Source organism: Kitasatospora sp. NPDC059673, from assembly GCF_042734215.1.
Lineage (GTDB): Bacteria > Actinomycetota > Actinomycetes > Streptomycetales > Streptomycetaceae > Kitasatospora.
Window position 1 is genome coordinate 114,412 of the sequence record NZ_JBHWEN010000012.1, and the last position, 55,968, is coordinate 170,379.

Here is a 55,968-nt window from a genome sequence, read left to right on the forward strand (position 1 = left end):
GACAGAGGGAGAAAGACCATGGCCAGCAAGGCTGAGAAGATCGTCGCCGGTCTCGGCGGAATCGAGAACATCGACGAGATCGAGGGCTGCATCACCCGGCTGCGCACCGAGGTCCACGACGCCTCCAAGGTCGACGAGGCGGCGCTCAAGGCGGCCGGCGCCCACGGTGTGGTGAAGATGGGCACGGCCATCCAGGTCGTCATCGGTACCGACGCCGACCCGATCGCGGCCGAGATCGAAGACATGATGTGAGCCGAGGCCCCCGCCGGCCCGCTCCACCGCCACGGCCCGCCCCCGGACGTCCGGAGGCGGGCCGTCGTGCTGGAGCGGGGCCGGGGACGGGACGGGCGGGGACCCGGACGGGATACGCTCGTTCGCATGTCACGCATCGACGGCCGCACCCCCGACCAGCTCCGCCCCATCACCATCGAACGGGGCTGGAGCAAGCACGCCGAAGGCTCCGTCCTGGTCTCCTACGGCGACACCAAGGTGCTGTGCACCGCCAGCGTCACCGAGGGTGTCCCGCGCTGGCGCAAGGGCAGCGGCGAGGGCTGGGTCACCGCCGAGTACGCCATGCTGCCGCGCGCCACCAACACCCGCGGCGACCGCGAGTCGGTGCGCGGCAAGATCGGCGGCCGCACCCACGAGATCAGCCGGCTGATCGGCCGCTCGCTGCGCGCCGTGGTCGATCACCGCGCGCTCGCCGAGAACACCATCGTGCTGGACTGCGACGTGCTCCAGGCCGACGGCGGCACCCGCACCGCGGCGATCACCGGCGCCTACGTGGCGCTGGTCGACGCGGTCTCCTGGGCCCGCGAGAAGAAGCTGCTGCGCGCCAAGGGCCGGCCGATCACCGGCGGGGTCAGCGCGGTCAGCGTCGGCATCATCGACGGCGTCCCGATGCTCGACCTCCGCTACGAGGAGGACGTCCGGGCCGAGACCGACATGAACATCGTCTGCACCTCCGACGGGCGTTTCGTCGAGGTCCAGGGCACCGCCGAGGGCGCCCCGTTCGACCGCGACCTGCTCAACCAGCTGCTCGACCTGGGCAGCCTGGGCTGCGCCGAGCTGGACGAGATCCAGCGCAAGGCGCTGGAGCTGTAGCGTTCCCCGGGGAACCGCGGTGGGCCGAACGGCCGTCAGAAGCGGAGGGCGGGCCCGCGTGTGCTGTACAGACACGCGGGCAGACCCTTAACGTTCCGCTGTGGGCCCGCACACCCTCCTGGAGGACTCGCCGATGCAGCAGCCGCTCAGCATCAACCGCTCCACCGCGCTGGCCGTCGCCGCGCTGGTGCTGATCCTGCCGCTGAGCGCGGTCAGCTGCTCCGCCGCGGAGAAGGCGGTGAGCTGCGCCAACACCGCCGTGCAGCTCTCCACCGACGTGGCGCAGCTCGGCACCGCGTACAACAACGCGGACAAGGACCCGGCCGCCGCCGGGAAGGCCGTGCAGAAGATCAAGGGCGACCTGGACAAGATCGGCCGCAACTCCAGCGACGCCGACCTGGCCAAGGCCGTCGGCGACCTGCAGACCCAGGTCGACAAGGTGCAGAAGGCCATCGACAACAACGAGACGCCCGACCTCGGCCCGCTCGGGGACGCCGCCGGGCGGATCAGCAAGGTGTGCGCAGGCTGATTCCGGCGGGTGGATAGGCTTGCGGGCATGACCAAGCGCCTCGTTCTCGCCACCCGTAACCAGCACAAGGTCGCCGAGCTGCGCGACATCCTCGGCGCGGCCGGGCTGGACGTCGAACTGGTGGGCGCGGACGCCTACCCCGAGGTGCCGGACGTGCCGGAGACCGGCGTGACCTTCGCCGAGAACGCCCTGCTGAAGGCGCACGCGTTGGCGAAGGCCACCGGACTCCCCGCGGTCGCCGACGACTCCGGGCTGTGCGTGGACGTGCTCGGCGGGGCGCCCGGCATCTTCTCCGCCCGCTGGGCCGGCCGGCACGGCGACGACAAGGCCAACCTGGACCTGCTGCTCGCCCAGCTCGGCGACATCGCGGCCGAGCACCGTGCCGCGTCCTTCGCCTGCGCCGCCGCGCTGGCCCTGCCCGACGGCACCGAGCGGGTGGTCGAGGGCCGGCTGCACGGCACCCTGCGCACCGAGCCGGCCGGCAGCGGCGGCTTCGGCTACGACCCGATCCTGCAGCCGCTCGGCGAGAGCCGGACCTGCGCCGAGCTGAGCGCCGAGGAGAAGAACGCGATCAGTCACCGCGGCCAGGCGTTCCGCTCGCTCGCCCCGGTGGTCGCCGAACTGCTCGGCTGAGACGCCGCGTTGACAGACAAGGGGCCCGCCCGGAATGTTCCGGGCGGGCCCCTTGCCGTGGGGTGCGGCCTGAGGGACTCGAACCCTCACGAGATTGCTCTCACGGGCACCTAAAACCCGGGCGTCTGCCAATTCCGCCAAGACCGCAGGCAGCGACTTCCCCGTCATGCTACTTGTCCGTCACCTCGGCGTGCACCATCCTTTCGGGCGGCGTCCGGGCCGCCGGGGTGGCGTGCTGGGGGGAGCCGGTGGCGGCGGGGTGCGGACGGTTCGGCCTTTCTTGCCAAGTTGGTACAGACCTGTTGACGTGGGTGGTCCAGACCTTTTAAGTTCGGCGGAACTTCCCCCACATGTGCGTGCCCTCCCACAGGCATGCACGCGACACTCTCTCCCGGAGGACCGAGTGTTGATCCGACATGCGACGGCGCAGCGTCCCACCGCTGCCGGCCGTCAGAAGACCGGACGCAAGGTGGCATTCGCCGCCACCGCGGCGGCAGGGCTCGCGGGCCTGCTGATGGGCACGCTCGGCGTCGCGCCGTCCGCCGCCGCCGTCGACAACCAGGCCTGCCGCCCCGACGGCATGTACACCACGCCCGGCGTCGACGTCCCCTACTGCAACGTCTACGACACCAGCGGCCGCGAGCAGATGGGCGCCGACCACCAGCGCCGCGTCATCGGCTACTTCACCGGCTGGCGCACCGGCAAGGACGGCACGCCCGCCTACCTGGTGAACAACATCCCCTGGGACAAGGTCACCCACCTCAACTACGCGTTCGCGCACGTCGCCGGCGACAACACCCTCTCGGTGGGCACCGACAACGCGGACAACGCCGCCACCGGAATGACCTTCCCCGGCGTGGCCGGCGCGGAGCTGGACCCGTCGCTGCCCTACAAGGGCCACTTCAACCTGCTCAGCAAGTACAAGAAGCAGTACCCGGACGTCAAGACCATGGTCTCGGTGGGCGGTTGGGCCGAGACCGGCGGCTACTTCGACGACTCGGGCAAGCGGGTGGGCTCCGGCGGCTTCTACTCGATGACCGTCAACGCGGACGGGTCGGTCAACCAGGCCGGCATCAACACCTTCGCGGACTCCGCCGTCAACTTCATCAAGAAGTACGGCTTCAACGGCGTCGACCTCGACTACGAGTACCCGACCTCGATGAAGGACGCGGGCAACCCGCTCGACCACTCCCTCTCCAACGCCAAGCGCGCGTCCCTGATGAAGGGTTACGCGGCGCTGATGAAGACCATGCGCGAGAAGCTCGACCGGGCCTCCGCCGCCGACGGCAAGTACTACCTGCTGTCGGTCGCCGCCCCGTCCTCGGGCTACCTGCTGCGCGGCATGGAGACCTTCCAGGTCACCCAGTACCTGGACTACGTCAACATCATGTCGTACGACCTGCACGGCGCCTGGAACCAGTACGTCGGCCCGAACGCCGCGCTGTACGACGACGGCAACGACGGCGAGCTCAAGGCCGCCAACGTGTACGGCACTTCGCAGTACGGCGGGATCGGCTACCTGAACGGCGACTGGGCCGTCCACTACTTCCGCGGCGCGATGCCGGCCGGCCGGATCAACCTCGGCGTGCCGTACTACACCCGCGGCTTCCAGAACGTGCAGGGCGGCACCAACGGCCTGTGGGGCACCGCCTCCACCGCCAAGTGCCCGGCCGGCTCCGGCCTCACCACCTGCGGTGACGGCGCCGTCGGCATCGACAACATCTGGCACGACCTGGACGACAACGGAAAGGAGTCGCCGGCCGGCTCCAACCCGATGTGGCACGCCAAGAACCTGGAGAACGGCGTCGTCCCGGACTACCTGGGCAAGTACGGCGTCACCGACACCGCGCTGAACGGCAGCTACACCCGCAACTACAGCTCCGCACTGGCCTCCCCGTGGCTGTGGAACGCCAACAAGAAGGTGTTCCTGTCCACCGAGGACGACCAGTCCATCGCCGCCAAGGCCGACTACGTGGTCAACCAGGGCGTCGGCGGCGCGATGATCTGGGAACTCGCGGGCGACTACAAGTGGGACGCCACCGCCAACGGCGGCAAGGGCGAGTACGTCCAGGGCAACACCATGACCTCGCTGCTGTACGACAAGTTCAAGTCGGCCTCGGCGTACGGCGCGACCCGCTCCACCATCCCGCTGCCGCAGCAGACCCTGCCGATCGACGTGTCGTTCACCAACTTCGCGCTGGGTGACAACAACTACCCGATCAACCCGAAGATCCACATCGTCAACAACTCGACCGTCACCCTGCCGGGGGGCACCGAGTTCCAGTTCGACTACTCGAACTCCGCGCCCGGCAACGCCGCCGACCAGTCCGGCTTCGGCTCCAAGGTCATCCGGGCCGACCACGCCGGGAACAACATCGGCGGCCTGAAGGGCACCTACAACCGGGTCTCGCTGAAGCTGCCGACCTGGCAGTCGCTGGCGCCCGGCGCCTCGGTGGACGTCGCGTTCGTCTACTACCTGCCGGTCTCCACCCCCGCCAACTGGACCGTCAACGTCGGCGGCACGCTGTACGGCATCGCCGGGGACTACACCCGCGGGGCCACGGCGGGCACCGGCTCGCCGTCGCCCAGCACCTCCGCCTCCGCCTCGGCGTCGGCCTCTGCTTCGCCCTCGCAGTCGGCCTCGCCGTCCGCGTCGCCCTCGCAGTCGGCCTCGCCGTCGGCGTCCGCCGGCAGCTGCTCGGGTGCGCCGAGCTGGAACGCCGGAACCACCTACGCCACCGTCACCAAGGTGTCGTGGAAGGGCCACTACTACCAGAACAAGTGGTGGACCGCGGGCGAGGACCCCTCGCTGAGCGGCGCCTGGGGCGTCTGGACGGACCTCGGGGCCTGCTGATCCCGAACCCATGAACGGCGGTGGCGGTCGACCCGGTCGGGGGGTCGGCCGCCACCGCTGCCGTGCTGCCGGGTGCGGCTACTGGCCGACCTTCAGGTCCTTCAGCAGCTTCGCGACATGGCCGGTGGCCCGGACGTTGTACAGCGCCCGCTCGACCTTGCCCTGCTCGTCCACGATCACCGTGGAGCGGATCACGCCCTGGTAGGTGCGGCCGTAGTTCATCTTCTCGCCGTACGCGCCGTACGCCTCCAGCACCTTGTGCTCCGGGTCGGACAGCAGCGTCACCTTCAGGTGCTTTGTCTCACGGAACTTGCCGAGCTTCTCCGGCTTGTCCGGCGAGATGCCGATCACGTCGTAGCCCGCGCCCGCGAAGACCTCCAGGTTGTCCGTGAAGTCGCAGGCCTGCTTGGTGCAGCCCGGGGTCAGCGCCGCCGGGTAGAAGTAGACGATCACCTTGCGGCCCAGGTGGTCGGCCAGCGACACCTCGTTGCCGTCGGCGTCGGGCAGGGTGAAGGCGGGGGCGGTGTCGCCCGCCTGCAGGCGCTCGCTCACGATGGTGCTTCTCTCCTCCGGTCCAGGACAGGGTGGTGCTGCCAGCCAACCTACCTCCGTTGGTGGGTGGCGCTGCGCGAGCGCGACGGCGAGCTGACAGACTGTCGGTGCAGAGACGTACCTAGCGGTAACAGAGATGGGGTGGCCCCAGTGGCAGCGAGCAGCAAGGACACGTCGGCACCGCGCACGACGGCCCAGATCGAGGCGGACATCGCCGGGACCAGGGACAGGCTCGCCGCGACTCTCGACGAGCTCGCCATGCGCGTGCACCCGGCGACCGTCGCCGCCCAGACCAAGGCCAGGCTGCGCGCCACGGTCGAGCAGAAGGCCGGCAAGGCGTACGTCGCCGCGAGCGGTGCCGTCGAGCAGGTCAAGTCCAAGTTCGTCGACGAGGACGGGCGGCCGCGGCCCGAGCGGATCGTGCCCGCGGCGCTGGTCGGCGTCGGCGTGGTGCTGCTCATCGCGTCCGCGAAGCGGCGGCGCAAGGGCTGAAACGCTCTTCGCGGACGGCGGAGCCCCGGGGCGGGTGCCCGGGGCTCCGCCGTTTCCCGTGTCCGGTACCGTCGGGGCGTGAGTGAGAACGACACGCAGAGCAGACACGACCGGCTCGGGGAGAAGCTTCCGATTCGGATGCTGCACGACCGGGTCCTCGTCAAGACCGAGACCGGCGAGGGCGAACGCCGCTCCACCGGCGGCATCCTGATCCCGGCCACCGCCGAACTGTCCCGCCGCTGCACCTGGGCCGAAGCGGTGGCCGTCGGCCAGAGCGTCCGCTCCGTGGAACCCGGCGACCGGGTGCTCTACGACCCGGAGGACAAGCTGGAGGTGGAGGTCCGCGGCGCGACATATGTTCTGCTCCGGGAACGCGACCTGCACGCAGTGGCGGCGGGGCGTTTCGGCGACCTGGAGGGCTCGACGGGGCTGTACCTGTAGGGGTACGAAACCAGGGTGAGCACACTCAGGGGCGCGGGGAACTGCGCGCAGCGGAAGGCACCCCACCGCAAGATCGCGACGCGGGCAATGACTTGCCTTTGATCGCGACCTGGCCGGCGGTGCATGGCCCCTCCGCTCGCGCGAGCCTCCCCGCGCCCCTGAATTCCGTACCCCTGCGGCCCTCCCGGTTGTACGCTCGCTGGTTTCGCACCCATCTGCGTTCGCGTAACAAGGAGACAGTGCATGGCCGGGGTCCACTCAGCCGTCGCCCGAGGCGCGTTTCGGCGGTACTCGACGTACCGGGCCGCGACGGTGGCCGGGGTGGTGACCAATTCCGTCTTCGGGGGGATCCTCGCGTCGGCGATGCTCGCGTTGTGGCGTGCGCGGCCGGGGTTGGGTGGGTATGACGCGCGGCAGGCGGTGACGTACGTCTGGATCAGCCAGGCGCTGTTGGTGACGGTCGCGGTGTGGGGCGGCGGGTTCCAGGACGATGTGCAGGCGCGGTTCCGGAGCGGGGACATCGCGATCGACCTGTACCGGCCGGTGGACTTCCAGGGGTGGTGGCTGGCGACGGACCTGGGACGGGCGGGGTTCCAGCTGATCACCCGGGGCGCGGTGCCGCTCGTGCTGGGGGCGCTGGTGTTCGAACTTGCGCTGCCGTCGCGGCTGTTGGTGTGGGCGGAGTTCCTGCTGGCGGTGGTGCTGGCCGTGGTGGTGAGCTTCGGGGTGCGGTTCCTGGTGTCGTTGGCCGGGTTCTGGATGCACGACTCGGAGGGGGTGCGGGCGGCGGTGATGGTGGTGTCGATGTTCTTCTCCGGGACGCTGCTGCCGCTGGCCCTGTTCCCGGGCGTGCTGGGGGAGTTGGCCCGGGTGCTGCCGTTCTCGGCGATGGTGCAGCTGCCGGCCGACGTGCTGCTGCAACGACGTACCGGGCACAGTCTGCTGACCCTGTACGGGTTCCAACTGGCCTGGGCGGCAGCCCTGTTGGGGGCGGGCCGGGTGGTGCAGGCGCTGGCGGTGCGCAAGGTGGTGGTGCAGGGTGGTTGAGAGCGAGTCGCTCGCCGCCCGGGTGGGATGGGCGGTGCGTTCGTGGTGGCTGATCGCCGCGATGTGGGGCCGGTCGGGGCTGACGTACCGGACGTCGTTCGTGCTGAGCCTGGCCGCGAACATCCTGATTACGTTCCTGGACTTCGTGGTGCTGATCCTGATGTTCCGGCACACCGGCCGGCTGGCGGGCTGGACGCTCGCGGAGACCGGGTTCCTGTACGGGACGAGTGCGGTGGCGCTCGGCGCGGCCAACTTCCTGGTCGGCTCGGTGAGCGCTCTGGGCGAGCGGGTGCGTTCCGGGGCGCTGGACACCATGCTGATCCGGCCCGCCCCCGCGCTGGCCCAACTCGCGGCCGAGCGCTTCTCGTTGCGGAGACTGGGCCGTCTGGTGCAGGCCTTCGCGGTGCTCGGCTGGTCGCTCACCGCGCTGGACGTGCGGTGGACCTGGGACCGGGTGCTGATGGTGCCCGGTCTGCTGCTGTGCGGCACGGTGATCTTCTGCGCGGTCTTCGTCGGCTGCTCCTGCGTGCAGTTCTGGTGGGGCGACGCCGCCGAACTGCAGAACTCCGTCACCTACGGCGGCGGCACGCTGCTGCGGTACCCGCCGGCGGTGTTCGCCAAGGAGGTCGTCGCGGGCACCGTCTTCGGGGTGCCGCTGGCGTTCGTCAACTGGCTGCCCGCGCTGCACATCCTGGGCCGGCCCGACCCGCTCGGGCTGCCCGTCGGGTTCCGGTTCGCCTCGCCGCTCGCGGCCGCGCTGTGCGTGCTGGCGGCGGCGCTGACCTGGCGGGCCGGGCTGCGCGCCTACCGCTCCACCGGAAGCTGAGAGAGGGAGAAGAGCGTGGCGGTGATCGAGGTCGAGGACGTCCGGCGGACATTCACCGTCCGGGCCAGGAGCGGCCGCCTGCGGCGCGAGAAGCGCGAGGTGCGGGCCGTGGACGGGCTGACCTTCCAGGTCGAGGAAGGGGAGTGCGTCGGCTGCATCGGGCCGAACGGGGCCGGCAAGTCGACGACGGTGAAGATGCTCACCGGCATCCTGGTGCCCAGCGGCGGGCGGCTGCGGGTCGCCGGGGTCGATCCGGCCGCCAGGCGGGCCGCGATGGCCCGGCGGATCGGCGTGGTGTTCGGCCAGCGCACCACCCTGTGGTGGGACCTGCCGCTGCGCGACAGCTACGAGCTGGCCCGCAGGATCTACCGGATCCCCGACGCCCGCTACCGGGCCAACCTCGACCGGTGCGTCGAACTGCTCGACCTGGGTGGCCTGTTGGACACCCCCGTGCGGCAGCTCTCGCTCGGCCAGCGGATGCGCGGAGACCTCGCCGCCGCCCTGCTGCACGACCCGAGCGTGCTGTACCTGGACGAGCCGACCATCGGACTCGACGTGATCAGCAAGACCAAGGTCCGCGAGTTCCTCCGCGAGATCAACCGGGAGCAGCGCACCACCGTGCTGCTCACCACCCACGACCTCACCGACATCGAGCAGCTGTGCGGCCGGGTGATGGTGATCGACCACGGCCGGCTGGTGCTGGACGGCCCGCTGGAGGAGCTGCACGCGGCCGGCGAGAGCGAACGCACCCTGGTGGTCGACCTGGCCGCCCCGCACCCACCGATCGACCTGCCCGGGGTGCGCACCGTCAAGGTCGAGGGCCCCCGGCAGTGGCTGGCGTTCCCGGCCCGGCAGAGCGCCGCCCCGCTGGTCGCCGCCGTCGCCGAGCGCTACCCGCTGGTCGACCTGTCGGTGCGCGAACCCGCCATCGAGGACGTGATCGCCCGGATCTACGCCGGCGCCGCCACCGAACCCGCCGTCTGAGCCGCTCACCCGAACGGGTGGGGGAGGTGACCGAACGGCCGGTGCGGGAGTTGGCATTCTCGTGACCGAGCCCGAACCGGACGTCAGTGTGGTGATCGCCGTCCACGACACCATGCCGTACCTCACCGACTGCCTGAACTCGCTGGCCGAACAGACCATCGGGGCGGCCCGGATGGAAATCGTCGCCGTCGACGACGGGTCGAGCGACGGCAGCACCGAGGAACTCGCCCGGTTCGCCGCCACCCACCCCGGGCTGCTGCGCACCGTGCGGCAGCCCGCGTCCGGCGGCCCCGCCAAACCCACCAACCGCGGCACCGACCTGGCCCGCGGCCGCTACCTGATGTACCTCGGCGCCGACGACTGGCTCGGCCCCGAGGCACTGGAGCGGATGGTCGACACCGCCGACCGCTGGCAGTCCGACGTGCTGATCCCCAAGCTCGTCGGCGAGAACGGCCGGATCGTCCCGCAGGGCATCTTCGAGCGCACCGCCGAACACGTCGGCTTCACCGACTCCGCGCTCGCCTGGGCGCTCGCCGACACCAAGATGTTCCGCCGCTCCCTGGTGCTCAGCCACGGCCTGCGCCGCCGCGAGGACCTGCCGGTCTGCTCCGACCAGCCATTCACCCTCGGCGCACTGCTGAACGCCCGCAAGGTGTCCGTGCTCGCCGACTACGACTACTACCACCTGGTGCTGCGGCAGGACCGCTCCAACGTCACCCACCGCGCCGGGCCGATCGACCGGCTGCGCGCCATGGACGCCGTCCAGGAGGTGCTGGAACGGGGCACCCGCCCCGGGCCGGTCCGCGACGCCGTCCGGGAACGCTACTTCAGCTGGGACGTCCCACAGGTGCTGCAGGAACAGTTCCTCGCCGAACCGCCCGCCATGCAGCGGCGCATCCTCGGCGAGATCGGCCGGCTGCTCGACCGGCACTGCCCGCCCGCCGTGTTCGGCGCCGTGCCGGTGCCCGCCCGGCTGCGCCTCGCGCTCGCCCGGCGCGGCGAACTCGCCACCCTGTGCGAACTGATCGACTGGGAACGGCAGTACGGCCCCGCCCCCGTCGAGCGCCGCGGCGGCCGGCTGTACGCCCGCTACCCGATGTACCGCGACCGGCGGCTCGGCCTGCCCGACACGCTGTTCGACGCCGGCCGCGCCCCCGGCCCCAGCGGCTGGCGGCGACTCGTCCCCGCCCCCGCCCGCCGTGCGCTGCGCCGCGCCCGCCGGGCCTGGCGCGGCCGCCCCGGAACGCTGCGGGCCGCCCGATGACGCGGCCGCGGACCCCCTCGCCGAGCCCCGAAGGTGACCGAGTGACGGCACTGCACATCTGCGTGGTCGGACTGGGCAAGATCGGCCTGCCGCTGGCCGTCCAGTTCGCCACCAAGGGACACCGGGTCACCGGCGCCGACATCGCCCCCGCGGTGGTCGCCGCCGTCACCGCCGGGCGCCCGCCGTTCCCCCGCGAGGCCCGCCTCGGCGAACTGCTCGCCGAGACCGTCGCCGCCGGCCGGCTGCACGCCACCACCGACACCGCCGCCGCCACCGCCGCGGCCGACGCCGTGGTGATCGTCGTCCCGCTGCTCACCGACGCCGAGGGCCGACCCGACTTCGCGCTGCTGGACGCCGCCACCGACGCGGTCGCCGCCGGGCTGCGGCCCGGCACGCTGATCAGCTACGAGACCACGCTGCCGGTGGGCACCGTGCGCGGCCGGTTCGCCCGGCGGCTGGAGGCCGGCTCCGGGCTGACCGCCGGCCGGGACTTCGCCCTGGTGTTCAGCCCCGAACGGGTCCGCACCGGGCGGGTCTTCGCCGACCTGCGGCGCTACCCCAAGCTGGTCGGCGGCATCGACGAGGAGTCCACCCGGCGCGGCGTCGCGTTCTACCGGGCGGTGCTGGACTTCGACCCGCGCCCCGACCTGCCGCGCGGCAACGGCGTGTGGGCACTGAGCGGGGCGGAGGCCGCCGAGTTCTCGAAGCTCGCCGAGACCACCTACCGGGACGTCAACATCGCGCTGGTCAACCAGTTCGCCCGGCTCGCGGACCGGGTCGGCGTCGACCTCGTCGAGGTGATCGACGCCTGCAACTCGCAGCCCTACAGCCACTTGCACCGCCCCGGCATCGCGGTGGGCGGGCACTGCATCCCGGTCTACCCGCGGCTGTACCTGTGGAACGACCCGGAGGCGACCGTGGTGCGCGCCGCCCGGGAGGCCAACGAGCAGGTCCCGGCGTACGCGGTCGGCCTGCTGGCGGGGGCGCTCGGCCCGCTGGACGGCGTCGCCGTCACCGTGCTCGGCGCGTCCTACCGGGGCGGCGTCAAGGAGACCGCCGTCTCCGGGGTGTTCCCGCTGGTCGAGGCGCTGCGGGCGGCCGGCGCCGTGGTCGGCGTCAGCGACCCGCTGTACACGCCGGAGGAACTCGCCGCGCTCGGTCTGCCGCCCGACGAGGGCAAGCCCGCCGCCGCCCTGGTCGTGCAGGCCGACCATCCCGAGTACCGCGACCTCGGCGCCGTCGACTTCCCGGGCGTGCGGGTACTGCTCGACGGCCGGCGGGTCACCGACCCGGCCCGCTGGGCGGGCGTGCGGCGGATCGTCCTCGGCGGAGGCGGGGGCGGAGGCGCAGGCGGAGGCGGCGCGGCCTGACGGCCCGGGCGGATTCGCGGGGCGGCGATCGCTTCGCGCGACTCGTGTGCCAGGCTGACGGGGTGAGTGTGGACGAGACGGCACCCCCCGGAGTCAGCTTCACCGCCGCCGACGAGGCCAAGCGGCAGGGCGTACGGCGGATGAAGACCATCGCCACCGGCCTGCTCGGCCTGGCCACGGTGGTCTTCGCGCTCGCCACCTGGGCGGGCGCCGCCGGCGCGGGCAGCTGGGCCGGCTACGTGGCGGCCGCCGCCGAGGCCGGCATGGTCGGTGCGCTCGCCGACTGGTTCGCCGTCACCGCGCTGTTCCGCCGCCCGTTCGGGCTGCCGATCCCGCACACCGCGATCATCCCCACCAAGAAGGACGCGTTCGGGCGTTCGCTCGGCGACTTCGTCGGCGACAACTTCCTGTCCCCGACGGTGGTCCGGTCCCGGCTCGGCCGGATCGGGGTGGCCCGGCGGCTCGGCGAGTGGCTGTCCGCGCCCGGCAGCGCCGAACGCGTCACCCACGAGGCCGCCGCAGCGCTGCGCGGCGTCCTCGCGGTGCTGCGCGACGAGGACGTGCAGGCCGTGGTTGCCGAGGCGATCACCCGGCGGGCCGCCGCCACCTCGGTCGCCGAACCCGCCGGCCGGCTGCTCGGCAAGATCGTCGCCGACGGCGGCCACAAGGGCGTGGTCGACCTGGTCGCGGTGCGGGCCCGCGACTGGCTGGTCGAGCACCACCTCGACGTGGTCTCCCGGGTCACCGCCAAAACCCCCGGCTGGACGCCCAAGTTCATCGACCACCAGGTCGGCGAGCGGGTCTACAAGGAACTGCTGCGCTTCGTCACCGACGTCCGCGACGACCCGGAACACCCCGCGCGCGGCGCCCTCGACAACTTCCTCGCCGACTTCGCGCAGGAACTCCAGCACGACCCGGAGACCATCGCCCGGGTCGAACGCGCCAAGTCCGACCTGCTGGCCCGCCCCGAGGTGCAGGACCTGATCGCCTCCTCCTGGTCGGCGGTGCGCACCCTGGTGATGAGCGCCGCCGAGGACCAGGACAGCGAACTGCGCCGCCGGATCACCGTCGCCCTGCGCTCGCTCGGCCGCCGGCTCGCCACGGACGCCAAACTCCAGGCGAAGACCGACGGTTGGCTGCTGGACGCCGCCGAGTACGTGGTCTCCACCTACCGGCAGGAGATCACCTCGCTGATCTCCGACACCGTGGCCGGCTGGGACGCCGACGACGCCTCCCGCAAGATCGAGGCCAACGTCGGCCGTGACCTGCAGTTCATCCGGATCAACGGCACCGTGGTCGGCGCGCTGGCGGGCCTGCTCATCCACACCGTCAGTACTGCGCTGGGTGGTTGACGAACCGTCCGGTCCGCCCCCGGCGGGTGCGTGTCCGAGCCGTTCGGTAGGGTGATCGACCGATCGGGCACGGCCAGGGGGGTCGAGGCCTTGTATTCCATGGGGGAATTGACTGTGAAGACGGTTCACGCACGCACGCTCGGACTGCGCATCGCCGCACTGGCGGCGGCCGGCCTGGTGCTGACGGCCTGCAACGAGGACGACCTGGACACCGGGGCGACCGGCCAGACCTCGCCCTCCGCATCGGCGCCGGCCTCGGCGTCCGCCGGCAGCAAGGTCAAGGACCCGGCGAAGCCCAGCGCCCGTTCGAGCAACTCCGCCCCGGCCGGCAACGCCGCCGCCGCGCAGGCGAAGACCAACAAGCTCGCGCTGACCCCGGCCGACTGGGGCGCCGGCTTCGAGAGCAACGCGGAGGACGACACCGCCATCACCGACTTCACGATGGACAAGTCCTGCGTGTACAAGGACTCCGGGACGGTCAAGTCGCTCGTCGCCTACACCGGCCGCTTCGTGAAGGCGCCGCGGCCCGACGGCGATGAGGTCCAGGGCACCAGCATCGCCTCGGAGTTCACCAGCGCCGATGTCGCGCACCAGAACATGCTGGAGCAGGCGGCCAACATGCGGCGCTGCGCCAACTACAAGGACGCGGACGGCAACTCGTTCATCTCCGTGCACGACATCGAGTCGCCCAAGGTGGCGGGGGCCGACGAGGTGTACTCGGAGGAGGGCCTGGCCGTGTACCGCACGACCGACGGCGGCAAGACCGAAGAGCGGCCGTTCTCCCGCATCGTCGCGCGCAAGGGCTCGGTCACGGTGTCGGTGCTCGTCGACCTCACCCCGAAGCAGCAGGTCTTCGAGGGCCGCGCCCAGGTCCGGGCGCTGCTGCAGAAGGCGACCGCCAAGTGGTGACACCGCCGTTCGCGGCAGCGGGTTAGCATGCGAGGTCTGTCCGGATCCGGGTGAGAAGACGGGAGCGTGCCGTGGCCGAGGGAGTTCAGCGGAACCAGGGGATCGAGGCGTTCATCGCCGGAATGCCGAAGGCGGAACTGCACGTGCACCACGTCGGCTCGGCCTCACCGCGGGTGGTCGCCGAGCTCGCCGCCCGGCACGCCGGGCACACCGAGGTTCCGGCGGACCCGGCGGCGCTCGCGGAGTACTTCACCTTCACCGACTTCGCGCACTTCATCGAGGTGTACCTGAGCGTCGTCGACCTGATCCGGGACGCCGAGGACGTCCGCTCCCTCACCTACGGCGTCGCCGAGGACATGGCCCGGCAGAACATCCGCTACGCCGAACTGACCGTCACGCCCTACTCGTCGGTCCGCCGCGGCATCCCCGACGTCGCCTTCATGGAGGCGATCGAGGACGCCCGGCTGGCCGCCGAGAAGGAACTCGGCGTCGTCCTGCGCTGGTGCTTCGACATCCCCGGCGAGGCCGGGCTGACCTCCGCCGAGGAGACCGCCCGCCTCGCCCTCGACCTGGCGCCCGCCGGACTGGTCTCCTTCGGCCTCGGCGGCCCCGAGATCGGCGTGCCGCGCCCGCAGTTCAAGCCGTACTTCGACCGGGCCCGGGCGGCCGGCCTGCACAGCGTGCCGCACGCCGGCGAGTCCACCGGGCCGGAGACGGTCTGGGACGCGATCCGGGAGCTCGGCGCGGAGCGCATCGGCCACGGCACCCAGTCGGTCAAGGACCCGGCCCTGCTCGACCACCTCGGCGAGCACCGGATCCCGTTGGAGGTCTGCCCGACCTCCAACCTGGCCACCCGGGTGGTCGAGCGGATCGAGGACCACCCGATCCGACAGATGGTCGACGCCGGGCTGCTCGTCACCGTCAACAGCGACGACCCGCCGATGTTCGGCACCGACCTGAACACCGAGTACGCGGTCGCCGCGAAGCTGCTCGACCTCGACCGGGCCGGGATCGCGGCGCTCGCCCGCAACGCGGTGGAAGCCTCCTTCCTGGACGCCGCGGGCAAGCGGCGGCTGACCGGCGAGATCGACGCCTACTTGGCGGGCTGGGGCACCACGGCCTGAGAGCCGCGTGCCGGACGGGCGGTCGGGCGGGTGAGGTACCAGCGCTCGGCCGCCGTCCACGCCGTGCTGGTCAGCAGGTGGATGCCACCGGCCAGCGGCAGCAGCAGCGCGAACAGCGGGGTGCCGAACGCCAGCCGGCGCAGGAACCCGAGCCCGGCGGGGGCCGGGGCCTGCTTGGCGCGGCGGACGTTCCACCAGGCCATGACGGGAGTTGACGGCAGTGGTGGCTTGCTCGCGCAGGTCTCCCGAGCCCCTGGCGGAGCACGGGACTTCCGAGCCCCTGGCGGGGCGCGGTGGTTCCGTGCCCCGAGGGCATGGCAGAGCGCCGGGAACGCGAGAGCGGTAAAGCGAGAACTGCCCCTCAGGCGGCGGCCGCCAGGCGCCTGCCCGGGGCTCGGGGGCGGGGGCGGCCGGGGGCGGCGGGGTCGCGCGGGGGGAGGTAGGCCGTGCGGTAGGCGCGGCGGCGGAGGGCCGCGGCGTGGACGGCGGCCGGGGTTCCGGCGACGGGGAGGCGGGCCGAGGTGAGGGCCAGGGTGACGGCACAGGCCAGCACGAGGAGAGCGGCCGTGGTGACGGCGCCGGGGCCGGTCGGCAGGTCTCCGGTGAGGACCCGGAACAGCGCGAGCAGGAGGGGAGCGACGAGCACGGTGTGCACCTCCTTCGATCGGGTCCGACGCCGATGCTACGTCACCGGCGGGACAGAGCACGGAAGTTGGCCCGTCCCGCCGGTGACGGCAGTGGGTCAGGGAAGGCGGACGACGCTCGCCGTGGCGGCGGAGGCGCGGGCGGCCTCCAGGACGGCGAGGGTGGCGACGGCGTCCCAGGGATCGACCGGCGGCGGGGTGCGGTCGGTGAGCGAGGCCGCGATGCCCGCGTAGAAGGCGGGGTAGTCGCCGGGGTCGGTGGCGACGGTCTCGGCGTTGCCGTCACTGCCGAGCAGGCCGTACGCGGCCGGGTCGTCGTCGCCCCAGTGGCTGTCCGGGCCGGGGCGGCGGCCGGCCCGCAGCGCGGCCTCCTGCGGGTCCATGCCGAACTTCACGTAGCCGGCGCTGTCGCCGAGGACCCGCAGCCGGGGCCCGGCGAGCGGGGCGAGGGCGCTGGTCCACAGGTGGGAGCGGACGCCGCCAGTGTGGGTGAGGGCGAGGAAGGCGTCGTCGTCGACCACCGCGCCGTCCCGGCGGACGTCGATCTCGGCGTACACCGTCTCGACCGGCCCGAACAGGGCGAGGGCCTGGTCGACCAGGTGACTGCCCAGGTCGTACAGGGTGCCGCCGACCTCGGCGGGGTCGGCGAGCTCGCGCCAGCCGGGCTTGGGCTTGGGGCGGAAACGTTCGAAGCGGGACTCGAAGCGGTGCACCCGGCCGAGCCGGCCCTCCTCGATCAGGCGGGCGGCGGTGCGGAAGTCGCCGTCCCAGCGGCGGTTCTGGAACACCGACAGCAGCAGGCCGGACTTCTCGGCGAACTCGCACAGGTCGCGGGCCTCGGCGCTGGTCGCGGCGAGCGGCTTGTCGACGACGGTGGCCAGGCCGGCCAGCAGGGCGGTGCGAGCGAGCGGCACGTGGGTGCGGTTGGGGGAGGCGATCACCACCAGGTCGAAGCTGTCGGCGTTCTCGAACAGCTGCTCAGGGGTGTCGAGGGCGCGGGCGCCGGGGTGTTCGCGGTTCAGCTGGGCGCGGCGGTCGGGGTTGGCGGTGACCACCGCCTCCAGCCGGAGCCCGGGGGTGGTGGCGATCAGCGGGGCGTGGAACGCCGAGCCGGCCAGGCCGTAGCCGATCAGGCCGACGCGGAAAGGGGCGGGGGGCGTGCTCATGACCCCCACTCAATCATCCCCGTCCCCCGGAGCGACGGAGGCCGTCCGCTCCGCCCGGCCCGGCCGGGACGGCCCGGTGCCGCAGCGGCGCACGGTGGCGGCGGCCGCGCCGGTGAGCAGCAGCACCGAGCCGAGCGACAGCAGCACGCCGTCGGCGGCGCCCCCGTCCGCGAGGGCGGCGGCGGTCCCGGTCGCCGCAGCGGGCGCGGCGGCGCCGCCACCGAGCAGGGCGGCGGCCAGCAGGACGGCGGTGCGGCGGAGCGGGGCCACGGGCGGGCTCCTTGCGTCGTGCGGAGGATGTGTCCGGGACGCTAGCCGTACAGCGATAGGCAGTTGACGTTACGTCAGTTCCGTTAGGTGCCACTTAAGGCTGTCTTGAGGCGGCCCCGGTGCCCAGCTGTGCGGCCGGGGTCAGGCGTTCTTCTGGCGCGCGTAGTGGCGCCGGGTCTTCGCCCGGTTTCCGCAGCCGGCCGTCGAGCACCAGGGCCGGGTGCCGTTCTCGGAGACGTCGCAGAAGCGCAGGACGCACTCCGGGTTGCCGCACACCCGGATCCGGTCGGGGCGCTGACCATCGGGCGGGCGGCACGGCCGGCGTCGTACCGCTCCGCCCTCGGGGAACGCCTGACCGCTCGCGCGGTGTGAGCTTCGTCAGATCAGCTCGACCAGGTCCGCGATGGACTCCACCACCCGGGTCGGGCGGTACGGGAAGCGGTCCACGTCGGCGGCCTGGGTGAGGCCGGTCAGCACCAGGAAGGTCGACATGCCGGCCTCCATGCCGGAGACGATGTCGGTGTCCATCCGGTCGCCGATCATCGCGCTGTTCTCCGAGTGCGCGCCGATCGCGTTCAGACCGGCCCGCATCATCAGCGGGTTCGGCTTGCCGACGAAGTACGGCTCCACGCCGGTGGCCTTGGTGATCAGCGCCGCGACCGCGCCGGTCGCGGGCAGCGCGCCCTCGGCGGACGGGCCGGTCTCGTCCGGGTTGGTGGCGATGAACCTGGCGCCCGCGTCGATCAGCCGGACCGCCTTGGTCATCGCCTCGAACGAGTAGGTGCGGGTCTCGCCGAGCACCACGAAGTCCGGGTCGCTGTCGGTCAGCACATAGCCGACGTCGTGCAGCGCGGTGGTCAGACCGGCCTCGCCGATCACGTACGCGGTGCCCTCCGGGCGCTGGTCGGCGAGGAACTTCGCGGTGGCCAACGCGGACGTCCAGATGTGCTCGGCCGGCACGTCCAGGCCCATCCGGGACAGCCGGGCGTGCAGGTCGCGCTGGGTGTAGATGGAGTTGTTGGTGAGCACCAGGAAGGGCTTTCCGGACTCACGCAGCCGCTTGATGAAGGCGTCGGCCCCCGGGATCGGCACGCCCTCGTGGATGAGGACTCCGTCCATGTCGGTCAGCCAGGTATCGATGGGCTTGCGGTCTGCCACGGTGGGTCACTCCTAGGTCTTGCGACGGTCGAACGATCAATGTGCATCGCTCCGACCGGACACCCGCTGGCCGGCCGGGCGCCACAGGCTGCCCCAACGCCGCTCAGCCTAGTGCGCCCCACCGGCCGACCACAGGGGCGGCCTTCCCCCTCAGCCCGCGTACGGGTTCCCACCCCCGGGCGGGGGCTGCTGGCCGTAGGGCGGCTGCTGACCGTAAGGCGGCTGACCGTACGGCGGCTGACCGTACGTCTGCTGCGGCTGACCGTAGGGCGGCTGCTGGGGGGCGGCTTGGCCGTAGGGCGGCTGCGGCTGGCCCGGGAGCGGCATGGGGGGCATGGGCGGCACCGGGCCCGCGGCCGAGGTGCGGCGGCTGCGGAGCAGGATCGCCGCCACCACGAGCAGCAGCACCACGCCGGCCACCCCGCCGCCGATCAGCAGGGGCGTGTTGTTCGTCTTCGAGGAGGTGTCGGCGGTGGCGGACGGCTGCGACCCTGTCGAGTCCTGCCCCTGCGGGGAGTCGGCGGGCGCACTAGCGGTGCCGCTCGGCTGCGCCGCGCCGCTCGACTTCCCGGGGGCGGGCGAGGACCCAGCTGCGGCGGGCAGCGGGCTGACGTTCGCCGGGCCCGGGTCGCCGGGGTCGGTCAGTGCGATCCGCGGCCGGACGATGCCGTAGCCGAGGTAGTCGCTGCGCTCCTTCGGGTTGCTCGCGGTGTTGATCAGCACCCGCAGCACCTGGTTGCCCGACCAGTCCGGGTGCGCGGACCAGATCAGCGCGGCCGAGGCGGAGGCCAGCGCGGTGGCGCCGGAGGTGCCGTGGCCCTTGCAGTAGCCCGACGAGCCGGTGCATGCCTCGTACAGGTCCTGGCCCGGCGCGGCGAGTGTGACCTGCGGGCCGTGCTCCGACTCCGCCGTGACCTTTCCGTCCTGGTCGGTGGCGCCCACGCCGACCACGCCGCTCATCGAGGCGGGGTACTCCAGGCGGTTGTCGGTGTTGCCGGTGTTGCCGACTGCGGCGAACAGCAGGACGCCCCGGGAGACGGCATGGTCGACCGCAGCCCGGAGTTTGGCGATGTCGGCGGGCTGCACCGCAGTCACGGGGACGCCCAGTGACATGTTGACGATCTTCGCGTTGTGGTCGGCCGCGTAGGTGATCGCTCGGGAGACCTGGTCCATGAGCGCGCTGTCGTGGCCCCCGCCCGTCTCGCCGTCGACCTTGATCGGGAGGATCTTCGCACCGGGCGCGAGGCCGTACGCGCCCTTGCCGCCCAAACCCTTGCCGGTGCCGGCGATGGTGCTGGCCATTTCCGTCCCGTGGCCACTGCTGGGGGAGAGTTCCCCGCCGGACTGGGTGCTGAAATCCGTTCCGGTCACCAACTGCCCGGCCAGGTCGGGTGCGTCGGCCTTCACGCCGGAGTCGATCAGGGCCACGGTGATCCCGGATCCGGTGGTGGTCCGCCACATCTCCTCGGCGCGCATCACGTCCAGGTGCCACTGCTGTGCGCGGATCGAGTCCACCGCGAGCGCGGGCTCCGTCGTCCACCCCCACAGGACGCCGACGACCGCTGCCGCCGCGGCAAGCCGCCGCCCCTGTCCTGCCCCGCCCGTTCGCCGCATCACACGCTCCTCGCACGCCGTCATGTCTGCCGGGTGTCGTTCCCCGATCGCACGGTGCTGCCCGGCCGCAGGAGAAGTGGCTCCTGCGGCCGGGCAGCCGATGCGGTCCTACTCGATCACATTCGGGTTGACCGGACCCATGCCGGACGTCCAGGTGTCCTCGTCCTCGGTCAGGTAGTCGGGACGCTTGCCCTGCGGCTTGCCCTTGCGGCTCGCACCGCCGTGGCCGCCGCCGAACCCGCCCTGACCGGCCCGCCCGTCGGCGCCCCGTTCGGCGCGGCCGCGCAGCCCGGTGCCGCCCGGTGTGACTTCGCGGCCCGAGGCCGACCCGCGTTGTCCGCCGATGGTGCCGCCGGCCCGGCCGACCAGCCCGCTGCCGCGTGCTGCGCCGCCGCCGGCCCCGCCACGGGCACCGCCGGCGCCCATGCCGCCGGCACCCATGCCGCCCATGCCCGGGGCGCCCGCGCGTCCCGCCTGGCCGGCCTGTCCCGCGCCGCCGGACGTCGCGGTGGTGCCGCCGGCCCGGTTGCCCGCACCCGTGGCGCCACCGGTGCCCGGGGCGCCGCCGCCGGTCCGGCCGGTGCCGCTCGCTCCGCCACCGCCCAGGCCGCCACCGATCGGGCCACCGCCGATCGGGCCGCCCGGGTAGCCGCCACCGCGCCCACTGCCGGAGGAGCCGCCGCCCGTGTCGCCGAGGCCGCCCCCGCCGATACCGCCACCACCGGTACCGCCGCCATGGCCCGGAACCGTCGGGTTCGGGGAGGTCGGGGCGGGCGGCGGCGTGTGGTCGATGCGGGTACCCGGATCCTGGCCCGGAGGCAGGGGAGTCGGCGGATGCGGGGGGTTCGGGGCCGGCGGCTGCGGCGGATGCGGTAGCGGCGGCGGTACGGGTGTCGGTGGCTGCGGCGGACGCGGGGACGGCGGCGGTCCCACCCTGGGCGGCTGCGGAAGGGTGGTTCCGCCGCCGGGGTTCCGCCCGGTGTTGCCGTCGCCCCCGCCGATCGGGACGTCCACCGAGCCGTCATGCCAGGCCTTGCCGTCCGGCAGCGGCGGAAACACCGGCGGCTGCACCGCGTTCAGCTGCGTCGTCGACTGCTCGTACGCCTGCGCCAGCTTGTTCATCTGCTGGATGGCCTCGTTGTGCGCCTGTGCCACCCGCTGCTGCGCGGCCTTGGCCTCCGCGGAGGTGACCCAGTCGGAGTCCACCGCGTCGGCGACCTGGTCGGCCGCCCAGCTGCCGAGCCCCGCGCCGACGCCCGGGATCACGCTGCCCAGGATGGCGCCGCCGGTGCTGACGGCGTCGTTGGGCTGGTCGTCGTAGCGGCTGACGGTCTGCATGTCGGCGTGCGGTACCGGAGGCATGCCCGACTTGACCTCGGCGAGGGTCTGGCCGGCGGACGCCATGTACTCACCGGCGTTCCGCGAGTAACTCGCCAGGTCCATGGTGGACTTGGAGACCTGGCTGCCCCAGGTCTTGAAGCTGTCGGCTGCGGCGCCCTCCCAGTCGAGGCCGCTCATGTGCGCGTGCAGCTCTTCGCTGACCTCGTCCATCTTGTTCGCGGCGAGTACCAGCCGCTGGGCCACCTGCATGACGGCGATCGGGTCCGTGTGCTGGACCATGGCCACCAGTTGCTCGTGGCTGGCGCCGTCGATCTCGCCGCTCGCGTCGTGGACCGCCCGGACAAAGCGCTTGTTGATCATTTTTCATCTCCCCCGTTCTCCGTCGCCGGAGACGTCGTCAGTACGCGCCCTGCTGGGTGCCGGTGGACGGGGCCTGCGGCCGGTAGGCGGTCCTCGGGTCGGCGGTGCCGGTGACCGGGGCCGGGGCCGTCATCGACCTGAACCGGGACTCCTGCTCGGCGTCCGCGTTGCTGTAGGTGCCGGCGGCCTTGCCGATGCTCGCGCTCATCGCGGCGATCTGGGCGGCGAGGGTCTGCGAGAGCCGTTCCAGGTTGCCGTGCACGGTGTTGTACGCGGTCATCAGGTCGCCGGCCTGGCCGAAGTTCTGGCCGAGCTGGCCGGCCGCCAGCGTCTGCTGGGAGACCTGGCCGTGGCTGGCGTCGGAGCCGTCGAGTTCGCGCAGGATCTGGTCGACCTTGTTCTTGAAGGTCTGCAGGTTCTCGACCTCGACCTGGACCGCCCCGCTGCCGACCTGGCCCGCCAACGCCTGCGAGGCGGCGACCATGGCACTCGTCACCACGGACGTCACGTTCGCGACCGTGTCGTACACAAACCCTGACATCCCGCTGCCGACGTCACTCATCGCCGATCCCCCTCCCCCTGAGCGGACCCACCCCCGTGGTGGTCCGCCGGTGGCACTGACCGCCTTTCAAGATAGCGGTACGAACGGACGGTCCGTCAGGGGACTGGGCGAAACGGGCCCGGTAGCCTGTGCCGTCGTTCGCCGATGGGTGGCGTCAAAAGGCTTGGGGTGCAGGGGAGTTCGGATGGGGGAGAAGCGCGTCACCTGGGCGGAGCTGTACTTCGACCTGGTGTTCGTGTTCGCGGTGACGCAGGTGTCGGCGCTGCTGCACCACCACCACGACTGGGTGGGCTGCGGGCGGGCCCTGGTGGCGTTCGTGCCGGTGTACTGGTGCTGGGTGGGCACCACGGTGCAGGCCAACATCCGGGACGTGGACAACCCGCGCGACCGGATCGGGATCTTCGCGGTGGGTCTGGGCGGGCTGTTCCTGGCGCTCGCCCTGCCGGGGGCGTTCGGCGAACGCGGCGTGCTGTTCGGCGGCGCGTACTGGGCGGCCCGGCTGGTGCTGATCGGGCTGCTGGCCCGCCGGGTGCGGCGGATCTGGATCGGCCCGTACGGGGTGGGCGCGTTCTTCAGCGGGCCGCTGCTGGTGGTCGGCGGTCTACTGCCGTCCCCCGCACGGGAGTTGCTGTGGGCGCTGGCCGCGACGGCGGACCTCTCGGCGCCGCTGGTGTTCCGCCGGCGGCTGGCGAAGGTCGAGTACCACCCGGGCCACCTGCCGGAGCGCTTCGGCCTGTTCCTGCTGGTGGCGCTCGGCGAGTCGATCGTCGGGATCGGCGCCCCGGTGGCCGGCGCCCCGCTGCACCCGGGCCAACTGGTCTCGGTGGCGGTGGCGTTCGTGATCTCCTGCGCGCTGTGGTGGCAGTACTTCGGGTACGCCGCCGACGCGATGCGGCACGCCCTGGAGACCGCGAGTTCGCGCCGCGACGTGCTGCGACGGGTCTTCTCGTACGGGCACCTGGTGCTGATCGCCGGGGTGATCACCGTCGCGGTGGGCTTCGCCGAGACGGTGGCCCGCCCCGGGGTGGCGCTCGGCGGCGGCGCGCTCGGACTGCTGTACGGCGGCAGCGCGCTCTACCTGCTGACCTTCAACTACACCCGGTGGATGATGTTCCGGAAGCTCTCGCCGACCCGGCTCGCGGCCGGTCTGCTGGTCGCCGCGCTGCTGGCGCTGCTGCTGCTCACCCCGCTGCACCGGCTGCCCGCACTGGCCGTACTGGGCCTGCTGGCGGCGGTACTGGTCGGCGTGAGCGGCTGGGAGTCGCTGCGCGTGCGAAGGGCGGAGCGGGCTGTCGGCGCGACTGTGTAGCGTTCTTCGCAGCGGGTCCGGCACGGGCCCGGAACGTTCGAGAGCGAATGCGGCCGCCGTGCGGCGCGGCCGGTGGGAGGTACAACGTGACGGAGCTGGCCGAGGCGTCCGTGGGTGGCGCGCTGGAGCTGCCGGAGTCCTGGCGCGCGGTGCTCGCCGAGGAGACCGGCAAGCCGTACTTCGCGCAGCTGTCGGAGTTCCTGGCGGCCGAACGGGCCGAGCACGAGGTGTTCCCGCCCGCCGGGCAGGAATTCTCCGCGCTCGCCGCCACGGCGTACCAGGACGTCAAGGTGCTGCTGCTCGGCCAGGACCCGTACCACGACAACGGGCAGGCGCACGGGATGAGCTTCTCGGTGCTGCCGGGCGTCAAGACCCCGCCGTCGCTGCGCAACATCTACAAGGAGCTGAACACCGACCTCGGCCTGCCGGTGCCCGACAACGGCTACCTGATGCCGTGGGCGGAGCAGGGCGTGCTGCTGCTGAACGCGGTGCTCACCGTGCGGGCGCACGAGGCCAACTCGCACAAGAACAAGGGCTGGGAGAAGTTCACCGACGCCGTCATCAAGGCGGTCAGTGCCCGCGAGGAACCGTGCGTGTTCGTGCTGTGGGGCGGCTACGCGAAGAAGAAGCTGTCGCTGATCGACACGGACCGGCACGTGGTGGTGCAGAGCGGGCACCCGTCGCCGCTGTCGCAGAAGACCTTCCTCGGCACGAAGCCGTTCTCGCAGATCAACGCCGCGCTGGAGGGCTTCGGGCAGAAGGCGATCGACTGGACCATCCCGAACGTGAAGTAGCGGGCGGCACAGGGGCGGTGGGCACGAGAGGTGCGCACCGCCCCGGTGGCGTCCCGGGCTCAGGGAGCGAGCACCTCGGGCTCCGTCGCCTCGCGGAGCTGCTCCAGGCTCACGCCGTCCGCGAGTTCGACCAGGCGGAGGCCGTCCGGGGTGACGTCGAGGACGGCGAGGTCGGTGACGATGCGGTGGACGACGGCGCGGCCGGTCGCGGGGAGGGTGAGCTCGTTCACGATCTTCGGGGTGCCGTCCTTCGCGGTGTGCTCCATCACCACGATCAGGCGGCGGGCCCCGTGGACGAGGTCCATCGCGCCGCCCATGCCCTTGACCATCTTGCCGGGGATCATCCAGTTGGCGAGGTCGCCGCTCGCGGAGACCTGCATCGCGCCGAGCACCGACACGTCGATCCGGCCGGAGCGCACCATGCCGAAGGAGAACGCCGAATCGAAGTACGCCGCACCGGGGTTGACGGTGACGGTCTCCTTGCCGGCGTTGATCAGGTCGGGGTGGACGTCGGCGTCCGCGGGGTAGGGGCCGACGCCGAGGATGCCGTTCTCCGAGTGCAGGACGACGTGCACGCCGGCCGGCAGGTGGTTGGGGATCAGGGTGGGCAGGCCGATGCCGAGGTTGACGTACTGGCCGTCGCGCAGCTCGCGGGCGGCCCGCGCGGCGAGCAGGTCGCGCGCATCCAGCAGGGTGCTCATCAGGACTCCTTCGGGGCGGGAGCGCTGACGGTGCGGCGCTCGATCCGGCGGTCGGCGGGGTCGGCGGCGACCACCCGGTCCACGTACACGCCGGGCAGGTGGACCGCGTCCGGCGGGATCTCGCCGGGTTCGACGATCCGGTCGGCCTCGACGACGGTGATCCGGCCGGCGGTGGCGCACAGCGGGTTGAAGTTGCGGGCGGCCGCGTGGAAGACGCAGTTGCCGTGCCGGTCGGCGATCTCGGCGCGGACCAGGGCGAAGTCCGCGACGATGGCCTCCTCCAGCAGGTAGCGGCGCCCGCCGAACTCGCGGACTTCCTTCGGCGGGGAGGCCAGCGCGACGGAGCCGCCGCCGGGCGCGTACCGCCAGGGCAGTCCGCCCTCCTCGACCTGGGTGCCGGCGCCGGCGGGGGTGTAGAACGCCGGGATGCCGGCGCCGCCGGCCCGCAGCCGTTCGGCGAGGGTGCCCTGCGGGGTCAGTTCGACCTCGAGTTCGCCGTTCAGGTACTGGCGGGCGAACTCCTTGTTCTCGCCGACGTAGCTGGAGGTCATCCGGGCGATCCGGCCCGCGCCGAGCAGCAGGCCGAGGCCCCAGTCGTCCACTCCGCAGTTGTTGGAGACCACCCGCAACCCGGTGGTGCCGGCGGCCACCAGCGCGCCGATCAGGGTGGACGGGATGCCGCACAGGCCGAAGCCGCCGACCGCGAGCACCGCGCCGTCGGGAATGTCCCCGACCGCGCGGGCGGGGGAGTCCAGGACCTTGTCCAAGGGGGCCACCTTCTCGAAGGGGGAGGGCTGACTGCGACCACCACACTTGCCGCAGGCCCCGGCGCTTTCCATGGCGGGCGACGCCATGGAGCAGGGCGGATCCATGTGTCCGTCGCACATCTCGGGGCAGCTGGCGCCGCAACATGTGGCGAGCCGACACAGAAGGGGCCGCCGATGCGTGCTTCCGCCACATGTCGCCTTCCGGGCGGCCCCCCTACGGTTCCCGCATCCCACCAGCACAGGTACGTCAGGAGCCCCCCACCATGTCAGTCACGGACGCCACCCCCAGACGACCCGCCCGCAAGCTCGCCGCGCTGGCCGCCTGCGTGCTGCTCGCGGCCGGCTGTGCCAAGGCCGGTACGGCGGGTACCTCGGCCGAGACGGGCGGGGGCGACAAGAGCCCGGTCAAGGTCGGCCTGGTGTACTCCAAGACCGGCCCGCTGGCGGCGTACGGCAAGCAGTACCTGGAGGGCTTCAAGGCCGGTCTGTCGTACGCCACCAAGGGCACGAACGCGGTGGACGGCCGCCCGGTGGAGATCGCCGAGCAGGACGACGCCGGCGACCCGGCGAAGGCGGTCTCCGCCGCCAAGGACCTGATCGGCAAGAACTACAAGATCCTGGCGGGCTCGACCGCTTCCGGCGTGGCCCTGCAGGTCGGCCCGATCGCGGCGCAGAACAAGGTGCTGTTCATCAGCGGCCCGGCCGCCGCCGACAAGGTCACCGGCCTGAACAAGTACACCTTCCGCTCCGGCCGGCAGTCCTACCAGGACACCAAGGCCGCCGCGTCCTTCATCGGCGACGCCAAGGGCAAGAAGGTCACCGTCCTCGCTCAGGACAACGCCTTCGGCCAGGCCAACGTGGCCGCCGTCAAGGAGGTCCTCGGCGCCGAGGGTGCCACCGTGGACGCGGTGCTGGCCCCGCCGTCCGCCACCGACCTGACGCCGTTCGCCACCCAGGCCAAGGGCGCCAAGCCCGACCTGCTGTTCGTCGCCTGGGCCGGCGAGACCGCCTCCGCGCTGTGGACCTCGCTCAACCAGCAGGACGTGTTCTCCTCGACCAAGGTCGTCACCGGCCTCGACGTGGCCGCCTCCTACCCGCTGTTCGGCCCCGCCGCCGAGAAGATCGACTTCCTGAACCACTACTTCTCCGGCGCGGCCGGCGGCACCGAGGCCGAGCTGGCGATGAACGAGTTCGTCACCAAGAACGGCTCCAAGTCCGACCTGTTCACCCCGGACGGCTTCACCGCCGCGCAGATGGTGGTGCACGCGCTGGAGGCCAACAAGGGCTCCGACGCGGACACCGACGCGCTGGTGAAGTCCCTGGAGGGCTGGAGCTTCGACGGCGTCAAGGGCAAGCTCACCGTCCGCGCCGAGGACCACGCGCTGCTCCAGCCGATGTTCCAGGTCAAGCTGACCGGCACCGGCGCCGCCGCCAAGCCCAAGGCGGAGAAGACGCTGCCCGCCGAGCTGGTCGCCCCGCCGGTCGCCAAGATGGCGGGCTGACCGCACATGAGCACCTCCGCCCCGGTTCTGCGGCTGGACGGCCTCGGCTGGTCCGTCCGCGGCGTCCCGATCGTCCAGGACGTCACCCTCGACGTCGCCGAAGGCGAGTTCGTCGCCTTCATCGGCCCGAACGGGGCGGGCAAGACCTCCCTGTTCAACCTGATCTCCGGGATCTATCCGGCCAGCCACGGCACCCTCCACCTGGACGGCGCCGACATCACCGCCCTGCCGGTGCCCACCCGGGCCCGGCGGGGCCTCGGCCGGACCTTCCAGACCTCCTCGCTGTGGCCCGGCCTGACCGTCGCCGACCACGTCCGTCTCGCCGCCCAGGCGGCAGCCGGCCCGTCCGCCTCGTACCGGATCTGGCGGCGCGCCGAGCGCTACCGGCAGCAGGTCGAGGAGACCCTGGAGCGCACCGGCCTCGCCGACCAGGCCGACGACCTGGCCGGCTCCCTCTCGCACGGCGGCAAGCGCAAGCTGGAGCTCGCCGTGCTGCTGGTGGGCGACCCCCGGCTGATCCTGCTCGACGAGCCCATGGCCGGGGTGAGCGCCGAGGAGGTGCCCGCCCTGGTCGAGCTGATCCGCTCCGTCCACCAGGAACAGGGCCGCACCGTCCTGATGGTCGAGCACCACATGGACGTGCTGCTGGGCCTGGCCGACCGGCTCGCCGTGATGCACCACGGCACGCTGCTCGCACTCGACACCCCCGAGGCCGTGATGGCCGACGAAACCGTCCAGGGGGCCTACCTCGGGGAGGCGTTGTGACCGAAACCCTGCTCGCGGTGCGCGAGTTGAAGGTGGTGATCGACGGACTGCACATCCTGCACGGGGTGGACCTGGACGTCGCCGCCACCGGAGTCACCGCCCTGCTCGGCCGCAACGGCGCCGGCAAGACCACCACCGTCAAAGCGGTCATGGGACTCGTCCCGCGCACCGGTTCGCTGGTCTTCGACGGCACCGACATCGGCAGGATGCCCACCCACTTGGTGGTCCGCCAGGGCATCGGCTACGCCCCCGAGGACCGCGGCATCTTCGCCGGCCTCAGCGTCGCCGAGAACCTGCGCCTCGCCGAACGCGACGCCAACCCCGCCTACGACCTGGTCTTCGAGCTGTTCCCCGAGCTGAAGCAGCGCCACAAGCAGGCCGCCGGCACCCTGTCGGGCGGCCAGCAGCAGATGGTCGCGATCGCCCGCACGCTGCTCAACGGCAACCGGCTGATCATCGCCGACGAGCCCACCAAGGGCCTCGCGCCGAAGATCGTCACCGAGGTCGCCGACGTGCTCGCCCGGGCCGCCGAGACCGTCCCCGTGCTGCTGGTCGAACAGAACCTGGCCCTGGTCCGCCGGGTCGCCGGCCACTGCGCCGTCCTCGCCGACGGCCGCACCGCCCACCAGGGCGACGCCGGTGAACTGCTCGCCGACGAGGACGCCGCCCGCCGCCTGCTCGGCGTCGGCAGCCACCGCCCCACCGCCCCTGATCCCGAGGTGTCTCCCCGATGAACACCGTCGTCCTGCTCGCCTGCACCGGACTCGGGCTCGGCGCGCTGTACTTCCTGGTCGCCTCCGGCCTCTCACTGATCTTCGGCCTGATGGACGTCCTGAACTTCGCCCACGGCGCGCTGCTGTCCATCGGCGCGTACGCCGCCTGGTGGGCCGCCACCGACGGCGGGCTCGGCTTCTGGCTGGCCGTCCCGTTCGGCACCGCGGTCGGCACCGCCGCCTCGGTGCTGCTCGAACTCGCCCTGATCCGGCCGCTGTACTCCCGGCCGCGCGACCAGATCCTCGCCACCGTCGGCGTCGGACTCGCCCTGCCCGCCCTGATCATGGGCATCTGGGGCGCCGACGCCCGGCCGTTCCCGCAGCCCGAGGCGCTGTCCGGCACGGTGCGGCTGCTGGGCGCGACCGTGCCCGTCAACCGTTTCGTGCTGATGGCCGCCGCGCTGATCGTGCTGGTGCTGCTGCGGCTGTTCCTGGCCAAGACCCGCTACGGGCTGATCGTCCGGGCCGGCGTCGAGGACCGGGCCATGGTCACCGCCCTCGGCATCGACGTCCGCAAGGCGTTCACCCTGGTCTTCGCCATCGGCGGCGCCGCCGCCTCGCTCGGTGGCGCGCTGGCCGGCCTGTACTTCGGCTCGATCAACCCCGGCCAGGGCACCGGCCTGCTGATCTTCGCCTTCGTGGTCGTGGTGATGGGCGGCATGGGCTCCGTCACCGGCGCGGCCGTCGCCTCGGTCGGCGTCGGACTCGTCCAGCAGTTCGCCAACTACTACACGGCAGCCGGCCTCGGTGACCTCTCCGTGGTCGTCCTGCTCGCCGTGCTGCTGCTCGTCAAGCCGCGCGGACTCACCGGGAGACTCGCATGACCACCCACCTCAAGCGCTGGTGGCCGCTCGCCCTGCTGATCGTCCTGGTGATCGCGCCGTACAGCACCCTGCCGCTGCCCGGCCTGCTGGACGGACCGCTCGGCAGCCCCGGCAGCCTCCAACTGATCGCCCTGTGCCTGGTCTACGGCGGCCTCGCCACCGGCTACGACCTGCTGCTCGGCCGCACCGGGCTGCTCTCCTTCGGCCACGCCCTGTACTTCGCCACCGGCCTGTACGCCACCGACCTGGCGATGCTGGAGTTCGGCATGGGCTTCGTGCCGGCCGCGGCGTTCGGCATCGTCTGCTCGATCGCCCTGGCGATGCTGCTCGGCTCGGTGTCGCTGAAGGTCACCGGCATCGGCTTCTCCATGGTGACGCTGGCGTTCGCACAGGCCGGGGCGATCCTGGTACAGCGCAACCCCGGCGGCCTCACCGGCGGCGAGGAGGGCCGCTCCGCGCCCGCCGAGCACCTGCCCGACGCGCTGATCGGCATCCAGAACACCGCCAACCTGTACTGGATCGCGGTGCTCTACCTGGTCGTCACGCTCGCCGTGGTGCACTGGACGGTCTCCTCGCCGACCGGCCGGGTCTGGGCCGGCATCCGCGAGAACGAGCGCCGGGTCGAGGTGCTGGGCCTGCGCCCGTACGGCTTCAAGCTGGTCGCGTTCACCGTGTCCGGCGGCCTGGCCGGCGCCGGCGGCGTGGTCTACCTGCTGCTCACCGGCGGCGCCACCCCGCAGGCCGCGAGCTCGGACGCGACGCTGGCGCTGCTGGTGATGGTGGTGCTCGGCGGCTCCGGCACCCGGTGGGGCCCGCTGCTCGGCGGCGTGCTCTACACCTGGGCGGCGCACCGGCTCGGCGACCTCGCCAACTCCGCGTCCATCGCCGAACTCCCGTCCGTGCTGCGGGTCCCGCTCTCCCAGCCGCTGTTCCTGCTCGGTACGCTCTTCGTCGCCGTGGTCTACCTGCTGCCCGGCGGTCTGGCCCGGCTGCCCGCCCGGCTGCGTGCGGGCCGGGCCGCCAAGGCCGCCAAGGTGTCCGTCACCGCCGTTCCGGAAGGCGCCGCATGACTCTCCCTCAGCACCTCACCGTCCCCGTGGACGGCGGTGACCTCGCCGTCCTGCACTGGCCGGCCGCCGCCCCGGACGCGCCCGTGGTGGTCGCCGTGCACGGCATCACCGCCAACGCGCTGGCCTGGGCCGGCCTGGCCCGCCTGCTCGCGGGCCGGGTCTCGCTGTACGCCCCCGACCTGCGCGGCCGGGCCGCCAGCCGCGAGCTGCCGGGCCCGTGGGGCCTGGGCCGGCACGCGGAGGACGTCGCCGCGCTGATCCGCCACCTGGACGCCGGCCCCGTCCGGCTGGTCGGCCACTCGATGGGCGCCTGGGTGTCGGCCATCGCCGCCGCCCGCCACCCCGAGCTGCTCGCCGACCTGGTCCTGGTCGACGGCGCGGTGACCTTCCCGCTGCCCGAGGGCGTCAGCGAGCAGGACGCGCTGGCCGCGGTGCTCGGCCCGGCGCTGGCCCGGCTGTCGATGACCTTCGAGAGCCGCGAGGCCTACCGCGCGTTCTGGCAGGCGCACCCCGCGTTCGCCGACTGGAACGACGAGCTGGACGCCTACACCCAGCGCGACCTGGTCGGCGAGGCCCCCGCACTGGTCTCCTCCTGCGTCCACGAGGCGATCACCACCGACGGCACCCAGGTCCTGCTCGACCCGGAGGCCGCCGACGCGATCCACCGCCTGACCGTCCCGACCCGCTTCCTGTACGCCGAGCGCGGCCTGCTGAACGAGCCGCAGGCGCTGTACGACGAGAGCCGGCTGGCGGCGGCGAAGGTCAGCGTCCCGACCGAACTGGTCGCCGACACCAGCCACTACTCGATCATCTGGGACGACCGGCTGGCCGAACTGCTGGTCTGAGCACGGCAGTTCGACGCCGGACAGCCGGGTGCCCGCTCCCTCCGACCTTGGAGACGAGCGGGCACCCGGCTGTCGGGCTTCCGGTCAGGCGCGGCGCCGCAGGTACATGGTGCCGAGCACGGCCGCGGCGGCCAGCGAACCGCCGATCACCCCGACCTGGGGGTTGACCATCGGGACGGTCGCGGCCGCCGGCGCGCCGCCGCACTCGACGTGGCCGACGATCACGTTGGCGCCACCGAGGGTGGGCAGCAGGGTGAGGTGCACGGCGTTGACGGTGAGCACCCCGTTGGCGTCGGTGGACTGCTCGTTGAGAATCACGTCGCCGAGGCCGGGCACGGTGACGCTGGTGTTCTTCGGGGCGTTCGCCTGCAAGGTGGTCGGGACGCCCAGGACGGTGACCGTGCCGCCCGCGATGACACCGTTGCCGGTGGCGCCGCCGGGGTCCGCGCTGCAGGTGGAGCTGACGCCGGTCAGGTCACCGGTCAGGGCCGGGCCGAGGGTGAGGCTCAGCCGGTCGACGGTGGCGGAGGCGGACGAGGTCCCGGTGGTCGGGTCGCCCGCGGTGGTGGCGGTGAGCGTGGAGTTGGTCGCGAACGGTCCGACCGTCAGGCCGATCTCGGTCTGGGTGCCGCCCGGCGGGTAGGTGGACAGCGGTTGCGGCGGGACGGCCACGTTGTTGTTCAGCGCGTCGGCCGAGACCACGTACGCCAGTGCCTCGGGGGAGGTGAGTGCGGCGAACGCGGGTGCGGCGGAGCAGAACAGTCCGCCGACGAGGGCCGCGCCGGCCAGGACGCGGGTTCGGGTGGAGACGGTGGTCACGGACGGACCGCCTTTCTGGTGGAGGGATGCCGTTTCCGATGGCTGGTGATCAATTCCCTGATGCGGCAAGGGATTTATGTGAAAAGTCGGGAAATCCGGTCGAATGGAGCAGCTGACCGGACCGCGGTGACGACATGTCTGACGCCACATCAATTCGTCGTGTCCGCAGCCGTCCGGGCGGTCTTGTGCCACCCCTGGTCCCCGCGCACCAGCCGCCAGAACGCCCGCATCGCGACCAGGTACGTCCCAGCCGCGTAGACCGCCAGCGCCAACCCGTAACCCAGCGCCGGACCCCGGCCGATGTCCCGCTCGCAGCGACGCCGGTACAGCGGCCCCCACACGGCGAACTCGGCCACCCCGAGCAGCAGGTACAGGCTCAGCAGCAGCGCGCCGCCGTGGGTGAGGAAGCCCACGGTGAACTCCGGGTAGGCCCAGGCGTGGTAGCCGAAGACCCCGATCGGCAGCAGGTAGGCGAACATCCCGACCACCTGCAGCCAGGGCTGCGCCATGAAGTAGCCCACCTCCAGGAAGCCGATCGCGCTGAACTCCCGGGAGCTCCAGATCCGCGGCAGGTACCGCGCGCACTGCATCGAGCCCTGCGCCCAGCGCACCCGCTGGGTGAGCAGCTGGCGCACGCTCCACAGCGCCTCCTGCTCGACCCAGGCGGTGGTGGTGTAGGCGTTGCGACGGCCGGCCAGCATCATCCGCAGCCCCAGCTCGAAGTCCTCCAACAGGGCCTGCCCCCAGGGGCTTCCGGTCTCGGCGGCGACCGCGCGCAGCGCGCTGAGCCGGTTGGCCTGCCCGTTGCCGCCGACGTTGACGGTGCCGGTGCGGCGGCGGGTGATCTGCATGGCGGAGATCGGCCCGCGGAATTCCAGGTCCTGGAGCCGGGCCAGCAGCCGGGCGCGGGCGTTGGCGACCCGGCCCCGGCCGGGCAGCGGCGCGGCCACCGACCGGTTGGACATCCGGACCTCCACCTGGACGGCGCCGATCGCCGGGTCGCCGAACGAGGAAGGCCCGGCCAGTACGTGCAGCAGGTTGGGCGAGGGGCGGCCGTCCGCGTCCACCACGGTCAGCACCACCCGGTCCGGGTCGGTGCCGGGCGGCAGCCAGTTCTCCAGCGCGTGGTAGGCGGCGTTCAGCGCGTCGCCCTTCCCGGTGCGGGCGGCCGGCAGCCGGCGCCGCACCAGGTGGACGGGCAGCCCCGCGGCGGCGCGCCGCAGCGCCACGTCCGCGGTGCGGTCCGCCGAGTGGTCGTCCACCACCCACAGCCGGGCGGTGGGGAACCGGTGGAGCAGGTGGTCGAGGGTGGCGCCGAGCACCGCCTCCTCGTCGCGGCACGGGATCACGAAGTGCCACTGGTAGTCGGACGGGTCGCCGGGGGCGTCGGGGCGGGCGCGCAGGAAGCCGGTCACGATCACCCCGACGTAGCCGAGGAAGCCGACGCCGAGGATGAACGACAGGCACACGGAGAGGTCGAGCAGGCTCACGGGGCGACCTCCTCGGCGGAGCGGGAGCCACGGGCGACCACCGCGAGGCAGAGCAGCAGGGCCGCCAGCGCCGCAGCCATCATCAGCAACGAGCCGAATAGGACGTGCGTCCACTCGAAGCCGGCGCTGCCGTAGCGGTGCTGCATGGCGACGATCAGGGTGAGCCGGCCCAGGTTGGTACCGGCGATCAGCGTGAAGGCCAGCGCCAGGGCCAGCAGCAGCCGTCCCGGACGGCGGTGGCCGAACACCAGCAGAAGGCCGAGGACCAGGGCGAACGGCGCGATCAGCAGGGCGCTGCTGCACCCCGTGGTCAGCGCGATGCCCTGCTCCAGGTGGTCCGGCCCGCCCGCGTACAGCACCGGTGCGCTCGGGCTCGGCAGCAGCAGGGTGCGCAGCCCCAGCAGGTGGGCCGCCACCTGGGCGACGGCGGTCAACTCCAGGTTGCGGTACATGTGTTCGCCGCCGACCAGCAGGCCGGCCAGGGCGAGGGAGAGCGGGCCGCACACCATGCCGAGGCGGCCGGGGCGGGAACGGGCGGTCGGCCGGGCCGGCAGCCCGGAGAGCGCGGTGGCAGGCATGGGCGGCTCCACACGAGGGGCGGACGGGCGGAAGCGGTCAGGGGCGGCGGCCGGGGCGTTCGGCGTCGGGGCGTTCGGATCCGGGAGTGGCGGCCAGCCGGCCGCGCCGCACCAGCAGCACCCCGATCAGCAGCAGGCCGGTGGCCGCGGCGGCGGCCAGGCCGAGCCCGGGCGATCCGGTGGAGGCCAGCACCCCGCCACCGGCCGCGACCGGCGGGATTCCTCCGACATGGGGTCCGTACACGGCTGTCTCCTCTCGTCCCGGCCCGGCGGGTTCCAGGCCGACGCCAAAGGTGACTGCCGGGCCGATGATCAGACCGCCTTGACGCGCGGGTCGGCGGGAAGTCCACACGGACGCCGCACCCGGCGGCGCCCACCGACGCCCGGCCGTTGCGCCGGGCGGGTGGTCCCGGGGCGCGGCCGAAAGGCAAGGGCGCGCGCGTGGCGCTCATTGACGCGGCGTCACGACCACGGACCGCCGTTCAAGAGCCCGCCCGCCGATAGCTCGACGCTCGGTTCCGCCGTCCCGTCCCACCCGCGAGCGGCACGACCTCCCGCGACCCCCGGAACCCGGCCGGAAGTCGTCAACTCGGCGTCCTCGCCCGATTGTTGGGTTGGCGCGCCTGCCTGATGCGGACCGGGCGGCGCAGGCGGCTGGGCGGTGTGGGCGGCGGGCCGCGCGGCGGGTAGATTGGCCCGGAAATCGCCAACTCAGCCTCCTCGCACGGCTGTTGGGTTCCCGTGCCTGCCTGGTGCGGACCGGGCAGTGCGGGGATCCGCCCTGCGCCACCGGCTGGGCGGTGTGGGCGGCGAATCGTGCGGCGGGTAGATCGGCGGGAATCGTCAACTCGGCGCCCTCGCGCGGCTATTGGGTTCCCGTGGCTGCCTGGTGCGGACCGGGCAGTGCGGGGATCCGCCCTGCGCCACCGGTTGGGCGGTGTGGGCGGCGAATCGTGCGGCGGGTAGATCGGCGGGAATCGCCAACTCGGCTACCTCGCACGGCTGTTGGGTTCCTGTGCCTGCCTGGTGCGGACCGGGCAGTGCGGGGATCCGCCCTGCGCCACCGGCTGGACGGCGTGGGCGGCGAACTCGGCCGGCACTTCGCCGCACACCCGCCCGCCGCCGCGAGCGCCGTCGCCGGGGCGCTCGGCGCGCGCTGCGCGGGTTTTCCCGGTCGTGCACGTCGAAGCGGGCCTGCAGTCCTTCGACCCCGCGATGCCCGAGGAGGCGAACCGGCGGGTCGTCGCCCCGCTCGCCGATCTGCACTGCGCGCCCACCCGGACCGCCGCCGACCACCTGGCGCGCGAAGGTATCGACCCGCGGCGGATCCTGATCACCGGTTGCACCGTGGACGAGCTCGCCGCCCGCGCCGTGCCGGCCCGGTACGGCGTCCGGCCCGAGAACTACCTGCTGGCCATCGTCCACCGGCCCGAGAACACCGGCGACCTAGGCGGCTTCGCCCGGTCGGGCCGCCCGCCCGCGCCGCGTTCCCGGCGTCGGCCCGGTACTGCCAGCTGCTGGTCTCCGACTCCGGCGGCGTCCGGGAGGGGTGCGCGGTACTCAAACGGCCCCCGGCGGTGGTCCCGCGACTCCACCGGGCGCCCGGAGGCGGTGCGGGCCGGGGGGGGGCGACCGGCCCGCGCCGGGGCCGAACTCGCTGCCGTACTGCGCGAGTTGCTCGCCGAGGTGCCCTCCCCGTACGGCGATGGGCAGGGTCCTGGGCGAGCGCCACCGCCCGACCGGCCCGCGCCGGGGCCGAACTCGCTGCCGCGATACGCGAGTTGCTCGCCGAGGTGCCCTCCCCGTACGGCGACGGGAAGGCGTCCCGGGCGAGCGCCACCGCCGTCCGGGCCCGCTACCCGCAGCGCGCCCCGGCCGCCGTACCGCGTGCCCCGGCCGCCGTATCGCGCGGCCCGGCCGCCGTAGCGCGTGCCCCGGCCGCCGTACCGCGCGGCCCGGTGCCCGGGGCGAAGGGGCGTCAGGCGGTGCCGAGGAAGCTCTGCCAGCCGGCGGCCGGGGCCTGGCCGACGCCGAGGGTGCGCAGCTTACGGAGCGTGGACTGGTCCTGCGCCTCCAGCCACTCGACCAGCTGCTTGAACGAGACCAGACGGACGTCCGGCTTGCCGGAGATCTGCTTGAGGGTCTCCTCGACGGCGTCCATGTAGATGCCGCCGTTCCACTGCTCGAAGTGGTTGCCGACGAAGAACGGCGCGCGGTTGGTGGTGTAGGCGCGGTTGAAGCCCGCCAGGTAGGAGTCCCGGGCCTGGTCGCGCCACTCGTTGTACTTGGCCGGGTCGCCCTTGGTGGTGCCGGCGGACTGGTTGGCGAGGATGTTGTAGTCCATCGACAGCACCTGGAAGCTGTGCCCGGGGAACGGGATGCCCTGCAGCGGGAAGTCCCAGATCTTGGCGTCCTGCACCTTCTGCGGCCAGATCTGCTGCCCGCCGGGCGAGCTGGCGTCGTACTTCCAGCCGAGCTTGGCGGCGGTCGGCAGCAGCGACTTCTGGCCCTCCAGGCACGGGGTGCGGCCGCCGATCAGCTCCTTCTTGTAGTCGAAGGGCAGCGGGTCGACGTCGGTGAAGCCGGTGTTGGTCTTCCACTGGGTGACGAAGGAGACCGCCTGCTCGATCTCGCTCTCCCAGTCCTCCGGCGACCACTTGTTGACGCCGTTGCCGTCCGAGCGGGTGGAGCAGAAGTGCCCGTTGAAGTGGGTGCCGATCTCGTGGCCGGCCAGCCATGCCTGGCTGATCAGCTTCAGCGTGTTGCGGACGGCGTTCTCGGAGAGGAACGGAATGTCGGAGGCGCCCTGCGAGTGCTTCGGCGGGTGGTACAGCGAGGCCTTCTCCTTCGGCAGCGCGTAGATGCCGGAGAGGAAGAACGTCATGGTCGCCTTGTGTTCCTCGGCGAGCTTGAGGAAGCGGGTGAACTGGCCGTCGTCGGTGCCGCCCGCGCCGTCCCAGGAGAACACCACGAACTGCGGCGGCGCCTCGCCGGGCTTCAGCTTCTCGGGCTTCGGCTGGTTGGGCTGCGGGCCGGTGTCGGCGTTGGAACCGTCGCCTATCGGGGTGCCCTTGGCGCTGGACTGGCCGGGCGCGGGCTTGCTGCCGCCCGTGCCGGTGCCCGCGTCCGAACCCGGGCGGCCGCCCGCACCGCCCCCGCCGGAACAGGCCGCGACGGCCCCCAGGGCCGCGGTGGCCGCCGTGGCGGACAGCACTGTCCTGCGCGAGATGGTGCTCATGGTCTCCCCTGCCGCAGTGGGCCCGGCCAGAAGAAGATCCGGACGCCGGCCGCGGCTCCGGATGGTCAACTTCTGGCAAACTCGGACAATTTGACGGTTTCGCCATCCAAGGATGGCATGCCCGGGACGGGCGGTCCAACGCCGCCCGCCCTCAACCGGTCACCACGCGGGCCGGGTTCGCCCGGCTCCCGCCAGGGCCGTCCTGTTGCCGTCCTGGGACACAGACCCTAGACGAGTTCGCCCTCGACCAGTACGGCCAGGCGGCGGCGCCGTCGCACCAGTTGGACCACCAGGGTGCTGATCGCCGTCGCCGCCAGGCTGGAGATCGCCAGGCTCAGCCACTCGGTGTCGAACCAGTGCAGGTTCAGCCAGCCGAGGCTGACGATGTACGCCGCCCACACCACCGCGGACACCGCCGACCAGCGCAGGAAGGTCCATGGCCGGTGCGGGGAGTGACCGACCGCCAGGTCCAGCACCGTCCGCCCGGCGGGGACGAAGCGCGCCACGATCACGATCGCCGCCGCCGTCCGGCTGGTGGTGCGGGCGGTCAGCGCCCGCTGCACCCGGCTCACGTTGGCCGCCAGCCGGGGGCGGCGCGCCAGCCGCCGGTTGACCGCGGGCGCGCCGCGCCGGGCCAGGTTGAGCAGCAGGATGTCGCCGAGGAAGGACGACACCGCCACGCCCGCGGCCAGCGGCAGCGGCGAGCCGCCCATCTGGCCGGTCTTCAGCACGGCCAGGATCACCAGCGTCCCGCTGGGCAGGAACGGCAGGAAGGCGTCGCCGAGCACCGCGACCAGAGCGACGGCGCAGTACCACGCCGGTGCGATGACGGCGTTGGCGTCCAAGGTTCTCTCCCTCCAGCCCGCCCGGGGGAGAGGCAGCTGCAACGAGGGTCAACGCTAGCGCGGACACCTTTCATCACCTGAAGCACCCCCGTGTGGCATGTCGCACACGCGTCCGGGAATGCTGAGAGCCCCCGGCGGGGTGCCGCTGCGGGGGCCCGGGGAGGACCGGCGGAGCTGGTCGAGCCCGCCGATCCGTGCGAATGCGCGGAGCCGGTAGGTTCTCCGCCGCGATGCACCAGCCTGCCGCATCCCCCGGGCCCGGCTCGATCCTTCCGGCTGGCGACTTCCCGCGCTGGCGCGAACTCGCCAGCCGATCGGAGGCCGGCACATTCGCGGCGGGCGGCGGGAACAGCCCGGCCGGCCGGCGGGTTGTGCTCCGACGAACGCCCGGGCGCCCGGCCGGGGCACCAGGAGGACGCACCGCATGAGCAGCGCACCGGAGCCGACCGAACAGCACCCCGGCGAGGACGACCGGATCCGCGGCCGGGCGGCCGGCACCGCCCCCGCCCCGCTCTCCATCCTGGACCTCGCCACCGTCGGCACCGGCCACACCGCCGGCGAGGCACTCGCCGCCACCACCGAACTCGCCCGCAGCGCCGAGAGCTGGGGCTACCACCGGTTCTGGGTCGCCGAGCACCACGGCATGCCCGGCGTCGCCTCCTCGGTGCCCGCCGTGCTGCTCGCCCACCTCGGCGCGCACACCAGCACCCTGCGGCTCGGCTCCGGCGGCGTGATGCTCCCCAACCACGCCCCGCTCTCCGTCGCCGAACAGTTCGGCCTGCTGGAGGCCCTGCACCCCGGCCGGATCGACCTCGGCCTCGGCCGCGCCCCCGGCACCGACCAGGCCACCGCCCGGGCGCTGCGCCGCGGCCTGGCCGACGGCGCCGAGGACTTCCCCCGTCAACTCGCCGAACTCACCCACTTCCTGGACGGCGACTTCCCCGACGGCCACCCGTACGCCCGCCTGGAGGCGGTGCCGCGTTCGGCCGCCCGCCCGCCGATCTGGCTGCTCGGTTCCTCCGGCTTCTCCGCGCAGCTCTCCGCCGGGCTCGGCCTGCCGTTCGCCTTCGCGCACCACTTCAGCGCGGCCAACACGGTGCCCGCGCTCGACCTGTACCGGGACACCTTCCGCCCGTCCGAGGTGCTGGCCGAGCCGTACGCGCTGATCGGGGTCAGCGCCGTCGCCGCCGAGAGCACCGAGCGGGCGCTGTGGCTGGCCCGCTCGGCCGGCCTCGGCATGCTGCGGCTGCGCCAGGGCCGGCCCGGGCCGATCCCCACCCCGGAGGAGGCCGCCGCGCACCCGTACACCCTGGCCGAGGCGGACTTCCTAAAGTCCTGGCTGGCCAACGTGGTGCTCGGCACCCCGGCCGAGGTGGCCGAGGGCCTGGAGGCGCTGCGCCGGCGCACCGGGGCGGACGAGCTGATGGTGACCTCGCACATCCACGGCCACCGGAACCGGCTGACGTCCTACGGGCTGATCGCCGAGGCGTACGGGCTCACCGGCTGACGGTTCACGAACGGGGGCACTCCCGCAGTATCTCGGCGATCCGCTCGGCCGTGCCCGGGCGGGCGAAGTACCAGCCCTGGGCGGTGTCGCAGCCGGTCTGCCGCAGGCGCTCCGCCTGGGCGGCGTTCTCGATGCCCTCGGCGGTGACGGTCAGGCCCAGCGCGTGCGCCAACTGCACGACGGCGCCGACGATCTGCTCGTCGGCGGCGCGCCGCCGTCCGCCGTCGCCGGGGGAGCTCTCCCGGAACGCCTCGATGAAGGTGCCGTCGAGCTTCAGCGCGTGCACCGGCAGCCGGGACAGGTAGGCGAGGTTGGAGTAGCCGGTGCCGAAGTCGTCGATGGCGATCCGCACGCCCATCTCGGCGAGCGCCTGCAGTGCCTGCAGCGGGCGTCCGCTCGGGCCGAGGATCGCGCTCTCGGTGATCTCCAGTTGCAGCAGCCGGGCGGGCAGCCCGGTGCGCTCCAGCACCTCGGCGACATCGGCGACCACGTCGGAGTCCCAGATCTGCCGGGCCGCCAGGTTGACCGACACGAAGGTCTCCGCGTCCGGGAACTCGGCCAGCCAGCGCCGGGCCTGACGGCAGGACTCCTCCAGCACCCACTTGCCGAGCGGCACGATCGCCCCGGACTCCTCGGCGAGCGGGATGAAACGGTCCGGCGACAGCAGCCCGTAGCGGGGGTGGCGCCAGCGCACCAGGGACTCCGCACCGTGCACCGTGCCGTCCGTCAGGCCCACCAGCGGCTGGTACTCGACGGTGAACTCGCCGCGCTCCACGGCCGGGCGCAGTGCCGTCGCCAGCAGGTGCCTGGTCAGCTGGTCGGCGCCGCGGTCGCGGTCGTACAGCGTCCAGCGGGCGCGGCCGTCGGCCTTCGACCAGTACAGGGTGGAGTCGGCGTCGCGGATCAGGTCGGTCGGGGTGGAGCCGCGTACCGGGCGCTCCACCACGCCGATCGAGGCGGTCACCGTCAGGCGGTGGCCGGCCACCTCGAAGGGCCGCTCCAGGGCGTCCATCAGCCCGGCCGCGAGGTGGGTGAGCTGCTGGTCGCCGCCGCTGTCGGTGACCAGCACGGCGAACTCGTCGCCGCCGAGACGGGCCACCAACTGGCCTTCGCCGTCGCCGAATCCGTGCTCCAGCCGGGCGGCGACGGCGACCAGCAGCTGGTCGCCGATGTGGTGGCCGAGGGTCTCGTTGATGGCGGCGAACCCGTCCAGGTCGACGTAGCACAGACCGATCCGGCGCTCGCCGTCCCGGACGCCCGGCCCGGCCTGCCCGTCCGGCTTGAACGCCGCCTCGAGGCGCTCGTAGAACAGCGCCCGGTTGGGCAGCCTGGTCAGCGGGTCGTGCAGCGCCTGGTAGGCGAGCCGGTCGCCGAGCTGTCGCTGCTCGGTGATGTCCTCGACCATGACCAGCGTGTAGTACGGGTGGCCGGCCCCGTCGCGGATCAGCGAGACGGTGACCCGGCCCCAGACCTCGCGCCCGCTGCGGTGCTTGAGGCGTTTCTCGGTGCGCATCCGGTCGCGTTCGCCGCGCACCACTTCGCGGTAGCGCTTCCGGGACGGGTCCTCGGGGTCGATGATCCGGTGGATGTGCATGCCGGGCAGCTCGGCGGTCTTCCGGCCGAGCATGGCCGCGAACGCCGGATTGCCCTCGATCACCAGGTCGTCGGCGTCGATCAGCGCCATGCCGAAGCCGGCGTCGGAGAACGCGGCGCGGAAACGCGACTCGCTGGCCCGCAGCGCGTCGGCCAGGTGCACCGCGTCGGCGCTCAGCGAACTGCCGCAGGCGGCGCAGGTCTGGGGCGGGCCCTCGGCCACCCCGGCGGAGTGCGCACCGCTCTGCGGGTGCGGCGCTTCGGGCCGCCCACCCCGATGGTGTGCGTCGGCCCCGACGTTCCGGCCCGGCACGGCACGCTCCCGTCCGCTGCTGCCACTGACTCACGGCCGACACCCATTGCGGGCGGAGACCGGCCCGCGGCCCCGCTCCGTCCGCCGGACCCCGGCCGGCGACCGGGGAGCTGTCGGCGGCCTCGGGCCACGTCCGCCGATCATAGGCCGCCGGTGTAACTGTGCGCGACCGGCGGCGGGACGATTTGGTTGAAATGCCCGCAGATGTGACCCGACATTACGTGCGAGACCCCCGGCGGGCACCGGATTCGGTGCACGCCGGGGGCGTACGCCCCTGCTTACCCGCCGTGACGGAGGGCAGGTCGGGGCAGGTCAGCCGAGGGTGGCGCTGAGCGTGATGGTGGTGCCGGTGAGCGCCTGGCTGACCGGGCAGTTCGCCTTCGCGTCCTCGGCGGCCTTCACGAAGCCCGCCTCGTCCAGGCCCGGGACGGTGCCGATCACGGTCAGGTGGATGCCGGTGATGCCGGTGCCCGGCTGGAAGGTCACGTTCGCCGTGGTGGTCAGCTTCTCCGGCGGGGTGCCCGCACCGGCCAGGCCGTGCGAGAGCGCCATCGAGAAGCACGCCGAGTGCGCGGCCGCGATCAGCTCCTCCGGGCTGGTCTTCCCGTTGGCCGCCTCGGCCCGGGACGGCCAGGACACCGGGTACTCGCCGATGCCCGAGGAGTCGAAGGTCACCAGGCCCTTGCCGTCGAGCAGGTTGCCCTCCCACTCGGTGTGCGCGATGCGGGTCGTTGCCACGATCAGGTACCTCCTGTTGGGGGAACTGCCGGTCGAACTGCTCCACCCACGACCGCACTTGCGGCCGCGGCCCGCCCAGCCTACGGCGCGCACCGCCGCCCGGTGGGCGAACGGCGCGCCGCCGCGCCCGGGGGGCATCCGGTGGCCGTCCGGGAGGCTGTCCGGGGGGTTGTCCGGGAGCCGTCCCACATCGCGGAACGCGGCGGTGATCAGGGCGAAAGCGACGGGTTTGCCCTGTTAGATTGGCCGTTCGCCCGCGCCCGGGACGGCCCGTCCGCCGCACCCCGCCGCGCCCGGAGCCCACCCGCACCCGCATCGGAGCCGCCCCCATGACGGACCAGCCCACCACCTCCCCGGCGGAGACCTCCTCGGCGGAGATCGACGGTGCCGTGCGGGCGGAGCTGACCCGCCTGCGCGAGTCGATCGACAACATCGACGCCGCCGTCGTCCACATGCTCGCCGAGCGCTTCAAGGCCACCCAGCAGGTCGGCCGCCTCAAGGCCGAGCACCGGCTGCCGCCCGCCGACCCGGAGCGGGAGCGCCGGCAGATCGCGCGGCTGCGCGAACTGGCCGTCAGCGCCCACCTCGACCCGGTGTTCGCCGAGAAGTTCCTGAACTTCATCATCGCCGAGGTGATCAGGCATCACGAGGCGATCGCCGGCGACAGCGGCCGCCCCGAGAACTGAACGGGTGTGTCCGGTCCGCGTAAGGGCCGGATTTCCTCCCGCCCGGCGCGCGGGTTAGCGTGCTGTTCCTCGTAAGGAGGCGGTGTCGGTGTCGGTTGCGGTGACCGAGGAGACCACGACGCAGGAGCAGGGCTGGCGCAGGCGCCGGCCCTGGTACGTGGAACTGCCCGTGATGATCGCCGTCGGCCTGGTGGTCGCGGTGGTGATCAAGTCCTGCCTGTTCCAGATGTTCTCCATCCCGTCCGGCTCCATGGAGAACACCCTGCAGGTCGGCGACCGGGTCGCGGTCAACAAGCTTGCCCCGCTCACCGGTTGGAAGCCCGAACCGGGCGAGCCCGTGGTCTTCAAGGACCCGGGCGGCTGGCTGCCGCCCGCCCCGAAGGACAGCAACGCCTTCACCGGCGCCGTCCACTCCGGCCTCAGCGCGATCGGCCTGCTGCCACCCGGCGACGACTACCTGGTCAAGCGGGTCATCGCCACCGGCGGCCAGACCGTCGCCTGCCGCGGCACCACCCTCAGCGTCGACGGCCAGCCCGTCTCCGAGCCCTACCTGCACCCCGGCGACGACTCCTGCGCCGGCCTGGACTTCGGCCCCATCACCGTCCCCGCCGGCCACGTCTGGGTCGAGGGCGACCACCGCAGCGACTCCGCCGACTCCCGCTACCACCGCGACGGCCCGGCCGGCGGCGCCGTCCCCGTCGACAACGTGGTCGGCCCGACCGCCGCCGTGGTCTGGCCCCTCAACCACTTCACCTGGTTCGGCTGGACCGGCCGCTGACCGCCCGTCAGGTCGGCACGCCGTGTCGCAGCCGGACGGCGCAGCCCGCCACGACGGCCGCCGACAGCAGCACCGGCGCCCCGGTCTCCGCCCACTGGAACGCCCAGTAGCGCCCGGCCGGCTGACACGCGACGCGCTGCGACAGGTGCATCGCGTCGATCGCGTCCAGGCACCGCTCGGCGGGGCGGCGGACGGCCCGCACACCTCGGGGGCGGTCGGCGTGAACGGCCGGCCGTCGGCGCCCAGCGTCCGCACCAACACCACCCAGGCGCCCGGCAGCGGCACGTCCGGGCGCAGCCGGGCAGCCCGCTGGAGTCGTACAGGTCCGCCAGCCGGCGGCCGGTGGGCAGCAGGACGACGCAGGCGGCGTTTCTGGTGCTGACCACCTTCGACCTGGACGACTACGCGTTCGCGGCGCTCCGCGCGGGCGCGGCCGGGTTCCTGCACAAGGACACCCGGCCGGCCGAACTCCTGGAAGCGGTACGGGTGGTGGCCGCCGGGCAGGCGCTGCCGGCACCCCGGGTGACGCGACGGCTGATCGAGGAGTACACCCGCCGCCCCGCCTCCGCGGTGGTCCCGGCGGCGCTCGCCGGGACCACCGAACGCGAACGGGAGGTGCTCGTCCTGGTCGGGCTTCGGCCTCTCCAACGAGGAGATCGCGGCCCGCCTGCACGTCAGCCTGTCCACCGCGAAGACCCACCTCGGGCGGCTGCTCCAGAAACTCACCGCCCGGGACCGGGCCCAACTGATGACCGCGGCCTACGAGTCGGGCCTGATCCGGCCCGGTGCCGCCGCATCCTAGGATGATCGGGTGTTCATTCTTGAGCTGACCTACACCGCCCCGCTGGAGCGCATCGACGCGCTGCTGCCCGCCCACGTCGCCTGGCTGGAGCAGCACTACGCGACCGGCACCTTCCTCGCCTCCGGCCGCAAGGTTCCCCGAGACGGCGGCGTCATCATCGCCGTCGCCGAGAGCCGGGACGCCATCGAGGCCCTGGTCGCCACCGACCCCTTCAGCCAGGGCAACGCCACCGAATACCGCATCACCGAGTTCATCCCCACCACCACCGGCCCCGCTCTCGCCCCCCACCGCCAGACCCTCCCGGCCTGACGCCGGCAACGCCTTCGGCGGGTGGCCGGGCGGAGTTCGGGGGCTTCGCGCGGCGTGCGGCCTTTGGGCGGGGGATGCCTCCGGCGGGGGGCTGCGGAGTTGGGGGTCCATGCCCTCGCCCCCTACCGCCAGACCCTCCCGGCCTGACGCCGGCAACGCCTTCGGCGGGTGGCCGGGCGGAGTTCGGGGGCTTCGCGCGGCGTGCGGCCTTTGGGCGGGGGATGCCTCCGGCGGGGGCTGCGGAGTTCGGGGCCATGCCCTCGCCCCCTACCGCCAGACCCTCCCGGCCTGACGCCGGCAACGCCTCCGGCGGGTGGCCGGGCGGAGTTCGGGGGCTTCGCGCGGCGTGCGGCCTTTGGGCGGGGGATGCCTCCGGCGGGGGGCTGCGGAGTTGGGGGTCCATGCCCTCGCCCCCTACCGCCAGACCCTCCCGGCCTGACGCCGGCAACGCCGGGGGCCGCTGCCGGACGGCCTTGCCGGGGTCGGGTGGGTGGGGTGGCTGGCGGTCCGGTGGGCGCTGGTGGTTGCGGCAGCCGTCAGCGCTTGGCCGAGGAGGCTGATTGGGCGGCGAAGGCGCCGGCCAGGACGAGGGTGCCGCCGGCGAGTTGGGGGACGCCGAGGTGTTCGCCGAGCAGGACCCAGGCGAGGACGGTGGCGACCACGGCTTCGAGGTTGGCGATGACGCCGGCGACGGGTGGGGAGAGGTGCTGCACCGAGGCGATGCCGGTGAGGTAGGCGAGGACGGTGGCGATCAGGATCATCCAGAGGGCGGGGACGAGCGCGGGGAGCTGGTGGCCGTTCATGGTGACGGAGCGGGTGAGCAGTGACCAGTCGGCGGTCCAGGGGCGGGTGAAGGCGGTGAGCAGGATCGCGCCGATCAGTAGGCCGTACGCGGAGACGGCCAGGGGGTCGACGGGGCCCTCGCCGTCGCGGCCGGCGTCGGCGAGGACGAAGTAGCCGACCTGGCAGCAGGCCGCGCCGAGGGCGAAGAGGACGCCGAGCGGGTTGAAGGAGAGGCCGTGCCAGACCTCGACGACGCAGGCGAGGCCCGCCACCGCGACGCCCGCGCCGGCCATCTCCCGGCGGGAGACGGAGCGGCGCTGCACGAATCGGACGTAGGCGAGCAGCAGCGGCGGGCCCAGGTATTCGATCAGCATGGCCACGCTGATCGGGATGCGGGAGATCGCCGCGAAGTAGCAGGCCTGGACGCCGGCGACGGCGAGCAGGCCGAAGCCGATCAGCAGGCCGGGTCGGCGCCGCACCGCGTCGCGGTGCTTCCAGGCGAGGGGCAGCAGCACCAGGGCCGCTCCGGCGACCCGCAGCCAGACCGTGTGGGTGGGGGACAGCCCGGCTTCGATCAGCGGTTTGGCCGCTGTCCCGGACCCGCCGAAGGCGACCGCGGAGACCAGTGCCAGCACCAGGCCCAGCTTGGCGGTGCGGCGGGTCGGGGTGGGGGAGGAGCGGTGTTCCGTCAGGGGGAGATCGGGCGCCGGGCGCGGGTCGAGCGACATGGCGGAGGGGTCCGAGCTGCTGTGCATCGCCGCATTGTGTCAGCCCGGACCCCTCCGCCGTAAGGTGCTATCCCGCAGGTTGGTCCTGAGTCCCGAGCAGTCCGCCGGTGCCGCCGGTGCCCGGGGAACTGCTCGGCGCGGGCGGCGAGCTGGGGCCCCCGCTGGGCTTGGCCGACGGGCTGCGGCTGGGCCGCGGCTGTCCGCCGTTGCCGTTGCCGGTGCCGTCGGTGGGCGGCGAGCTCGGGCTGCCGTTGCCGTCGCCGGTGCTCCCGCCGGCGGACGGGGACGGCGCCGAGCTCACGCCGTCCGAGGTGGACGGGCTCTGGCTGGGCGAGGCGGACCCGGACGGCGCGGACGGGACGGTGGTGGACGGCGTCCGGGCCGGGCCGGAGAAGGAGCTGACCGGCTGCCCGGCCAGCGCGGACTTCATGTAGGCCGTCCAGATCTGCGCCGGGAACTTGCCGCCGGCCGCGCTGCCCGCGCCGCCGACCCCGTCCAGGGTGACCTGCTTGCCGGTGGTCGGGTCCTGGCCGAACAGGCCGACCACGGTGGTCAGTTCGGGCGTGTAGCCGGCGAACCAGACCGACTTGGAGTCGTCGGTGGTGCCGGTCTTGCCGGCCGCCGGGCGGCCCAGCGCGGCGGCCCGGTAGCCGGTGCCGCCCTGGTCGTCGATGACGCCCTGGAGGATCGCGGTGGTGCTGCGGGCGGCGTTCTTGGAGATCGCCTGGGTGGCCTTGTGCTCGGGCAGCGAGACCTGCTCGCCGCCGGACTCCAGCGACTTCACCAGCCACGGGGTGATCTGCTGGCCGTCGTTGTCGAGCGCGGCGTACACGCCGGCGAGTTCCAGCACGCTGGGGCTGGCCGAGCCCAGCGGGATCGACGGGACGGCCTTCAGGCCCGGGGTGTCGGCGGGCAGGCCGAGCGCCACCGCGGTGGAGCGGACCTTCTCCAGCCCGGTGTCCTGGGCGAGCTGCGCGAACACCGAGTTCACCGACCAGTCGGTGGCCTGCTGAAGGCTTATCTGACCGTACGAGCGCTCACCCTCGTTCGGCGGCGCGTAGGGCACGCCCTTGGCGCCGCGCACGGCCCGCCGGTTGGTGCCGTCGTAGATGGTGTCGGCGCTGATCCGGTCGCCGTACTGGGTGCGCGCCCCGGAGTCCAGGGCGGCGGCCAGCGCGATCGCCTTGAAGGTGGAGCCGGCCTGGTAGTCGGTGCGGGTGGCGTTGTCGATCCAGTGCTTGGTGGCGTCGGTGCCGCCGTACAGCGCCACCACCTGACCGGTCTTCGGGTCGACCGACACCGCGCCGGCCTGCGCGGCCGCGTCCACCTTGCGGCTGTCCGGCTTCAGGTTGTCGATGAGCTGGGCCTGCACCGCGTCCTGCAGCTGCTGCTGCTTCTTGGAGTCCACGGTCAGCGTGATGGTGTAGCCGCCCTGGGCGAGCTGGGCGTCACTGACGATGTTGTTGTCGGTCAGGTACGAGGTGGCGGCGGCCACCAGGTAGCCGGCCTGCCCCGACAGGCCCGGCGCGGACTTCGGCGACTGCACTTCCGGGAAGGTCAGCTGCTTGCGCTCCTCGGCGCCCAGCCAGTTCTTCGTCACCATGCCGTCGAGCACGTAGTTCCAGCGCGCCATCGCCTTCTGCTTGCCGTTCTCGGTGGCCGAGGACACGTCGTACGCGCTGGGCGCGTTCAGCAGGGTCGCCAGGTACGCGCCCTGGGCGGCGTTCAGCTGGCTGGCGTCCACCCCGAAGTAGGCCTGTGCGGCGGCCTGGATGCCGTACGCGCCGCGCCCGTAGTACGAGGTGTTCAGGTAGGAGGAGAGGATCTCGTCCTTGCTCTGGGTGGCGTCCACCTTGAACGCGATGAAGACTTCCTTCACCTTGCGGCTGATGGTCTGCTTCTGGTTCAGGTACGCGTTCTTCACGTACTGCTGGGTGATCGTCGAACCACCCTGGGTGGCGCCCCCGGAGGCGGTGTTGAAGGCGGCGCGGGCCATGCCCTTGAAGTTGACCGCGCCCTCCGAGTAGAAGTTGCGGTCCTCGGCGGCCAGCGCGGCGTGCTGCGCGTCCTTGGAGACCTTGTCCAGTGGCACGTTCTGCCGGTTGGTCTGCCCGGTGCGGGCCAGCAGCGAGCCGTCGGAGTACAGCCAGGTGTTCGACTGGGCGGTGGCCTGGGCGTGCGCGTCCGGCACCTTGACCAGGGCGACTCCCAGGGCGAACAGACCGATTCCCAGCAGCACTGAGGCGGCCAGGCCGACCAGCGTCATCCGCCAGGTGGGTATCAGCCGGCGCCAGCCGGTTCGTTTCGTGCGTTCACGGGGCTTTCGAGGCAACGGAGACCTTCCCGCAGGCCCCGGACGGGCTGCTCGCTCGGGCGATGACATGAACCTCGCCAGCTTGATCGATCGACTTGTCAGATGTTAGGGACCTATGTCCTATTTCTCCTAAGACGATCTTTAGATCCCACTTAGTTGCGTGTCTTCCGTCTCGTCGGACTCCTCAACGAGCGGACCCGTACGGGGACATGGCCGGACCGATCACACGATCGAGACCCTGCTCGGGGAAACGCCGAAGGCCCCCCGCTTTCGCGAGGGGCCTTCGACCGTCTGTGCGCCGCCAGGGACTCGAACCCCGGACCCGCTGATTAAGAGTCAGCTGCTCTAACCAACTGAGCTAGCGGCGCCTGCTGACGTGGAAGACTTTAGCAGCGGCCGGCGCCGGAGCCCAAATCCGTTTCCGGCCGGAGTGCCGCCTGCCGGGCACCGGGGGTTCAGCGGGCATTCGGCAGCAGGTCGCCCGCCTCCCGGGGGGTGCGGGCGCGGGCGGCGCGGACGCAGGCCCACAGCACCACGGACGCGCCCGGCAGCCAGGGCTCCCGGGTGTCCGGGGCGACGATCCAGCGGCCGCCGGCCAGGTCGGTGGAGTCCATCGCCCGCTGCACCGGGGGGACGGTCACCGCGTCGCCGATGCCGTGGCAGAGCAGCGGCGGAACGTCCCGGGCCCACTCCTCCCAGGCCAGCAGGGTGCGCAGCCGGGCCGCCGTGCCCGGCTGCGCGAACAGCAGGGTGCGGCCGCGGAAGCCGGCCACCGGGCCGCAGCCGGGGCCGGACGCCCACAGCTCGTCGAGCACCCGGCGGCCGAACACCGCCGGCATGCTGATCACATCGAAGACCCGGCCGCACGGCAGGACGGCGGGCACCCACGGACGGGCCTCCCACAGCGCGCGCATGCTGCTCGGGTACTCGCTGGCAGAGGCCAGCCACGCCTCCCCGGCGACACTGACGTACTCGACGGATTGATAGGTCCAGATGTCCACCCGTCCAGCCTGGACCTGCCACGCCCGGAGTCGCGCCGAAAACCGCGTTCACCGCACACCGGCGGCGGCGAGGGCGTACCATCGCCCGCCGCATATGCCAGCGGCCTGGTGGCGGTTACTCCTCCGGGCCGCGGCGCTGCAGGGTGCGGCCGTACTCGACCATCTTCAGCGCGTAGTCGGGCGCCCACTCGGCGCGCTCGGCGATCTGCTCCACGGAGAGCGCGTCGAACCGGCGCGGGTCGGCGAGCTGGGCCGCGGCGATCGCCTGGAAGTCCATGGCGCGCTCCGCCGCGGCGCGGAACGCCAGCGTCAACTCGGTGGAGCGGGAGAGCAGTTCGGCCGGATCGGCGATCGACTCCAGGTCGAAGAAGCGCTCCGGCTCGGGCTCCTTGCCCTCCGGTTCGAAGATCAACTGGGCCGGGCGGATCCGGCGCCCCCGATCGCCAGGCCCCGGCACGGCCGGTACGGCAGCCGGAACCGGCGTACCGCTCTGGTCGGACGCCTGCGGGTGCGAGTCGGGCATGGCGGGGCACCTCCGGGGTGGTGAAGGGGAAGACGGCCGTCGTCCATTGTCGCGCGAAGACCGCAGGTAGCGGAACGGTGCGCCCCCGGTTGCTATTCCCGCGCACCGGCGCGCGGCACCCGTCGCACTCCCCGGCGCGTGGCACCCGACACGCGCCCGGGGGGCATCAGGACAGGCGCACCCGGTGCTCGGACAGCCGCGCCAGCACCGCGTGATTCGCCTCCCAGCCGTCCGGGAACTTCACCGCCACCCCCAGCTGCACCGGCTCCGTCGACGGATGCTCGTCCAACAGCTCCGCGATGCCCGCCCGGGCCACCACGATGCACGCGTGCCGGTGCCGGGACGCCAGCACACACAGCCGGCCCGTCTCCAGGTGGAAGGCCGTCGCGTCCGGGCGGCCCGACAGCGGATGCAGCACCACCGTCACGTCGTACTCCCGGCCCTGGAGGCGGTTCGCGGTGTCCACCGTCACCGCCTCGCCCAGCGCCGGATCCACCGGCACCCCCAGCCGGGCCAGCTCCGCCCGCACCGCCGCCGCCTGGTCCCGGTGCGCCGTCCCCACCGCCACCCGGCCCGCCGTCAACGGCGCCGAACCCTGCTCCGAGACCGCCGTCAACTCCCGCTCCAGCAGCCGCTGCACCGTCCGCGCCACCGCCGCCACCGCCTGCGCGTCGGTCCGCACCGTGTGCCGGGCCGGCAACTCCAGCAGCGCCCACCCGCTCTCGGCCGCCTCGTCGATCGCCGCGTCCACCGCCGAACCGTCCGCCCGCACCCCCGGACGCAGCGTCCGCTCACCCGGGCCGGTGCCCGAACGGAACGGCGTGTACGGGTAGAACGCCGAGGAGATCAACGGCGCCGCCGACGCCGGCAGCCGCCAGGACACCGGCAGCCGGTGCGGCCGGATCGCCGGATTGTGCGCCAGCAGCGTCACCACCGCCGAACTCGACGGGTCGTACGACAGGCCCGCCCACTGGTCGGTGCCCACCACCGTGAACGGGTCCAACTGACCCGGATCACCCACGAACAGCGCCCGCTCGAACAGCCGGGCCACCGCCAGCAGCGCGTCCGAGCGCATCTGGTACGCCTCGTCCACGATCGCCTGCCGCCACGGCTGCTCGGTCTTCACCCACTGCCACTTCGCCGCCGTGGAAATCACCACGTCCTGCTCCAGCAGGTCCGCGACCTTGTCCTTCGCGGTGACATTCGCGTGCCGCAGCGCCTCCGGCGCTGGCCTGGAGTCGCTCGCGTGCAGCCGGCCGATCGAGATGTCCGGGGCCTTCGACGCCAAGCGGTCCACCAGGTCGTCCACCTGGCTGTTGGTCTGCGCGACGATCATCAGCCGCTCGCCCGCACCCACCAGCTCCCGGGCCGCCCGCACCACCAGCGTCGACTTGCCCGCACCCGGCGGCGAATCCACCACCACCCCGCGCGGGGCACCCGGCCGCGGCCGCACGACCGCGTCCAGAATCCCCGCCACGGCCCGGTCCGCGGCCTCGCCCGGCGACAACGCGCCCGTCGCCGCCGCATCCTGAGGGTCGGTCACCAGCTCTCCAGAGAAACTCATCCGCACGTCATTCCCACTCGTCCGAACCGGCCGGTGAATCCTCGCCGACCACCGGCGGACCGCCGTGCGTCCACGGAGTGTCCGCCGGCTCCGGCAACGGCGCCGACTGGCGCGGCGTCAGCTCGAACAGCGTGAACACCACCTGGCTGCCCACCTCCGGCACACTGCCCGGCTCCGGATCCTTCCGCCGGCCCATGCCCGACAGCAGCCGCACCACCACCTCGCCCGGCGCCGACGAAACCACCTCCGCCCGCTGCGCCGGCTCCGCGTGCGCCCGGTACACCTCACGGCCCGGATCCGCGTGCGGACGGTCGCCCGTGCGCACCACCAGCAGCGGACGCGGCTTCGGCGAACGGCCCTCGGACCACTCCGGCACCACGTCCACCACCTCGCCGGCGAACGCCTCGCCCGCCAGCCGGCGCTCCGCCATCGCCAGCGGATCGTCCAGCGCCTCCTGGATCTCCAGCTTCGCCTGCTCCCGCTCGCGCTGCGCCAGCTTGCGGGCCGCCGTCACCGCGTCGTCCCGGCGCGGCTGCGGCGGCTCACCCGCCGCCACCCGGTCCCGGTGCATGGTGAACGACCAGCGGTCGCCCTCCCAGCGGTCCGCCAGATGACCGGCCGGCGGCAGCTCCCGCAGCAGATCCAGCCCGCGCCACACGTCGTGCCAGGTCGGCAGCGTCGCCGCCAGCAGCACCCGGGCCAGCTCCGCCCGGGCCCGCTCGACCAGCCCCGCCGCCCGCTGCGACTCCGCACCGTCCCGCGCGGCCTCGGCCCGCTCCCGCACCGCCACCGCGGCGTCGTGCCGCAGGATCGCCGGGGCCAGGACGTGCTCGTCGAACCGCGGATCCGTCGCCGGACCGGCCGGCGGATGCACCAGCAGACCGTCCGCGTCGCGCGCCGACTCCACCCACTCCGCAGCCGCCGCACCCGTCACCGCCGGCTCCAGGCCCGCCGGCGGCAGGTGCCAGGCCAGCCGGGCCGCCAGGTGCTGGTCCTCCAGGTTCGACTGCCCCGTCGCCCAGTGCCGCGCCAACAGACCAGTCATCGCCAGCAGCATCGACGAACCCGGCACCTGCGCCCGGTCCGTCAGATGCGTCAACCACCGCCCCAGCAACGGGACTTGGGTCGGCGCCGGATACTCGCCCGGATCCGGGTCCTGGGCCGTCCGGCGGAACCGGGTCGAACGCCCCAGCAACGCCAGATGCGCCACCCCCGCCGCGTTCGGCACGATCAGCTGCGGCGCGTCCAGGCACAACTCCCGCACCACCGGCACCTTCTCGCCGCTCACCGGGTCCTTCTCCGAACCCTCCAGCAGCTCCACCTGCTCGCCGAACGACTCCAGGTACGGCACCACGTCCGCCGCCATCGCCGCCAGGAAGTCCGAACGCTGCGTACGGTTCAGCGGCTGCGGCACCAGATGCAGCCGCGGCGCGTCCCGGTCCGTGCCCAGCAGCACCGCCAGCGGCGCACCCGCCTCACCCGCCGCCGCCAACGGCACCAGCACCATCGGACGCTCCGACAGCTGACGGTGCCGCACCGTCGCCACCGGCTCCGCCCGCTGGGCGCGCACCGCCTCCAGCCGCGCCAGCGTCGACAGCAGGCTCACCGCACGCCCCCGAGCTGTGCGTCCCCGAGCTGCGTGCCCGCGAGCTGTGCGCCGTCGAGCTGTGTGCTGTCGAGCTGTGCGCCCCCGAGCGCCAAGGCCTCCGCCCGCAGCCGGGCCGCGTACGCCAGCCGCTCGGACGCCTCGTCCAAGCCCAACTCCGCCAGCAGCGAAGGCTCCAGGCCCGCCTCGACGCCCCGCTCCGCCGCCGCCAGCGCCGCCTCCACCGTGCGCAGCGAACCCAGCTCCCCGCGCACCCCGCGGCCCAACTGCTCCACCGCACCCGCGCAGCGGGCCTGCGCCCGGCAGTGGAAACCCAGCTCGCAGGTCGAAATGCACTCCGGACCGTACGCGGCCGGCACCGCCGCCACCGCCTCGGCCAACTCCTCCACCGGACGGGTCGGCGCACCCGAATCGTCCCGCGCCAGGTCGAAGCTCACCCCCTCCGGAAGCGCCGCCAACAACTGCTCCACCCTGGTCATCCGGGACAACTGCCGTCGGGTGGTGGACAGCTCGCGCCGCACATCGACCGGCACCGCGACCGGACGGTTGGAGAAGTCCTTCGGGCAGACCAGCAGCGCCGTCAACTCCGGCGCGCCCGGCAGTTCCTGCACGGCATGGGGGTACCCCCGGCCGAAGGCTGGGGGAGGATCGGCGGACGGCTCACGGCCGGCCAGCCGGGCCGCCGCCTCCTGCAGGGCCAGCACGTACACCGCGGCCTGCCGGGCCGCCGCACCCACCTTCGCCGGATCGGCCGCACCGTCCAGCACCGGAAAGGACTTGATCTCCACCACGGTGCACCGGCCGCCGTGCACCACCACCGCGTCCGGCTCCAGGTACGCCGGGCTGCCCGCCACCTCCAGCCGCAGCATCGGATGGTCCAGCAGCGTCCAGGCCGCCGGATCGGCGGACGCCTCGGCCAGCGCCGCCAGCGTCCGCTCCGCGCGCACCGCCGGGGACTGCGAGGGCAGCAGATCCGGCACCCCGAGCGAAGCCACCTCCGCCTCCGGCACCCCCAGCAGCCGGCGCAGCGGCTGCAACAGCACCGCGTAGCCGTCCTGCTTCAGCCGGGACTCGAACTGGAGGCCGCGGCGGATCGCGAACGGCGACTGGCCGAACGGCGCGGGCCGGCCCAGCCGGTGCGCCAGCGCGGTCTTGTCCACCCCCGCCGCGTCCAGCAGCGCGCGGCGACGGCATCCGGGATTGGCGGCGAGTGCGGCGAGGGCCCGGGCATCGAGACTGCGCTGCGGCGCGGGGCCGCGCAGCTCGAAGAGCCGCCGCAGCGACGGGGAAGCCTGCCCCAAGTGCGAGACGTTCATGGTGCGGCCCAGTCTCGCATCCGGTGCCGACAAAGCGGAGCCGGTCGCTCGATCCGGCCGGTCCGGTGGGGGATCATGGGCCCGGTGGTCCGCAACGGCGCGGCCGCGCACCGCAGTCCTCGAAGCCCTTCGCGCTCCCTTCGCGCCCACGTCGAATGAGGTAGCCCCCATGCCCGCCCGTATCGTGCTGGTCCGCCACGGCGAGACCGCCTGGTCGGTCACCGGTCAGCACACCGGCCGCACCGACATCCCGCTCACCGACGCAGGCCGCACCATGGCCCGCGCCCTCGGTGAGCGCCTCGGCCGCTCCCCGTGGCACGGCCTGCCCACCGCCGCCGTCTACACCAGTCCGCTCTCCCGCGCCCGCGAGACCGCCGAACTCGCCGGTTTCGGCGACCGCGCCGTGGACCGCCCCGAACTGCTGGAATGGGACTACGGCCAGTACGAGGGCCGCACCGGCGCCGACATCCGCGCCACCGACCAGCCCGGCT

56 protein-coding genes, 2 tRNA genes and 2 pseudogenes (1 of these 60 only partly in view) are annotated in these 55,968 nt (G+C 73.0%); 30 read left to right on the plus strand and 30 right to left on the minus strand.

The window, feature by feature from the left end:
* Positions 1–18: 18 nt before the first annotated feature.
* From ACFV18_RS16470 to rdgB, 4 genes are all read left to right on the plus strand, one after another.
* Positions 19–252, plus strand: coding sequence for a glucose PTS transporter subunit EIIB (locus ACFV18_RS16470; protein ID WP_380483641.1), 234 nt, complete (start codon positions 19–21; stop codon positions 250–252).
* Positions 253–378: 126 nt separating this feature from the next.
* Positions 379–1,104 carry a ribonuclease PH gene (gene rph, locus ACFV18_RS16475; protein ID WP_380483643.1) on the plus strand — a complete coding sequence of 242 codons (726 nt, stop codon included), beginning with the start codon at positions 379–381 and terminating at the stop codon, positions 1,102–1,104.
* Positions 1,105–1,204: 100 nt separating this feature from the next.
* Positions 1,205–1,633 (plus strand): hypothetical protein, encoded by a 429-nt coding sequence (locus ACFV18_RS16480; protein ID WP_380483645.1) that lies wholly within the window; start codon positions 1,205–1,207, stop codon positions 1,631–1,633.
* 27 nt (positions 1,634–1,660) lie between these two features.
* The gene (rdgB, locus tag ACFV18_RS16485) at positions 1,661–2,266 is read left to right on the plus strand and encodes an RdgB/HAM1 family non-canonical purine NTP pyrophosphatase (protein WP_380483647.1); all 606 of its coding nucleotides are present in this window, start codon (positions 1,661–1,663) and stop codon (positions 2,264–2,266) included.
* A 63-nt stretch (positions 2,267–2,329) separates the two neighbouring features.
* On the opposite strand, the gene ACFV18_RS16490 is transcribed toward rdgB, so the two are convergent.
* A tRNA-Leu gene (locus tag ACFV18_RS16490) sits at positions 2,330–2,413 on the minus strand.
* A gap of 322 nt (positions 2,414–2,735) precedes the next feature.
* Between ACFV18_RS16490 and ACFV18_RS16495 the strand changes: the two genes are divergently transcribed.
* Positions 2,736–5,120, plus strand: a complete 2,385-nt coding sequence (locus ACFV18_RS16495; RefSeq protein ID WP_380483800.1) for a chitinase C-terminal domain-containing protein — start codon at positions 2,736–2,738, stop codon at positions 5,118–5,120.
* Positions 5,121–5,198: 78 nt separating this feature from the next.
* Here the strand turns inward: ACFV18_RS16495 and bcp are convergent, their stop codons facing one another.
* Positions 5,199–5,672: a thioredoxin-dependent thiol peroxidase gene (gene bcp / locus ACFV18_RS16500; RefSeq protein WP_380483649.1), complete on the minus strand. Its 474-nt coding sequence runs from the start codon at positions 5,670–5,672 to the stop codon at positions 5,199–5,201.
* A gap of 150 nt (positions 5,673–5,822) precedes the next feature.
* Between bcp and ACFV18_RS16505 the strand changes: the two genes are divergently transcribed.
* The 10 genes from ACFV18_RS16505 to ACFV18_RS16550 all read left to right on the plus strand — a co-directional run bounded on the left by ACFV18_RS16505 (position 5,823) and on the right by ACFV18_RS16550 (position 15,481).
* Complete coding sequence (locus ACFV18_RS16505) at positions 5,823–6,164, plus strand: DUF3618 domain-containing protein (RefSeq protein WP_380483651.1); 342 nt, start codon at positions 5,823–5,825, stop codon at positions 6,162–6,164.
* Between the two features lie 138 nt (positions 6,165–6,302).
* Positions 6,303–6,605, plus strand: coding sequence for a GroES family chaperonin (locus tag ACFV18_RS16510; protein WP_380483802.1), 303 nt, complete (start codon positions 6,303–6,305; stop codon positions 6,603–6,605).
* 243 nt (positions 6,606–6,848) lie between these two features.
* Positions 6,849–7,652 (plus strand): ABC transporter permease, encoded by an 804-nt coding sequence (locus ACFV18_RS16515; RefSeq protein ID WP_380483653.1) that lies wholly within the window; start codon positions 6,849–6,851, stop codon positions 7,650–7,652.
* Positions 7,645–8,478 carry an ABC transporter permease gene (locus ACFV18_RS16520; protein WP_380483654.1) on the plus strand — a complete coding sequence of 278 codons (834 nt, stop codon included), beginning with the start codon at positions 7,645–7,647 and terminating at the stop codon, positions 8,476–8,478. The genes ACFV18_RS16515 and ACFV18_RS16520 overlap by 8 nt, the downstream gene beginning before the upstream one ends.
* Positions 8,479–8,493: 15 nt before the next feature.
* On the plus strand, positions 8,494–9,462 hold the full coding sequence (locus ACFV18_RS16525) for an ATP-binding cassette domain-containing protein (RefSeq protein ID WP_380483656.1): 969 nt from the start codon (positions 8,494–8,496) through the stop codon (positions 9,460–9,462).
* A gap of 61 nt (positions 9,463–9,523) precedes the next feature.
* Positions 9,524–10,726, plus strand: a complete 1,203-nt coding sequence (locus ACFV18_RS16530; RefSeq protein ID WP_380483658.1) for a glycosyltransferase family 2 protein — start codon at positions 9,524–9,526, stop codon at positions 10,724–10,726.
* Positions 10,727–10,776: 50 nt separating this feature from the next.
* Positions 10,777–12,096, plus strand: a complete 1,320-nt coding sequence (locus tag ACFV18_RS16535; RefSeq protein WP_380483804.1) for a nucleotide sugar dehydrogenase — start codon at positions 10,777–10,779, stop codon at positions 12,094–12,096.
* 68 nt (positions 12,097–12,164) lie between these two features.
* Positions 12,165–13,448, plus strand: coding sequence for a DUF445 domain-containing protein (locus ACFV18_RS16540; protein ID WP_380483806.1), 1,284 nt, complete (start codon positions 12,165–12,167; stop codon positions 13,446–13,448).
* A 114-nt stretch (positions 13,449–13,562) separates the two neighbouring features.
* Positions 13,563–14,357 (plus strand): hypothetical protein, encoded by a 795-nt coding sequence (locus ACFV18_RS16545; protein ID WP_380483660.1) that lies wholly within the window; start codon positions 13,563–13,565, stop codon positions 14,355–14,357.
* A 122-nt stretch (positions 14,358–14,479) separates the two neighbouring features.
* Entirely contained in the window at positions 14,480–15,481 is a 1,002-nt protein-coding gene (locus ACFV18_RS16550) for an adenosine deaminase (RefSeq protein WP_380483808.1), read from the plus strand.
* Here ACFV18_RS16550 and ACFV18_RS16555 read toward each other — a convergent pair.
* The 9 genes and pseudogenes from ACFV18_RS16555 to ACFV18_RS16595 all read right to left on the minus strand — a co-directional run bounded on the left by ACFV18_RS16555 (position 15,451) and on the right by ACFV18_RS16595 (position 22,596).
* A complete protein-coding gene (locus ACFV18_RS16555) occupies positions 15,451–15,684 on the minus strand; it encodes a hypothetical protein (protein ID WP_380483662.1) in 234 nt (77 codons plus the stop codon). The two genes, ACFV18_RS16550 and ACFV18_RS16555, sit on opposite strands and share 31 nt — an antisense overlap.
* Before the next feature lie 158 nt (positions 15,685–15,842).
* The gene (locus tag ACFV18_RS16560; RefSeq protein ID WP_380483663.1) at positions 15,843–16,127 is read right to left on the minus strand and encodes a DUF6412 domain-containing protein; all 285 of its coding nucleotides are present in this window, start codon (positions 16,125–16,127) and stop codon (positions 15,843–15,845) included.
* A gap of 96 nt (positions 16,128–16,223) precedes the next feature.
* Positions 16,224–17,291, minus strand: a complete 1,068-nt coding sequence (locus ACFV18_RS16565) for a Gfo/Idh/MocA family oxidoreductase (RefSeq protein ID WP_380483664.1) — start codon at positions 17,289–17,291, stop codon at positions 16,224–16,226.
* Positions 17,292–17,300: 9 nt separating this feature from the next.
* On the minus strand, positions 17,301–17,561 hold the full coding sequence (locus ACFV18_RS16570; protein WP_380483666.1) for a hypothetical protein: 261 nt from the start codon (positions 17,559–17,561) through the stop codon (positions 17,301–17,303).
* A gap of 141 nt (positions 17,562–17,702) precedes the next feature.
* Positions 17,703–17,855, minus strand: a pseudogene (locus tag ACFV18_RS16575) (CGNR zinc finger domain-containing protein); the annotation flags it as partial.
* 84 nt (positions 17,856–17,939) lie between these two features.
* The gene (locus ACFV18_RS16580) at positions 17,940–18,719 is read right to left on the minus strand and encodes an HAD-IIA family hydrolase (RefSeq protein ID WP_380483668.1); all 780 of its coding nucleotides are present in this window, start codon (positions 18,717–18,719) and stop codon (positions 17,940–17,942) included.
* Positions 18,720–18,869: 150 nt separating this feature from the next.
* A complete protein-coding gene (gene mycP, locus ACFV18_RS16585; RefSeq protein ID WP_380483670.1) occupies positions 18,870–20,333 on the minus strand; it encodes a type VII secretion-associated serine protease mycosin in 1,464 nt (487 codons plus the stop codon).
* Between the two features lie 108 nt (positions 20,334–20,441).
* Complete coding sequence (locus ACFV18_RS16590; protein WP_380483672.1) at positions 20,442–22,034, minus strand: WXG100 family type VII secretion target; 1,593 nt, start codon at positions 22,032–22,034, stop codon at positions 20,442–20,444.
* A 37-nt stretch (positions 22,035–22,071) separates the two neighbouring features.
* The gene (locus ACFV18_RS16595; RefSeq protein WP_380483674.1) at positions 22,072–22,596 is read right to left on the minus strand and encodes a hypothetical protein; all 525 of its coding nucleotides are present in this window, start codon (positions 22,594–22,596) and stop codon (positions 22,072–22,074) included.
* Positions 22,597–22,780: 184 nt separating this feature from the next.
* Here ACFV18_RS16595 and ACFV18_RS16600 point away from each other — a divergent pair, with 184 nt between their 5' ends.
* Together ACFV18_RS16600 and ACFV18_RS16605 are read left to right on the plus strand one after the other, a co-directional pair.
* Entirely contained in the window at positions 22,781–23,905 is a 1,125-nt protein-coding gene (locus ACFV18_RS16600; protein WP_380483676.1) for a low temperature requirement protein A, read from the plus strand.
* An 86-nt stretch (positions 23,906–23,991) separates the two neighbouring features.
* The gene (locus tag ACFV18_RS16605; RefSeq protein WP_380483678.1) at positions 23,992–24,699 is read left to right on the plus strand and encodes a uracil-DNA glycosylase; all 708 of its coding nucleotides are present in this window, start codon (positions 23,992–23,994) and stop codon (positions 24,697–24,699) included.
* Between the two features lie 59 nt (positions 24,700–24,758).
* Here the strand turns inward: ACFV18_RS16605 and ACFV18_RS16610 are convergent, their stop codons facing one another.
* Both ACFV18_RS16610 and ACFV18_RS16615 read right to left on the minus strand, forming a co-directional pair.
* On the minus strand, positions 24,759–25,400 hold the full coding sequence (locus ACFV18_RS16610; RefSeq protein WP_380483680.1) for a 3-oxoacid CoA-transferase subunit B: 642 nt from the start codon (positions 25,398–25,400) through the stop codon (positions 24,759–24,761).
* On the minus strand, positions 25,400–26,167 hold the full coding sequence (locus ACFV18_RS16615) for a CoA transferase subunit A (RefSeq protein WP_380483682.1): 768 nt from the start codon (positions 26,165–26,167) through the stop codon (positions 25,400–25,402). The genes ACFV18_RS16610 and ACFV18_RS16615 overlap by 1 nt, the downstream gene beginning before the upstream one ends.
* Positions 26,168–26,430: 263 nt before the next feature.
* On the opposite strand from ACFV18_RS16615, the gene ACFV18_RS16620 reads away from it, so the two are divergent.
* From ACFV18_RS16620 to ACFV18_RS16645, 6 genes are read left to right on the plus strand one after another with little or no spacing between them, the layout of a single operon-like run.
* A complete protein-coding gene (locus tag ACFV18_RS16620; protein ID WP_380483684.1) occupies positions 26,431–27,669 on the plus strand; it encodes a substrate-binding domain-containing protein in 1,239 nt (412 codons plus the stop codon).
* A gap of 6 nt (positions 27,670–27,675) precedes the next feature.
* A complete protein-coding gene (locus ACFV18_RS16625) occupies positions 27,676–28,434 on the plus strand; it encodes an ABC transporter ATP-binding protein (RefSeq protein WP_380483686.1) in 759 nt (252 codons plus the stop codon).
* A complete protein-coding gene (locus ACFV18_RS16630; protein ID WP_380483688.1) occupies positions 28,431–29,168 on the plus strand; it encodes an ABC transporter ATP-binding protein in 738 nt (245 codons plus the stop codon). The genes ACFV18_RS16625 and ACFV18_RS16630 overlap by 4 nt, the downstream gene beginning before the upstream one ends.
* Positions 29,165–30,031 (plus strand): branched-chain amino acid ABC transporter permease, encoded by an 867-nt coding sequence (locus ACFV18_RS16635; RefSeq protein WP_380483690.1) that lies wholly within the window; start codon positions 29,165–29,167, stop codon positions 30,029–30,031. Before ACFV18_RS16630 ends, ACFV18_RS16635 begins: the two co-directional genes overlap by 4 nt.
* Positions 30,028–31,101 (plus strand): branched-chain amino acid ABC transporter permease, encoded by a 1,074-nt coding sequence (locus ACFV18_RS16640; protein ID WP_380483691.1) that lies wholly within the window; start codon positions 30,028–30,030, stop codon positions 31,099–31,101. The genes ACFV18_RS16635 and ACFV18_RS16640 overlap by 4 nt, the downstream gene beginning before the upstream one ends.
* Positions 31,098–31,946: an alpha/beta hydrolase gene (locus ACFV18_RS16645; protein WP_380483693.1), complete on the plus strand. Its 849-nt coding sequence runs from the start codon at positions 31,098–31,100 to the stop codon at positions 31,944–31,946. The genes ACFV18_RS16640 and ACFV18_RS16645 overlap by 4 nt, the downstream gene beginning before the upstream one ends.
* Positions 31,947–32,030: 84 nt before the next feature.
* On the opposite strand, the gene ACFV18_RS16650 is transcribed toward ACFV18_RS16645, so the two are convergent.
* From ACFV18_RS16650 to ACFV18_RS16665, 4 genes are all read right to left on the minus strand, one after another.
* Positions 32,031–32,765, minus strand: a complete 735-nt coding sequence (locus tag ACFV18_RS16650) for a choice-of-anchor P family protein (RefSeq protein WP_380483695.1) — start codon at positions 32,763–32,765, stop codon at positions 32,031–32,033.
* A gap of 149 nt (positions 32,766–32,914) precedes the next feature.
* Entirely contained in the window at positions 32,915–34,255 is a 1,341-nt protein-coding gene (locus tag ACFV18_RS16655) for a glycosyltransferase (RefSeq protein WP_380483697.1), read from the minus strand.
* A complete protein-coding gene (locus ACFV18_RS16660; protein ID WP_380483699.1) occupies positions 34,252–34,833 on the minus strand; it encodes a hypothetical protein in 582 nt (193 codons plus the stop codon). Before ACFV18_RS16660 ends, ACFV18_RS16655 begins: the two co-directional genes overlap by 4 nt.
* Before the next feature lie 37 nt (positions 34,834–34,870).
* A complete protein-coding gene (locus ACFV18_RS16665) occupies positions 34,871–35,077 on the minus strand; it encodes a hypothetical protein (RefSeq protein ID WP_380483701.1) in 207 nt (68 codons plus the stop codon).
* 932 nt (positions 35,078–36,009) lie between these two features.
* On the opposite strand from ACFV18_RS16665, the gene ACFV18_RS16670 reads away from it, so the two are divergent.
* On the plus strand, positions 36,010–36,759 hold the full coding sequence (locus tag ACFV18_RS16670) for a UDP-N-acetylglucosamine 2-epimerase (RefSeq protein ID WP_380483703.1): 750 nt from the start codon (positions 36,010–36,012) through the stop codon (positions 36,757–36,759).
* 52 nt (positions 36,760–36,811) lie between these two features.
* Here the strand turns inward: ACFV18_RS16670 and ACFV18_RS16675 are convergent, their stop codons facing one another.
* A complete protein-coding gene (locus tag ACFV18_RS16675) occupies positions 36,812–38,071 on the minus strand; it encodes a hypothetical protein (RefSeq protein ID WP_380483705.1) in 1,260 nt (419 codons plus the stop codon).
* Between the two features lie 227 nt (positions 38,072–38,298).
* A complete protein-coding gene (locus tag ACFV18_RS16680; protein ID WP_380483707.1) occupies positions 38,299–38,916 on the minus strand; it encodes a DedA family protein in 618 nt (205 codons plus the stop codon).
* A 424-nt stretch (positions 38,917–39,340) separates the two neighbouring features.
* Between ACFV18_RS16680 and ACFV18_RS16685 the strand changes: the two genes are divergently transcribed.
* On the plus strand, positions 39,341–40,423 hold the full coding sequence (locus ACFV18_RS16685) for an LLM class flavin-dependent oxidoreductase (RefSeq protein ID WP_380483708.1): 1,083 nt from the start codon (positions 39,341–39,343) through the stop codon (positions 40,421–40,423).
* A 4-nt stretch (positions 40,424–40,427) separates the two neighbouring features.
* Here the strand turns inward: ACFV18_RS16685 and ACFV18_RS16690 are convergent, their stop codons facing one another.
* Positions 40,428–42,329, minus strand: coding sequence for a putative bifunctional diguanylate cyclase/phosphodiesterase (locus tag ACFV18_RS16690; RefSeq protein ID WP_380483710.1), 1,902 nt, complete (start codon positions 42,327–42,329; stop codon positions 40,428–40,430).
* Between the two features lie 312 nt (positions 42,330–42,641).
* Positions 42,642–43,067, minus strand: a complete 426-nt coding sequence (locus ACFV18_RS16695; RefSeq protein WP_380483712.1) for an OsmC family protein — start codon at positions 43,065–43,067, stop codon at positions 42,642–42,644.
* Between the two features lie 329 nt (positions 43,068–43,396).
* On the opposite strand from ACFV18_RS16695, the gene ACFV18_RS16700 reads away from it, so the two are divergent.
* On the plus strand, positions 43,397–43,753 hold the full coding sequence (locus ACFV18_RS16700; protein WP_380483714.1) for a chorismate mutase: 357 nt from the start codon (positions 43,397–43,399) through the stop codon (positions 43,751–43,753).
* Between the two features lie 88 nt (positions 43,754–43,841).
* On the plus strand, positions 43,842–44,531 hold the full coding sequence (lepB, locus tag ACFV18_RS16705; protein ID WP_380483716.1) for a signal peptidase I: 690 nt from the start codon (positions 43,842–43,844) through the stop codon (positions 44,529–44,531).
* 7 nt (positions 44,532–44,538) lie between these two features.
* Here lepB and ACFV18_RS16710 read toward each other — a convergent pair whose 3' ends face one another.
* Positions 44,539–44,733: a hypothetical protein gene (locus ACFV18_RS16710; RefSeq protein ID WP_380483718.1), complete on the minus strand. Its 195-nt coding sequence runs from the start codon at positions 44,731–44,733 to the stop codon at positions 44,539–44,541.
* Positions 44,734–44,903: 170 nt separating this feature from the next.
* Between ACFV18_RS16710 and ACFV18_RS16715 the strand changes: the two are divergent.
* A pseudogene (locus tag ACFV18_RS16715) lies at positions 44,904–45,333 on the plus strand (response regulator transcription factor); the annotation flags it as partial.
* A 9-nt stretch (positions 45,334–45,342) separates the two neighbouring features.
* The gene (locus tag ACFV18_RS16720) at positions 45,343–45,642 is read left to right on the plus strand and encodes a YciI family protein (RefSeq protein WP_380483720.1); all 300 of its coding nucleotides are present in this window, start codon (positions 45,343–45,345) and stop codon (positions 45,640–45,642) included.
* Between the two features lie 536 nt (positions 45,643–46,178).
* Here the strand turns inward: ACFV18_RS16720 and ACFV18_RS16725 are convergent.
* The 8 genes from ACFV18_RS16725 to ACFV18_RS16760 all read right to left on the minus strand — a co-directional run bounded on the left by ACFV18_RS16725 (position 46,179) and on the right by ACFV18_RS16760 (position 55,477).
* Entirely contained in the window at positions 46,179–47,117 is a 939-nt protein-coding gene (locus tag ACFV18_RS16725) for a DMT family transporter (protein ID WP_380483810.1), read from the minus strand.
* 103 nt (positions 47,118–47,220) lie between these two features.
* Positions 47,221–49,419 (minus strand): transglycosylase domain-containing protein, encoded by a 2,199-nt coding sequence (locus ACFV18_RS16730; protein ID WP_380483722.1) that lies wholly within the window; start codon positions 49,417–49,419, stop codon positions 47,221–47,223.
* A gap of 342 nt (positions 49,420–49,761) precedes the next feature.
* Positions 49,762–49,835: transfer RNA gene (locus ACFV18_RS16735), tRNA-Lys, on the minus strand.
* An 87-nt stretch (positions 49,836–49,922) separates the two neighbouring features.
* A complete protein-coding gene (locus ACFV18_RS16740; protein WP_380483724.1) occupies positions 49,923–50,468 on the minus strand; it encodes a bifunctional DNA primase/polymerase in 546 nt (181 codons plus the stop codon).
* 115 nt (positions 50,469–50,583) lie between these two features.
* The gene (locus ACFV18_RS16745; RefSeq protein ID WP_380483726.1) at positions 50,584–50,991 is read right to left on the minus strand and encodes a hypothetical protein; all 408 of its coding nucleotides are present in this window, start codon (positions 50,989–50,991) and stop codon (positions 50,584–50,586) included.
* A gap of 166 nt (positions 50,992–51,157) precedes the next feature.
* Positions 51,158–52,534, minus strand: a complete 1,377-nt coding sequence (locus ACFV18_RS16750; RefSeq protein ID WP_380483728.1) for an AAA domain-containing protein — start codon at positions 52,532–52,534, stop codon at positions 51,158–51,160.
* A gap of 28 nt (positions 52,535–52,562) precedes the next feature.
* Entirely contained in the window at positions 52,563–54,161 is a 1,599-nt protein-coding gene (locus tag ACFV18_RS16755) for a hypothetical protein (RefSeq protein ID WP_380483730.1), read from the minus strand.
* Complete coding sequence (locus tag ACFV18_RS16760; RefSeq protein WP_380483732.1) at positions 54,158–55,477, minus strand: hypothetical protein; 1,320 nt, start codon at positions 55,475–55,477, stop codon at positions 54,158–54,160. Before ACFV18_RS16760 ends, ACFV18_RS16755 begins: the two co-directional genes overlap by 4 nt.
* Positions 55,478–55,646: 169 nt before the next feature.
* Between ACFV18_RS16760 and ACFV18_RS16765 the strand changes: the two genes are divergently transcribed.
* On the plus strand, positions 55,647–55,968 hold the 5' end (the start) of the coding sequence (locus tag ACFV18_RS16765; protein ID WP_380483735.1) for a histidine phosphatase family protein. The gene runs 323 nt beyond the window's last position; 322 of the gene's 645 nt are visible here — the first part of the coding sequence; its start codon is at positions 55,647–55,649; the stop codon falls past the right edge of the window.

What these genes read in the sequence shown, in the direction of transcription:
- ACFV18_RS16470 (WP_380483641.1), top strand. Translation starts at nt 19, where the DNA reads ATGGCCAGCAAGGCTGAGAAGATCGTCGCCGGTCTCGGCGGAATCGAG.
- rph (WP_380483643.1), top strand. Translation starts at nt 379, where the DNA reads ATGTCACGCATCGACGGCCGCACCCCCGACCAGCTCCGCCCCATCACC.
- rdgB (WP_380483647.1), top strand. Translation starts at nt 1,661, where the DNA reads ATGACCAAGCGCCTCGTTCTCGCCACCCGTAACCAGCACAAGGTCGCC.
- ACFV18_RS16510 (WP_380483802.1), top strand. Translation starts at nt 6,303, where the DNA reads ATGCTGCACGACCGGGTCCTCGTCAAGACCGAGACCGGCGAGGGCGAA.
- ACFV18_RS16515 (WP_380483653.1), top strand. Translation starts at nt 6,849, where the DNA reads ATGGCCGGGGTCCACTCAGCCGTCGCCCGAGGCGCGTTTCGGCGGTAC.
- ACFV18_RS16550 (WP_380483808.1), top strand. Translation starts at nt 14,480, where the DNA reads ATGCCGAAGGCGGAACTGCACGTGCACCACGTCGGCTCGGCCTCACCG.
- ACFV18_RS16555 (WP_380483662.1), bottom strand. Translation starts at nt 15,684, where the DNA reads ATGGCCTGGTGGAACGTCCGCCGCGCCAAGCAGGCCCCGGCCCCCGCC.
- ACFV18_RS16565 (WP_380483664.1), bottom strand. Translation starts at nt 17,291, where the DNA reads ATGAGCACGCCCCCCGCCCCTTTCCGCGTCGGCCTGATCGGCTACGGC.
- mycP (WP_380483670.1), bottom strand. Translation starts at nt 20,333, where the DNA reads ATGCGGCGAACGGGCGGGGCAGGACAGGGGCGGCGGCTTGCCGCGGCG.
- ACFV18_RS16590 (WP_380483672.1), bottom strand. Translation starts at nt 22,034, where the DNA reads ATGATCAACAAGCGCTTTGTCCGGGCGGTCCACGACGCGAGCGGCGAG.
- ACFV18_RS16595 (WP_380483674.1), bottom strand. Translation starts at nt 22,596, where the DNA reads ATGAGTGACGTCGGCAGCGGGATGTCAGGGTTTGTGTACGACACGGTC.
- ACFV18_RS16600 (WP_380483676.1), top strand. Translation starts at nt 22,781, where the DNA reads ATGGGGGAGAAGCGCGTCACCTGGGCGGAGCTGTACTTCGACCTGGTG.
- ACFV18_RS16610 (WP_380483680.1), bottom strand. Translation starts at nt 25,400, where the DNA reads ATGAGCACCCTGCTGGATGCGCGCGACCTGCTCGCCGCGCGGGCCGCC.
- ACFV18_RS16620 (WP_380483684.1), top strand. Translation starts at nt 26,431, where the DNA reads ATGTCAGTCACGGACGCCACCCCCAGACGACCCGCCCGCAAGCTCGCC.
- ACFV18_RS16625 (WP_380483686.1), top strand. Translation starts at nt 27,676, where the DNA reads ATGAGCACCTCCGCCCCGGTTCTGCGGCTGGACGGCCTCGGCTGGTCC.
- ACFV18_RS16635 (WP_380483690.1), top strand. Translation starts at nt 29,165, where the DNA reads ATGAACACCGTCGTCCTGCTCGCCTGCACCGGACTCGGGCTCGGCGCG.
- ACFV18_RS16640 (WP_380483691.1), top strand. Translation starts at nt 30,028, where the DNA reads ATGACCACCCACCTCAAGCGCTGGTGGCCGCTCGCCCTGCTGATCGTC.
- ACFV18_RS16645 (WP_380483693.1), top strand. Translation starts at nt 31,098, where the DNA reads ATGACTCTCCCTCAGCACCTCACCGTCCCCGTGGACGGCGGTGACCTC.
- ACFV18_RS16660 (WP_380483699.1), bottom strand. Translation starts at nt 34,833, where the DNA reads ATGCCTGCCACCGCGCTCTCCGGGCTGCCGGCCCGGCCGACCGCCCGT.
- ACFV18_RS16675 (WP_380483705.1), bottom strand. Translation starts at nt 38,071, where the DNA reads ATGAGCACCATCTCGCGCAGGACAGTGCTGTCCGCCACGGCGGCCACC.
- ACFV18_RS16685 (WP_380483708.1), top strand. Translation starts at nt 39,341, where the DNA reads ATGAGCAGCGCACCGGAGCCGACCGAACAGCACCCCGGCGAGGACGAC.
- ACFV18_RS16700 (WP_380483714.1), top strand. Translation starts at nt 43,397, where the DNA reads ATGACGGACCAGCCCACCACCTCCCCGGCGGAGACCTCCTCGGCGGAG.
- ACFV18_RS16730 (WP_380483722.1), bottom strand. Translation starts at nt 49,419, where the DNA reads ATGACGCTGGTCGGCCTGGCCGCCTCAGTGCTGCTGGGAATCGGTCTG.
- ACFV18_RS16745 (WP_380483726.1), bottom strand. Translation starts at nt 50,991, where the DNA reads ATGCCCGACTCGCACCCGCAGGCGTCCGACCAGAGCGGTACGCCGGTT.
- ACFV18_RS16760 (WP_380483732.1), bottom strand. Translation starts at nt 55,477, where the DNA reads ATGAACGTCTCGCACTTGGGGCAGGCTTCCCCGTCGCTGCGGCGGCTC.